At 63.1% G+C, this 54,823-nt stretch carries 59 protein-coding genes and 4 pseudogenes (2 of these 63 running past the window's edge); 38 read left to right on the top strand and 25 right to left on the bottom strand.

Annotation, left to right across the window (positions count from 1 at the left end; translation table 11 throughout):
• Positions 1–992, top strand: partial view of a class I SAM-dependent methyltransferase gene (locus CXQ90_RS17250; RefSeq protein WP_104140589.1) — the 3' portion only. 157 nt of this gene lie to the left of the window's left edge; only the last 992 of its 1,149 coding nucleotides appear in the window; its start codon lies off the left edge, out of view; its stop codon occupies positions 990–992.
• A gap of 172 nt (positions 993–1,164) precedes the next feature.
• A complete protein-coding gene (locus tag CXQ90_RS17255; protein WP_104140590.1) occupies positions 1,165–2,364 on the top strand; it encodes an ROK family protein in 1,200 nt (399 codons plus the stop codon).
• 4 nt (positions 2,365–2,368) lie between these two features.
• Here CXQ90_RS17255 and CXQ90_RS17260 read toward each other — a convergent pair whose 3' ends face one another.
• Entirely contained in the window at positions 2,369–2,566 is a 198-nt protein-coding gene (locus CXQ90_RS17260; protein WP_104140591.1) for a hypothetical protein, read from the bottom strand.
• Positions 2,567–2,685: 119 nt separating this feature from the next.
• Positions 2,686–3,687 (bottom strand): hypothetical protein, encoded by a 1,002-nt coding sequence (locus CXQ90_RS17265; RefSeq protein WP_258064576.1) that lies wholly within the window; start codon positions 3,685–3,687, stop codon positions 2,686–2,688.
• 686 nt (positions 3,688–4,373) lie between these two features.
• On the opposite strand from CXQ90_RS17265, the gene CXQ90_RS17270 reads away from it, so the two are divergent.
• Both CXQ90_RS17270 and metE read left to right on the top strand, forming a co-directional pair.
• Complete coding sequence (locus CXQ90_RS17270) at positions 4,374–5,339, top strand: methylenetetrahydrofolate reductase (RefSeq protein WP_104140592.1); 966 nt, start codon at positions 4,374–4,376, stop codon at positions 5,337–5,339.
• Between the two features lie 60 nt (positions 5,340–5,399).
• On the top strand, positions 5,400–7,745 hold the full coding sequence (gene metE / locus CXQ90_RS17275) for a 5-methyltetrahydropteroyltriglutamate--homocysteine S-methyltransferase (RefSeq protein WP_104140593.1): 2,346 nt from the start codon (positions 5,400–5,402) through the stop codon (positions 7,743–7,745).
• A gap of 97 nt (positions 7,746–7,842) precedes the next feature.
• Here metE and CXQ90_RS17280 read toward each other — a convergent pair whose 3' ends face one another.
• Both CXQ90_RS17280 and CXQ90_RS17285 read right to left on the bottom strand, forming a co-directional pair.
• Entirely contained in the window at positions 7,843–8,349 is a 507-nt protein-coding gene (locus tag CXQ90_RS17280; protein WP_104140594.1) for a DUF2004 domain-containing protein, read from the bottom strand.
• Between the two features lie 45 nt (positions 8,350–8,394).
• Complete coding sequence (locus CXQ90_RS17285) at positions 8,395–9,312, bottom strand: LysR family transcriptional regulator (RefSeq protein WP_104140595.1); 918 nt, start codon at positions 9,310–9,312, stop codon at positions 8,395–8,397.
• 125 nt (positions 9,313–9,437) lie between these two features.
• Between CXQ90_RS17285 and CXQ90_RS17290 the strand changes: the two genes are divergently transcribed.
• From CXQ90_RS17290 to nrdF, 7 genes are all read left to right on the top strand, one after another.
• Positions 9,438–10,850, top strand: coding sequence for an NAD(P)/FAD-dependent oxidoreductase (locus CXQ90_RS17290; protein WP_104140596.1), 1,413 nt, complete (start codon positions 9,438–9,440; stop codon positions 10,848–10,850).
• On the top strand, positions 10,847–11,572 hold the full coding sequence (locus tag CXQ90_RS17295; RefSeq protein ID WP_104140597.1) for a DUF1365 domain-containing protein: 726 nt from the start codon (positions 10,847–10,849) through the stop codon (positions 11,570–11,572). Before CXQ90_RS17290 ends, CXQ90_RS17295 begins: the two co-directional genes overlap by 4 nt.
• Complete coding sequence (locus CXQ90_RS17300) at positions 11,569–12,894, top strand: class I SAM-dependent methyltransferase (RefSeq protein WP_219816704.1); 1,326 nt, start codon at positions 11,569–11,571, stop codon at positions 12,892–12,894. The genes CXQ90_RS17295 and CXQ90_RS17300 overlap by 4 nt, the downstream gene beginning before the upstream one ends.
• A 425-nt stretch (positions 12,895–13,319) precedes the next feature.
• The gene (gene nrdH / locus CXQ90_RS17305) at positions 13,320–13,565 is read left to right on the top strand and encodes a glutaredoxin-like protein NrdH (protein ID WP_056625338.1); all 246 of its coding nucleotides are present in this window, start codon (positions 13,320–13,322) and stop codon (positions 13,563–13,565) included.
• 53 nt (positions 13,566–13,618) lie between these two features.
• Positions 13,619–14,122 (top strand): class Ib ribonucleoside-diphosphate reductase assembly flavoprotein NrdI, encoded by a 504-nt coding sequence (gene nrdI, locus CXQ90_RS17310; RefSeq protein ID WP_104140598.1) that lies wholly within the window; start codon positions 13,619–13,621, stop codon positions 14,120–14,122.
• 26 nt (positions 14,123–14,148) lie between these two features.
• Positions 14,149–16,314, top strand: a complete 2,166-nt coding sequence (gene nrdE / locus CXQ90_RS17315) for a class 1b ribonucleoside-diphosphate reductase subunit alpha (RefSeq protein WP_181038604.1) — start codon at positions 14,149–14,151, stop codon at positions 16,312–16,314.
• A gap of 90 nt (positions 16,315–16,404) precedes the next feature.
• A complete protein-coding gene (gene nrdF, locus CXQ90_RS17320) occupies positions 16,405–17,379 on the top strand; it encodes a class 1b ribonucleoside-diphosphate reductase subunit beta (protein WP_104140599.1) in 975 nt (324 codons plus the stop codon).
• 162 nt (positions 17,380–17,541) lie between these two features.
• Here the strand turns inward: nrdF and CXQ90_RS17325 are convergent, their stop codons facing one another.
• Complete coding sequence (locus CXQ90_RS17325; RefSeq protein ID WP_258064577.1) at positions 17,542–17,958, bottom strand: HPr family phosphocarrier protein; 417 nt, start codon at positions 17,956–17,958, stop codon at positions 17,542–17,544.
• 217 nt (positions 17,959–18,175) lie between these two features.
• Positions 18,176–18,484, bottom strand: coding sequence for a hypothetical protein (locus tag CXQ90_RS17330; RefSeq protein ID WP_146068918.1), 309 nt, complete (start codon positions 18,482–18,484; stop codon positions 18,176–18,178).
• 146 nt (positions 18,485–18,630) lie between these two features.
• Between CXQ90_RS17330 and CXQ90_RS23035 the strand changes: the two are divergent.
• Positions 18,631–18,750: pseudogene (locus tag CXQ90_RS23035) on the top strand (helix-turn-helix domain-containing protein); the annotation flags it as partial.
• Between the two features lie 272 nt (positions 18,751–19,022).
• On the opposite strand, the gene CXQ90_RS17340 reads toward CXQ90_RS23035, so the two are convergent.
• Positions 19,023–19,544 carry a DoxX family protein gene (locus tag CXQ90_RS17340; RefSeq protein ID WP_104140646.1) on the bottom strand — a complete coding sequence of 174 codons (522 nt, stop codon included), beginning with the start codon at positions 19,542–19,544 and terminating at the stop codon, positions 19,023–19,025.
• Between the two features lie 97 nt (positions 19,545–19,641).
• Between CXQ90_RS17340 and CXQ90_RS17345 the strand changes: the two genes are divergently transcribed.
• Positions 19,642–20,220: a TetR/AcrR family transcriptional regulator gene (locus tag CXQ90_RS17345; protein ID WP_104140601.1), complete on the top strand. Its 579-nt coding sequence runs from the start codon at positions 19,642–19,644 to the stop codon at positions 20,218–20,220.
• 523 nt (positions 20,221–20,743) lie between these two features.
• Here CXQ90_RS17345 and CXQ90_RS17350 read toward each other — a convergent pair.
• Together CXQ90_RS17350 and CXQ90_RS17355 are read right to left on the bottom strand one after the other, a co-directional pair.
• Positions 20,744–22,189, bottom strand: a complete 1,446-nt coding sequence (locus CXQ90_RS17350) for a hypothetical protein (RefSeq protein WP_104140602.1) — start codon at positions 22,187–22,189, stop codon at positions 20,744–20,746.
• 148 nt (positions 22,190–22,337) lie between these two features.
• Positions 22,338–22,478 (bottom strand): annotated as a pseudogene (locus CXQ90_RS17355) (FtsW/RodA/SpoVE family cell cycle protein); the annotation flags it as partial.
• A gap of 300 nt (positions 22,479–22,778) precedes the next feature.
• Between CXQ90_RS17355 and CXQ90_RS17360 the strand changes: the two are divergent.
• The 4 genes from CXQ90_RS17360 (at position 22,779) to CXQ90_RS17375 (ending at position 25,668) form a co-directional block, all read left to right on the top strand.
• Positions 22,779–23,600 (top strand): hypothetical protein, encoded by an 822-nt coding sequence (locus CXQ90_RS17360; protein WP_104140603.1) that lies wholly within the window; start codon positions 22,779–22,781, stop codon positions 23,598–23,600.
• A gap of 131 nt (positions 23,601–23,731) precedes the next feature.
• The gene (locus CXQ90_RS17365; RefSeq protein WP_258064578.1) at positions 23,732–24,106 is read left to right on the top strand and encodes a hypothetical protein; all 375 of its coding nucleotides are present in this window, start codon (positions 23,732–23,734) and stop codon (positions 24,104–24,106) included.
• A gap of 8 nt (positions 24,107–24,114) precedes the next feature.
• A complete protein-coding gene (locus CXQ90_RS17370) occupies positions 24,115–25,047 on the top strand; it encodes an endonuclease NucS domain-containing protein (RefSeq protein WP_104140604.1) in 933 nt (310 codons plus the stop codon).
• Between the two features lie 57 nt (positions 25,048–25,104).
• Positions 25,105–25,668 carry a hypothetical protein gene (locus CXQ90_RS17375; protein ID WP_104140605.1) on the top strand — a complete coding sequence of 188 codons (564 nt, stop codon included), beginning with the start codon at positions 25,105–25,107 and terminating at the stop codon, positions 25,666–25,668.
• 11 nt (positions 25,669–25,679) lie between these two features.
• Here the strand turns inward: CXQ90_RS17375 and CXQ90_RS17380 are convergent, their stop codons facing one another.
• The 5 genes and pseudogenes from CXQ90_RS17380 to CXQ90_RS17395 form a co-directional block, all read right to left on the bottom strand.
• Entirely contained in the window at positions 25,680–26,099 is a 420-nt protein-coding gene (locus tag CXQ90_RS17380; RefSeq protein ID WP_181038605.1) for a nuclear transport factor 2 family protein, read from the bottom strand.
• A 378-nt stretch (positions 26,100–26,477) separates the two neighbouring features.
• Positions 26,478–27,296, bottom strand: coding sequence for an endonuclease/exonuclease/phosphatase family protein (locus tag CXQ90_RS17385; protein ID WP_258064579.1), 819 nt, complete (start codon positions 27,294–27,296; stop codon positions 26,478–26,480).
• A gap of 72 nt (positions 27,297–27,368) precedes the next feature.
• Positions 27,369–27,572 (bottom strand): hypothetical protein, encoded by a 204-nt coding sequence (locus CXQ90_RS22175; RefSeq protein WP_146068920.1) that lies wholly within the window; start codon positions 27,570–27,572, stop codon positions 27,369–27,371.
• A 156-nt stretch (positions 27,573–27,728) separates the two neighbouring features.
• Positions 27,729–28,055: pseudogene (locus CXQ90_RS17390) on the bottom strand (transposase); the annotation flags it as partial.
• A gap of 654 nt (positions 28,056–28,709) precedes the next feature.
• Positions 28,710–29,024, bottom strand: coding sequence for a helicase associated domain-containing protein (locus tag CXQ90_RS17395; protein WP_104140608.1), 315 nt, complete (start codon positions 29,022–29,024; stop codon positions 28,710–28,712).
• Between the two features lie 287 nt (positions 29,025–29,311).
• Here CXQ90_RS17395 and CXQ90_RS22465 point away from each other — a divergent pair, with 287 nt between their 5' ends.
• The gene (locus CXQ90_RS22465) at positions 29,312–29,455 is read left to right on the top strand and encodes a hypothetical protein (RefSeq protein WP_181038606.1); all 144 of its coding nucleotides are present in this window, start codon (positions 29,312–29,314) and stop codon (positions 29,453–29,455) included.
• A gap of 220 nt (positions 29,456–29,675) precedes the next feature.
• Positions 29,676–30,500: an alpha/beta hydrolase gene (locus CXQ90_RS17405; RefSeq protein WP_104140610.1), complete on the top strand. Its 825-nt coding sequence runs from the start codon at positions 29,676–29,678 to the stop codon at positions 30,498–30,500.
• Between the two features lie 458 nt (positions 30,501–30,958).
• On the opposite strand, the gene CXQ90_RS17410 is transcribed toward CXQ90_RS17405, so the two are convergent.
• Positions 30,959–31,465, bottom strand: a complete 507-nt coding sequence (locus CXQ90_RS17410) for a hypothetical protein (protein ID WP_104140611.1) — start codon at positions 31,463–31,465, stop codon at positions 30,959–30,961.
• Between the two features lie 236 nt (positions 31,466–31,701).
• Complete coding sequence (locus CXQ90_RS17415) at positions 31,702–32,253, bottom strand: hypothetical protein (protein WP_104140612.1); 552 nt, start codon at positions 32,251–32,253, stop codon at positions 31,702–31,704.
• 725 nt (positions 32,254–32,978) lie between these two features.
• On the opposite strand from CXQ90_RS17415, the gene CXQ90_RS17420 reads away from it, so the two are divergent.
• Positions 32,979–33,275, top strand: a complete 297-nt coding sequence (locus CXQ90_RS17420) for a hypothetical protein (protein ID WP_104140613.1) — start codon at positions 32,979–32,981, stop codon at positions 33,273–33,275.
• A 75-nt stretch (positions 33,276–33,350) separates the two neighbouring features.
• Here the strand turns inward: CXQ90_RS17420 and CXQ90_RS22470 are convergent, their stop codons facing one another.
• Positions 33,351–33,512: a hypothetical protein gene (locus CXQ90_RS22470; RefSeq protein WP_181038607.1), complete on the bottom strand. Its 162-nt coding sequence runs from the start codon at positions 33,510–33,512 to the stop codon at positions 33,351–33,353.
• A 17-nt stretch (positions 33,513–33,529) separates the two neighbouring features.
• Between CXQ90_RS22470 and CXQ90_RS17425 the strand changes: the two genes are divergently transcribed.
• Together CXQ90_RS17425 and CXQ90_RS17430 are read left to right on the top strand one after the other, a co-directional pair.
• Positions 33,530–33,808, top strand: coding sequence for a hypothetical protein (locus tag CXQ90_RS17425; RefSeq protein ID WP_104140614.1), 279 nt, complete (start codon positions 33,530–33,532; stop codon positions 33,806–33,808).
• A gap of 189 nt (positions 33,809–33,997) precedes the next feature.
• Positions 33,998–34,291: a hypothetical protein gene (locus CXQ90_RS17430; RefSeq protein ID WP_104140615.1), complete on the top strand. Its 294-nt coding sequence runs from the start codon at positions 33,998–34,000 to the stop codon at positions 34,289–34,291.
• Positions 34,292–34,427: 136 nt separating this feature from the next.
• Here CXQ90_RS17430 and CXQ90_RS17435 read toward each other — a convergent pair whose 3' ends face one another.
• On the bottom strand, positions 34,428–35,390 hold the full coding sequence (locus CXQ90_RS17435) for a carbon-nitrogen hydrolase family protein (protein ID WP_181038608.1): 963 nt from the start codon (positions 35,388–35,390) through the stop codon (positions 34,428–34,430).
• 405 nt (positions 35,391–35,795) lie between these two features.
• On the opposite strand from CXQ90_RS17435, the gene CXQ90_RS22475 reads away from it, so the two are divergent.
• The 8 genes from CXQ90_RS22475 (at position 35,796) to CXQ90_RS17470 (ending at position 42,400) form a co-directional block, all read left to right on the top strand.
• The gene (locus CXQ90_RS22475) at positions 35,796–35,960 is read left to right on the top strand and encodes a hypothetical protein (protein ID WP_181038609.1); all 165 of its coding nucleotides are present in this window, start codon (positions 35,796–35,798) and stop codon (positions 35,958–35,960) included.
• A gap of 64 nt (positions 35,961–36,024) precedes the next feature.
• Entirely contained in the window at positions 36,025–36,570 is a 546-nt protein-coding gene (locus CXQ90_RS17440) for a DUF6262 family protein (protein ID WP_104140617.1), read from the top strand.
• Between the two features lie 1,890 nt (positions 36,571–38,460).
• Positions 38,461–39,678 (top strand): IS21 family transposase, encoded by a 1,218-nt coding sequence (gene istA, locus CXQ90_RS17450; protein WP_104140619.1) that lies wholly within the window; start codon positions 38,461–38,463, stop codon positions 39,676–39,678.
• Entirely contained in the window at positions 39,678–40,466 is a 789-nt protein-coding gene (gene istB, locus CXQ90_RS17455) for an IS21-like element helper ATPase IstB (protein ID WP_104140620.1), read from the top strand. Before istA ends, istB begins: the two co-directional genes overlap by 1 nt.
• A gap of 94 nt (positions 40,467–40,560) precedes the next feature.
• Positions 40,561–40,764, top strand: coding sequence for a hypothetical protein (locus tag CXQ90_RS22180; protein ID WP_146068921.1), 204 nt, complete (start codon positions 40,561–40,563; stop codon positions 40,762–40,764).
• A 302-nt stretch (positions 40,765–41,066) separates the two neighbouring features.
• A complete protein-coding gene (locus CXQ90_RS22185; protein WP_146068922.1) occupies positions 41,067–41,285 on the top strand; it encodes a hypothetical protein in 219 nt (72 codons plus the stop codon).
• Between the two features lie 198 nt (positions 41,286–41,483).
• A complete protein-coding gene (locus CXQ90_RS23235; protein WP_104140622.1) occupies positions 41,484–41,840 on the top strand; it encodes a PadR family transcriptional regulator in 357 nt (118 codons plus the stop codon).
• 263 nt (positions 41,841–42,103) lie between these two features.
• Positions 42,104–42,400 (top strand): hypothetical protein, encoded by a 297-nt coding sequence (locus tag CXQ90_RS17470; protein ID WP_146068923.1) that lies wholly within the window; start codon positions 42,104–42,106, stop codon positions 42,398–42,400.
• 641 nt (positions 42,401–43,041) lie between these two features.
• Here CXQ90_RS17470 and CXQ90_RS22685 read toward each other — a convergent pair.
• Together CXQ90_RS22685 and CXQ90_RS17475 are read right to left on the bottom strand one after the other, a co-directional pair.
• Entirely contained in the window at positions 43,042–43,452 is a 411-nt protein-coding gene (locus CXQ90_RS22685) for a hypothetical protein (RefSeq protein ID WP_219816706.1), read from the bottom strand.
• On the bottom strand, positions 43,407–44,285 hold the full coding sequence (locus CXQ90_RS17475) for a hypothetical protein (protein ID WP_219816708.1): 879 nt from the start codon (positions 44,283–44,285) through the stop codon (positions 43,407–43,409). The genes CXQ90_RS22685 and CXQ90_RS17475 overlap by 46 nt, the downstream gene beginning before the upstream one ends.
• A gap of 163 nt (positions 44,286–44,448) precedes the next feature.
• On the opposite strand from CXQ90_RS17475, the gene CXQ90_RS17480 reads away from it, so the two are divergent.
• Positions 44,449–45,063 carry a hypothetical protein gene (locus CXQ90_RS17480; protein WP_146068924.1) on the top strand — a complete coding sequence of 205 codons (615 nt, stop codon included), beginning with the start codon at positions 44,449–44,451 and terminating at the stop codon, positions 45,061–45,063.
• Positions 45,064–45,144: 81 nt separating this feature from the next.
• Positions 45,145–45,264 (top strand): annotated as a pseudogene (locus CXQ90_RS22690) (AAA family ATPase); the annotation flags it as partial.
• Between the two features lie 823 nt (positions 45,265–46,087).
• Here the strand turns inward: CXQ90_RS22690 and CXQ90_RS23040 are convergent.
• Entirely contained in the window at positions 46,088–46,216 is a 129-nt protein-coding gene (locus CXQ90_RS23040) for a hypothetical protein (protein WP_258064580.1), read from the bottom strand.
• 781 nt (positions 46,217–46,997) lie between these two features.
• On the opposite strand from CXQ90_RS23040, the gene CXQ90_RS17490 reads away from it, so the two are divergent.
• The 4 genes from CXQ90_RS17490 (at position 46,998) to CXQ90_RS17510 (ending at position 50,347) form a co-directional block, all read left to right on the top strand.
• On the top strand, positions 46,998–47,795 hold the full coding sequence (locus tag CXQ90_RS17490) for a hypothetical protein (RefSeq protein WP_146068925.1): 798 nt from the start codon (positions 46,998–47,000) through the stop codon (positions 47,793–47,795).
• Positions 47,796–48,565: 770 nt separating this feature from the next.
• A complete protein-coding gene (locus CXQ90_RS17500; RefSeq protein WP_104140626.1) occupies positions 48,566–48,775 on the top strand; it encodes a hypothetical protein in 210 nt (69 codons plus the stop codon).
• Between the two features lie 15 nt (positions 48,776–48,790).
• Positions 48,791–48,946 (top strand): alpha amylase C-terminal domain-containing protein, encoded by a 156-nt coding sequence (locus tag CXQ90_RS23240; protein ID WP_104140647.1) that lies wholly within the window; start codon positions 48,791–48,793, stop codon positions 48,944–48,946.
• Between the two features lie 282 nt (positions 48,947–49,228).
• Positions 49,229–50,347 (top strand): aminotransferase class V-fold PLP-dependent enzyme, encoded by a 1,119-nt coding sequence (locus CXQ90_RS17510; RefSeq protein WP_104140627.1) that lies wholly within the window; start codon positions 49,229–49,231, stop codon positions 50,345–50,347.
• Positions 50,348–50,407: 60 nt separating this feature from the next.
• On the opposite strand, the gene CXQ90_RS22480 is transcribed toward CXQ90_RS17510, so the two are convergent.
• On the bottom strand, positions 50,408–50,551 hold the full coding sequence (locus tag CXQ90_RS22480) for a hypothetical protein (protein ID WP_181038610.1): 144 nt from the start codon (positions 50,549–50,551) through the stop codon (positions 50,408–50,410).
• Between the two features lie 86 nt (positions 50,552–50,637).
• Positions 50,638–50,970 (bottom strand): hypothetical protein, encoded by a 333-nt coding sequence (locus tag CXQ90_RS17515; protein ID WP_181038611.1) that lies wholly within the window; start codon positions 50,968–50,970, stop codon positions 50,638–50,640.
• A gap of 634 nt (positions 50,971–51,604) precedes the next feature.
• On the opposite strand from CXQ90_RS17515, the gene CXQ90_RS22190 reads away from it, so the two are divergent.
• Complete coding sequence (locus CXQ90_RS22190) at positions 51,605–51,832, top strand: hypothetical protein (RefSeq protein ID WP_146068926.1); 228 nt, start codon at positions 51,605–51,607, stop codon at positions 51,830–51,832.
• A 156-nt stretch (positions 51,833–51,988) separates the two neighbouring features.
• Here the strand turns inward: CXQ90_RS22190 and CXQ90_RS17525 are convergent, their stop codons facing one another.
• Positions 51,989–52,888: a hypothetical protein gene (locus tag CXQ90_RS17525; RefSeq protein ID WP_104140629.1), complete on the bottom strand. Its 900-nt coding sequence runs from the start codon at positions 52,886–52,888 to the stop codon at positions 51,989–51,991.
• A 444-nt stretch (positions 52,889–53,332) separates the two neighbouring features.
• Positions 53,333–54,304 (bottom strand): PASTA domain-containing protein, encoded by a 972-nt coding sequence (locus CXQ90_RS17530; RefSeq protein WP_146068927.1) that lies wholly within the window; start codon positions 54,302–54,304, stop codon positions 53,333–53,335.
• Between the two features lie 270 nt (positions 54,305–54,574).
• On the opposite strand from CXQ90_RS17530, the gene CXQ90_RS17535 reads away from it, so the two are divergent.
• Positions 54,575–54,823, top strand: the 5' portion of a protein-coding gene (locus tag CXQ90_RS17535) for a hypothetical protein (protein WP_146068928.1). 315 nt of this gene lie beyond the right edge of the window; 249 of the gene's 564 nt are visible here — the first part of the coding sequence; its start codon is at positions 54,575–54,577; its stop codon lies off the right edge, out of view.

The following is a 54,823-nucleotide window of genomic DNA, read 5'->3' on the forward strand; positions in this document are numbered from 1 at the left end:
ACCGCTACGGAGCGCTGACGCTGGGACTGCTGGGAGGCGCTGGCACGGTTCCCGCGCCGCAGGTCCGCGTGTACCAGGACCTCGTCACCGGCGAGCGGGCGCTCCGGCACAATGCGGGGGCACTCGGCATCGCCGGGGGCTTTGAGCAGTTGCCGCTGGGCGCGGAGCTGCTCGCGGACGTGGATGTCATTCTGCTGCAGCTGCCCAAGACGCTCGCCGAACTCGAGGAGATTTCCGACGCCGTTGCGCGTCATGCGCCCAAGGGCGCCGTGCTGTTCGCCGGAGGTCGGGTCAAGCACATGTCCCTGGGCATGAACGCCGTACTCGGGCGGTTCTTCGAAACGGTCCAGCCCCAGCTGGCCCGGCAGAAGTCGCGGGTTCTTCTGGCCTCGGAGCCAAAACCCGTCGAACCGGCCCCGCCGTATCCGGTGACGGAGCACAACGATGAGCTCGATCTGCAGGTGTGCGCGCACGGAGCCGTTTTTGCCGGCACCAAACTCGACATCGGAACGCGCTACCTGCTGGAGTTCCTCCCGAAGATTCCCGCAGCAGGGACCGCTGTGGATCTGGGCTGCGGAACCGGGATCCTGGCCGCCATGTACGCGCGCCGGCATCCGGATTCGGCGGTGATCGCCACGGACCAGTCGGCCGCGGCGGTCGCGTCAGCGCGGGCCACAGCCGCGGCGAATGGCCTGGGCCGGCAGATCACGGTTCTCCAGGACGATGCCATGAGTTCCGTTCCTGCGGCTAGCGCCGGGCTCATCCTGCTGAATCCGCCTTTTCATCTCGGGGCCAGTGTCCACGCCGGGGCCGGGATCAAGATGTTCGAGGCAGCAGCCCGCGTTCTTGCCCCCGGCGGTGAGCTCTGGACTGTGTTCAACAGCCATCTTCACTACGTGCCGGCCCTTGAAAGGCTGGTCGGGCCGACCTCCGTTCAGGGAAGAAACTCCAAGTTCACGGTGTCCGCCAGCGTCAAAAGACACGGACGCTGAGCGGCAGCGGCGGCAGGCGCTCCTCCGCGATTCCGCCCGCGCGTGGGCGTACCCGTATACCGGGACGTAACGTACGATTCAGACATCGACACTGGCCAACCGAAGATGCTTAGGGGAATCCTTGACTGAGATCCGCCAGCCCACACCGCGGCGCGGAACTAACCTGCCCCGCATGGGTGACTTCAACTTGACGGTCATCTTGGACGCCGTCCGGCGGTCATCCGGGGGCCTCAGCCGTGTCGAACTGGCCCAGATTGTCGGGCTGTCCCCGCAGACCATCTCGAACATCTCCCGCCGGCTCCTGGACCAGAGCCTCATCGTGGAAGCCGGAAAGGAGGGGAGCGGGCCGGGAAAGCCGAGGACCATCCTCCGGCTGAATCCTGCGGGAATGTATGCCGTGGGCGTGCATCTGGATCCCGCCGTCGCAACATTTGTCGTCCTGGACCTGGTGGGTGCAGTGGTGCTGCATTCGCGGGTCAAGACCCCGGACAGCGGCAACCCTGAAGAAGTAATCGCCGCCATTGCCGCCGAGATTGAAAAGCTCGTCGAAGCGTCGGGTGTGGACCGGGAGAAGATCGCCGGCCTGGGCATCGCGGCACCCGGCCCGATCGACCACGACAACGGAGCAGTGGTTGAACCGCCGCTCCTTGTTGGCTGGGACCGGGTTCTGCTGCGCGATGCCCTGGCAGACGCAACGGGCCTTTCCGTACTCATGGACAAGGACGTGACCAGCGCAGCCGTGGCGGAAACCTGGGCGGGAGGCCCCAGCGGCGCCGGCAGTTTCGTCTTCATGTACATGGGCACGGGGATCGGCTGTGGCATTGTCCTTAACGACGAGGTTGTCCGCGGCACATCAGGAAACGCCGGCGAAATCGGCCACATCATCGTCGATCCGGACGGCCCGCCCTGTGACTGCGGCCTGCGCGGCTGCGTGAAGTCCTCCTGCATCCCGCAGGTCCTGGTGGCTGAGGCACAGGCCGCAGGAATCCTGCCGGGCGGTCCCCTGACCGGAGGCTCCGTGGTGCAGGAACGGTTCGCCCAGCTGTGCGAGGCCGCGGATGCCGGCAACAGTGCGGCTGCAGCAATCATTGATAAGTCGGCGATGCTGGTGGCACGGGCGGCGTCCGTGGTGGCCAACACCCTCGACGTGGACCGCGTCGTCTTCGGCGGCCCGTTCTGGAGTCTCCTGTCGCGGCGTTACCTGGAGTTAGTTCCGGACCTGATCCAGCAGAACAGCGACGCAGGAAACATTCACGCCATCGAAGTGGTGGGCACAGGAGTCGGGGAGGACGTGGGAGCCATCGGCGCCGCCTGCCTTGTACTGGAGCACACACTCGCGCCGCGCGCCCAGCGGCTGCTATTGGAGGGCTAAGGCGTCAGTCGATGTCTTCGACGATGGTCCCGTAGGGAATCGTGTCATCGAGATGCGCCTGGTGGCCTCTGGGTATGAACAGTACCCGGACGCCGTGTAGTTGGTCCGCTGCGGACTGAAGGAGGACCGGGCGGACCGTGTCAACAAAACGGGGGTCCTTGCCGACAAGGTACTGCTCGTAGCTGGCTGGTAGCTGGGTCATGGCATCAGGATAGACCTGTTCTTTGGCCAAGGGGAGGGTGTGCCCCGGCGACCGGAATCGCCGGGGCACACCCGTCGTCGGAGTAACCGACCTGCACTTAGATGGACAGGCTGAGGGGCTCACTGACCGCCGGTGGTCTCGGTGGTCACTTCGGCCTTCGGTGTCTTGCCGTAGACGTCCTTGCTTACCGTGTACGCGTGCTCGTCGAGCTTCATGGCCTCCTGGTTGACTTCTTTGAGCTTGGCGTCGGAGAGCTGTTCCACCTTGACCAGGTCAAGGGTCTCCTGGTCCGCGCCGCCGACGGCTGTCACCTTAACCAGGCCTGTGCCCGCTGAATAGAACTTACGCTGGTGGCCTACGGCCGGTTCCAGGGGGTTGTGTTCATCAATCACCAGCACGTCTTCGTAGCATCCCGTCGGAACGCAGACGCGCTGATTCTCCTGCAAGACCTTTCCGCAATCCAGGAAGTCCACGCTGGGTGCGTGCGCCTGAACATATTCTGCGGTTCCGGTCCGCGGCTCAGCCTGCATGGCGATTCCCGCCTGGGCTTCGTCAATCGAATGAATGAAGGTGTTGGGCGCGCCTATGAACTTGCCGTTTTCGAACTCTTCCGGGTACTCGCCGAAGAGCCAGACTGTTCCGCTCTTGGTCTGGGCAAAGAAGGCCAGTTCGGATTCCACCAGCTCGCCGTCCGCGTAGTCACGGTCCCACATGACCAGCGTCTTCACGCCGTCTATCACCTTGGTCAGCCCGGTCACGGTGTGCGTGACCGTCCGCTTGGTGGTCGCGTCAGCGCTCTTGACTTCACCCGTTGTGGTGTACTGCGACCCGGGCTTCAGGGAAAACCACTTATTGTCCAGGTTCGGTGACTCTTGGAATTCCCCGGAGTCAAAATTAATGGTCGACCCCGGGCCGCAGAGCTCATCGGCATTGGCCGTCCCCGTGGCCCCCGGCGATGCTGGGTCCGACGTCGCTGTCGTCCCCGTCGCTGGTGCCGACTCCGTGGGGGACGCCGGCCCCGACGTCCCGTTGGACGTTGCCGGCGGGGTGGTGCCTCCCTGCGTTGCACACGACGTCAGTGTCGTCAACGCCAGAACGAGCACACAAGCTGAACTGATCACCGTTGATCTGTTGTAAGGCTGGAACATCTCGGTGGCCTTTCGCCGTAGGAATTTGATGGTTTCCAGCGACGGCACCGCACCACCCTCCGGTGCGGAGAACAGCCGCGGTGCGGCGCTGGTGAACCCGCGGCCTTGCAAAGGGGACGTTGCTACGCCGCTCCTTGAAAGGGCGCGGGATACTGTCTCTCGGGGCGGTTCACCGAGGAACGTCCAGAAGGCCTCCTTCACCTGAGACCGTGTGCGAATCCGGATACGACGTGCACAAATAATGGCCTAGATTTGTGCGTTTGAAAAGAGCTTCTGCAGCGCAAGACCAGCCGTGCGGAGCCTGCCGGCGAAGATTATTCTGAAACCGCAACGGCGCAGGCGTAAGAATGCGTCTTAATTCGGTTGCCAACTTGAACGCACCCACGGGCGGCTCCTAGAGTTCTATACAAGTTACCGAGGTAACGTGTCAGCGATCCTCCGCTGTGGATATGCCGCCAGCCGGCAGCCAAGGAGGGTGTGGGTGCCCCCATGTGGGCCTGACATTTGCTCACGGACCAACTTCTATTCAGGCGTAACAGTCGCGGCTGCGCCCTGCCGAAGTTCATTCCGTGTTCCCCAAACTCAATTCATTGACCGCACGCTGTACGGGCTTCCGCCACGGCAGCACAGCCTTCAATGGCCCATAGCCAAGGACGCAAATGTCACCACCCAGCCTTATTGACACCCATCCGAATCTTTCCGACACCGCACCCGTAGCGTTGTCCTATGAGCTGTTCCCGCCGCGTTCCCCTGCGGCTGCCGAGACGCTCTGGACCACCATCCGCGAGCTGGAGGGCACTGACCCCGACTACGTGTCCGTCACGTACGGTGCCAGCGGCTCCAACCGGGACACCGCCGTCGAACTCATCAACCGCCTGGTGCTGGAGACCACCCTCCGTCCGCTGGCCCACCTAACCTGCGTGGGCAACACCCCGTCCGAGCTGGCCGAAATCATCGGCGAGCTGCTGGACGCCGGGGTGCGCGGCATTCTGGCCCTCCGCGGAGACCAGCCCAAGGACAGCGGAGAGCCCGTCAGCGGTTCGCTGCGTTACGCCCAGGACCTCATCGAGCTCATCCGGCGAGTGGAGCAGCGCCGTTCGGCACTGCTCTGCGCCGGCAAGGTGGCGGTCGGCGTGGCCGCCTACCCCACACGGCACCCGGAGTCGCCGAGCGAGGCCCACGACGTCGAGGTCCTGCTGGCCAAGCAGCGCTCAGGCGCCGACTTTGCCATCACCCAGGTCTTCTTCCGCACTGAGCAGTACGCGGACCTGATCACCAGGGCACGCCGTGCCGGCGTCACCATTCCGATCATCCCGGGCGTCATGCCGCTGACGAGCCTTCGCAGGCTCAAGCGCCTTGGCGAACTGACCGGCGTCGAACCGGCACCTGAACTCATCGAGCGGCTGGCCGCTGCCGACTCGGACGCCGATCGTCTCCGCATCGGTGTCAGCGCCACCGTGGACCTGGCCAACGCGGCGCTGGATGCCGGAGCGCCCGGCCTCCACCTGTACACGTTCAACGAACACCAGAGCGCGCTGGAGGTATTGGACAAGCTCTCGCTTGCCCGGCCGGCACGTTCGGCCAGCCGCCTCAACGCGATCGCCCGGCGCCAGCTCGCGAGCTGACACCACCGCCAGCCGATCACCCAAGACACTCACAGCTTCCCAAGTATCCAAGGATTTCACATGACTGAGCAGAACACCCCGGCCGTGGCCACTCCCTTCCCGTCCGCCTCGATCCTGGGCTACCCCCGCATCGGACGCCGCCGCGAACTGAAGAAGGCCGTTGAAGCCTACTGGGCCGGCAAGATCGACGCCGCCGCCCTTGACGCGGCCGCCAAGGAAATCCAGCTGGGCACCGCCAAGCGCCTGCAGGGCCTGGGCCTGACCGAAGCCGCAGCCGTTCCCGGCACCTTCTCCTTCTACGACCAGGTGCTCGACGCCGCTGCACACCTCGGCGCCGTTCCCGCCCGTTTCGGCAACCTCCTGAACGCAGAGGGCCAGCTGGACATCGACGGTTACTTCACCCTCGCCCGCGGCAACAAGGAACAGCAGCCGCTGGAAATGACCAAGTGGTTCGACACCAACTACCACTACCTCGTGCCGGAAATCGGCCCGGAGACCAACTTCACGCTGGCCTCCAACCGCATCGTCGAAGAGTTCGAATACGCCCTGGCCAACGGTGTGGAGACCCGCCCGTACATCGTGGGCCCTGTCACCTTCCTGCTCCTGAGCAAGGCTTCCGACGACGCCCCGGCCGGCTTCAGCCCGCTGTCCCGCCTCGAGGACGTCCTCCCGGTCTACGCCGCGCTGCTCCAGAAGCTCGCCGGCGCCGGCGCCAGCTGGGTCCAGCTGGACGAGCCCGCCCTGGTGGTTGACCAGGACACCTCCGCCGGGGAGATCCAGGCCGCTGTGGCCCGCACCTACGAGGTCCTGTCCGCCGTTGCAGAGCGTCCGCAGCTGTTCGTCTCCACCCCGTACGGTGCACTGAACGGCCAGCTCGGCACCCTCGCCGCCACCAACATCGACGCCCTGCACATCGACGTCTTCAAGGGCGCCGTTCCCTCCGCAGCCGCCCTGGCAGCACTGGGGAGCAAGACCCTGGTTGCCGGCGTCGTGGACGGCCACAACATCTGGCGCAATGACCTTGCCGCCTCCGCGGACAAGATCGCCGAACTGAAGAAGTCGGTGGCCAAGCTGGCCATCAGCACCTCCACGTCCACCCAGCACGTCCCGCACGACGTCGAGATAGAGGCGCAGCTCTCCGAGCAGCTCCGCAGCTGGCTGGCATTCGCCGACCAGAAGGCTGTTGAAGTCGTCACCCTTGCGGGCCTGCTGACGGACGCCGCTGCGGTGCAGCCGGCCATCGATGAAGCCACCCGCATCATCGCCTCCCGCGCCGCCGCCGAGGGCGTGCAGCGCGCCGACGTCCGGGCCCGCACCACGGCCCTGACCCCGGCCGACTTCAACCGGTCCGAGTACTCGGTCCGCGAAGCCGCGCAGGAGACGGCCCTGCACCTGCCGCCGCTGCCCACCACCACCATCGGTTCCTTCCCGCAGACCGCCGAAATCCGTTCGGCCCGTGCCCGCAACAACAAGGGTGACCTCACCAACGAGCAGTACGAGCAGCTCATGAAGGACGAGATCAAGCGCGTTGTGGAGCTGCAGGAAGAGCTCGGCTACGACGTCCTGGTGCACGGCGAGCCCGAGCGCAATGACATGGTCCAGTACTTCGCCGAGAACCTCGAAGGCTTCGACGTCACGGTCCACGGCTGGGTCCAGTCCTACGGCTCACGCTGCACCCGCCCGTCCATCCTCTGGGGCGACGTCACCCGCAGCGCCCCCATCACGGTGGCCTGGGCAGAATACGCCCAGTCCCTGACCAGCAAGCCGATGAAGGGCATGCTTACCGGTCCGGTCACCATCCTGGCCTGGTCCTTCGTCCGCGATGACCAGCCGCTGGGCGAGACCGCCAACCAGGTCGGCCTGGCGCTGCGCGACGAAATCGCCGACCTCGAGGCCGCCGGCATCAAGGTCATCCAGGTGGACGAGCCCGCCCTGCGTGAGCTCCTGCCGCTACGCAAGGCTGACCAGGCCGCCTACCTGGACTGGTCCGTGAACTCGTTCCGCTTGGCCACCGCCGGCGCCGCCGATGCGACCCAGATCCACACGCACCTGTGCTACTCCGAGTTCGGCGCCATCATCGACGCCATCGACGGACTGGACGCGGACGTGACCTCCATCGAAGCCGCCCGCTCCCGCATGGAGGTCGTCCACGACCTCGAGTCCCACGGCTTCGGCCGCGGTGTCGGCCCGGGCGTCTACGACATCCACTCGCCGCGCGTTCCGGGCGAGCAGGAAGTCACCGAACTTCTGAGCACCGCCGTCAAGCACGTCCCGTCCCGCCAGCTCTGGGTCAACCCGGACTGCGGCCTGAAGACCCGCGGCTACGCCGAGACTGAGGAGTCCCTGCGCAACCTCGTCGCGGCCACCAAGACGGTCCGCGCGGAACTGCTCCAAGGTGCAAAATAGGAATATGACGTAGCCGCTGATCGAGCTTGAGACGCCGACGGCGGGCGGTCACCTTGGGTGCCCGCCCGCCGTCGGCGTTTAATTGCTTAGGGGGAGCTCAGGACTCCCAGACGATTTCGTCGTCGACAACGCCGTCCTCGTCCGCCGACGCCACCAGGACTTCGTCGGTGAAGTGGGAACCGAGCGTGAAGTCGAGGACGAAGTAGCGCTCGGGCTGCCCGGGGAAGATGCCCACGTGGCCGAGCTTGAGCGCCTTCAGGAACACGGCATTGGTGAGCTGGCTCTTGTCCGTGACGCCGAAGACCTTCTGCAGGTGCTCGTCCTTGATGGCGTTGCAGTGGAAGCGGAGGTATTCCTGCGCGCTGGTGCCCTCCTGCTCGAGCTCTTCGGCGATCATCTCGCGGACCTCGTCCACAAGCTCGGGGAGGTAGCGCAACCGGTAGTCCACCTTGTGCATGGCCGCCTCGTCGAAACGGTCATGCGCGTTGATGTTCAGGTCGAGCTCAAGGCGTTGGCCGGCCAGCTCATGCTCCGCGGCGACGTTGTGGTCCCTGCCGTGGTTGAGTTCGATTACTCCGAAGTGCTGGCTCGCTACCTTGGTCATATCTTCAACATAGACCCGAAAAGCACCGCATTCCAGCATCGGGCATTATTTATCTGAGGACCCCAGGCTGCCCAGCGTGTCCGCCAGCAGGTCCACGAACAGCTGCACGCGGGCGGTCTTCTTGTCGTTGATCAGCAGCGCGAACACGTTGCGGGCCAGCCTGATCTCGGGAACGTCCAGCACAACTACGCCTGCCGGGCGGTGGCGCAGTGCCAGTTCCGGCACCAGCGCAGCGCCCAGCCCGGCTGCCGTCATTTCGAGGCTGGCGTGGAAGTCGTCACTGTAAGCCACCACCCGGGGGTGCAAGTTGCAGCTGGCAAAGAGCCGCTCAATCACGGTGGCGTCGCTCGTACCGGGGTGGTGCATGATCCACGGCATGTCCGAGAGGTGATCGGCCGCAACCTTGGCGTCCGTGCGGAATCCCCAGCCGGAGGGCAGGACCACACGGAAGTTGTCATCGCCGATCCACTGCCGGTTGATGGTGTGCGGCCAGGCCAGCCCGGACTGCCCCACCTGGTATACGAGCGCCACGTCAAGGTCTCCGCCGGTGCGCAGCCCCTGGATGGTCTGGGCGGGCTCGGCCACGGAGACCCTGAGGTCGATGCCGAGTCCCTTCCACGCGGGGTTCTTCAGGATTCTCGGCAGGACGTACGTTGCGAGGCTCGGAAAGATGCCCAGCCGGAGTTCCTGGCTGGTCGTGTCATGGGTCTTGGACGCGGCGGCCATCAGGGCTTCGATGTCGGTGAGGACCTTGGCGGCGTGCCTGGCCATTACCGTGGCGGCCTCGGTGGGGACCACGCTCCTGGCCGATCGCTGGAAGAGGTGAACGCCGGTATCGCGCTCCAGGGCTGACATCTGCTGGGACACGGCGGAGGCGGTGTAGCCGAGCCGGCTTGCCGCGGCCGCGAACGATCCCAGCCGCGTGACCTCAAGCAGAGTCCTCAAGTGCACCGGGTTGACCACCAGCCCACCTTACTCCGGGTGTTCATGTGCAGGAAAAAGATTCCCACCCATCCGTGTTCCTGACGGTTCCGAATAGCCCGTGAGTATCCATTAGCGGCAGCTTGTTCAGCAGAAGGAGCAAAAGATTGTCACCGAGCCCAGCATGGAGTGGGGACGCCGGCGGCGTTCCGCACGGCAGACCCGACGGCGGAACTGAGGCAGCGGCCGGAAGCCGGCGCGTCGCCGTCGTCGGCAGCGGGGTTGCGGGCCTGACCGCCGCCCACATTCTCAGCCGGCGCGATCACGTCACGCTCTTCGAGGCGGACGCCCGGCCAGGCGGGCACGCACATACCCACGACATGCCGCAGGCTTCGCAAACCCTGGCGGTGGACACGGGCTTCATCGTGCACAACAACCGCACGTACCCCAACCTCATCCGGCTGTTTGCCGAGCTCGGGGTGCAGACCCAGGATTCGGACATGACCATGAGCGTCCGCTGCGACGGCTGCGGCCTGGAGTACGCAGGGGCGAAGGGGGCGGCGGGCATCTTCGCCCGGCCCTCGAACCTCCTGCGGCCGCAGTACCTGCGGATGCTGGCTGAGATCCTGCGGTTCTGGCGGAAGGCCCGGGCGCTGCTGGCGGCCAGACCGGGAGCGGGCGCCGCGGGCGAGGAAACGCTGGGCCAGTTCCTGGACCGGGAACGCTTAAGCGACTACTTCACGTCCCACTTCATGGCGCCGGTGGTCAGCGCCGTCTGGTCCTGCGATCCCACCACCGCGCTTGCGTACCCCGCACGCTATCTGTTCACCTTTCTCGACCACCACGGCATGCTCGGCATCAAGGGCTCGCCACAGTGGAAGACCGTAACGGGCGGCTCGCGCAGCTACGTTGACCGCGTTGTCGCCGGTCTGCCGGATGTCCGCCTCTCCAGCCCCGTGCTGTCCGTGCGGCGGGCCGGCTCCGGCGTGGAAATCACGACGGCGGCCGGCACCGAAAGATTCGACGCCGCGGTCATCGCCGCCCACCCGCGCGAAGCGCTTGCCATGATCGCCGGGCCGACCGCGGACGAAGCCCGCATCCTGGGCGACATGCCGTACTCCGTGAACCGGATCAAGTTCCACCGCGACCCGGCAGTGCTCCCGCGCAGCAACAGCGCCCGCGCGTCCTGGAACTACCGGCTTCCCTCGTGTGCCGCGCGCCCCGACCACGTGCTGGTCAGCTACGACCTGACCCGTCTGCAGCGCCTGAACCCGGATGACGGCGGAAGCTACATCGTGAGCCTGGGCGAATCCGAACTCATCGAACCGGCGTCCGTGCTGAAAGACCTCGTCTACGAGCACCCGCAGTACACCCCGGATTCCGTGGCCGCCCAAGGCCGCCTTGGGGAACTCGGCGATACCCGGCTCGCCTTCGCGGGTGCCTATCACGGCTGGGGCTTCCATGAGGACGGAGCGGCATCGGGAGTCCGGGCAGCAGCACAGTTGGGTCGGGAGTGGGAACCGCCGGCCGGCAAGTCCGAGGTGCTGGACGTCGAGCAGCCGGCGGAGCTTGTCCCATGACCGCGGCCATCTACCGCACCAGCATCCGCCACGTGCGGCGGGATCCGCTGGAGAATGCCTTCACGTACCGCAGCTACAGCTGGTTCGTGGACCTGGACCATCTGCCCGTGCTGCCCCGGTGGCTGCGTCCGCTCGCCGGCTTCCATGCCAAGGACCACCTGGGCGACCCAGCGCTCAGCATCCGCGAAAACGTGGACCGCTTCCTTGCTGCCAACGGAGAAAAGCCCGACGGCGGGAAGGTCACCATGCTCGCGAACGCCCGGGTGCTGGGGCAGGTCTTCAACCCCATCAGCCTCTTCTGGTGCCATGGCCCCGACGGCGGACTGCGCTCCGTGATCGCCGAAGTCCACAACACCTACGGCGAGCGGCACTGCTACCTATTGCGCACCGACGACTCTGGGCGCGCCCGCGCAGACAAGGAGTTCTACGTCTCGCCGTTCAACGAGGTGGACGGCAGCTACCGCATGACCCTGCCTGAGCCTGACGGCCGTCTGGCGGTGGCGGTGGTGCTCGAACGCGCCGGGCGCAAGCCCTTCACCGCCACTCTGACCGGCGTCCGCCAGGCCGCCACTCCGCGGCGCATCCTCGCCGCCGCGCTCGCCGTTCCGCTGGCGCCGCTCCGCCTCGTCCTGCAGATCCATTGGCAGGGAATCAAACTCTGGGCCCGCGGACTGCCCATCATCAACCGCCCCCACCACCCGTCACAGGAGGCAGTCTCATGACTCTCACAGACCCCACCTACCAGGGAAGCGCGTCCGTTCCGCTCCGGGTCCCGCCGGCTCCCGCAGTCATCGACGCCGACGTGTGGCCCGGCGTCGCCCGTCCTCCTTCCGGAGCCAAGGCCGCCCTGGCGGGGAAGGCCGCCGGCTCGCTGTTCAGGGGCGCCGCCCGGCGGCTGCCGCTAAGGGTCGAGTACCCGGACGGAACTGTGCTGGGAACGGGGGACGCCGGCTCGCCGGTGATGACCATGGTCAGGCCGGACGATTTCGACGCCCGCATCGGCGACAATGGCCTGATCGGGCTGGGGGAGTCCTTCATGGCGGGAGACTGGGAAGCCTCGGACCTCGCCGGTGTCCTGGAGGTCTTCGCGTCCTCGGTGGACACGCTCATTCCCGTGCCCCTGCAGAAGCTGCGCAGCCTGTACATGCCGCGGGCGCCACGCCAAGAACGCAACACGGAGCAGAACACGCGGGGCAACATCTCGCGCCACTATGACCTCTCCAACGAGCTGTTCTCCAACTTCCTGGACACCACCATGAGCTACTCAGCGGCGCTCTTCCCTGCCGGGGCAGGCCCGCTACCGGAAGTCGGCTGGGATGCGCTGGCCGCCGCCCAGCAGGCCAAGATCGACAGGCTGCTGGACAAGGCCGGAGTGGGCGAGGGGACCCGGCTGCTGGAGATCGGGACGGGCTGGGGCGAGCTGGCCCTGCGCGCGGCCGCCCGCGGCGCCACCGTGTACTCCATGACACTGTCCAGCGAGCAGCAGGCGCTCGCGCAGCAGCGCATCGCGGAAGCAGGCTATTCGGGCCAGGTCACCGTGGCCCTGCAGGATTACCGCGCGGTGGAAGGCGAGTACGACGCCGTCGTTTCCGTCGAGATGATCGAGGCGGTGGGCTATGAGTACTGGCCGGTCTATTTCCAGACCATCGACAGGGTGCTGGCTCCCGGCGGCAAGGTGGCCATCCAGGCCATCACCATGCCCCACGGCCGCATGCTCGCCACGCGGAACGCCTACACGTGGGTGCACAAATACATCTTCCCCGGCGGCTTCCTTCCCTCCGTGCGGGCCATCGAGGGCGTCACCGAGCAGCACACGACCCTCCGGGTCCGGGAACGCCGGGGGATGGGTGACCACTACGCGGCCACCCTCCGGCTCTGGGAGGAACGCTTCCTGGTCCGGTCCCGTGAGGTGGGGGAGCTCGGGTTCGATGAAGTCTTCCAGCGGATGTGGCTGTTCTACCTGTGCTACTCGCGGGCCGGCTTCCAGTCCGGTTACCTCGACGTGCAGCAGATCGTGCTGGACCGCCGGGAGGCGCAGCTTTAATCCCGCGTTCCCCAACCGGCGTTTCCTTGATCACAGGAGGGGCCCTGAAGCGTGCTTCAGGGTCCCTCTTTTGTGTCCGGGGCCACCAGATGTGCTGGTGTCCGGCGCCCGCGACACGCCGTCTTCCAGACGACACGCTGGCGTTTAAATGTGGCTAAGTACTCCACAGGGTGTGGATTTCGTCCTCCAAAAACCCGGAATCCCGGACATTTTGAGGGCACCTGCCTGTGGATTAAAAGTGCATTAAATGACATACTTGTAATACATCATCTTGGGGTCCCGCCGGGGGCCGTGCACTACATGTAGTATCGACATACAGATTGAGCGGGGCACAGGCGAGGCCGGCATCGGACAGGGTTTCAGTTCGGCGCAGTGTCCACCGCAGCGATGAGACTTCAGAGACTTCAACAAAGGGGACAGGGACCATGACCGTTACGGTTTACACCAAGCCGGCCTGTGTTCAGTGCAATGCGACGTACCGCGCGCTGGACAAAAAGGGCATCACCTACCAGAGCGTGGACATCTCCCAGGACGCGGACGCCCTTGAGCGCCTGAAGTCCCTGGGCTACATGCAGGCTCCGGTAGTTGTCACGGACCAGGACCACTGGTCAGGGTTCCGCCCGGACAAGATCGAAGAGCTGGCGCTGAGCGCCGCCGCTTCGGTGGCCTAAGGCTTCCCACGCCGTTTCCGGCAGAGAATTCCTATGTAGGTGAGGTGACTCCCATGGCCGCGCCGGCACTTGCCGATGCGCCGGTCGCAGCCCAGGCTGCGAACACGACGCCTGTCAACAGCACGACTGCTAACAGGACATACAGTCACCTCATCTACTTTTCCTCGACTTCCGAGAACACCAAGCGTTTCATTTTCAAGCTGGGTGCGGAGGCCGCGAGGATACCGCTTCATGCGAAGGACGAACCGCTCACGGCCTGCGAGCCCTATGTGCTGGTTGTTCCCACTTACGGCGGAACAGGCGGCGAGGGCTCGGTGCCGAAGCAGGTCATCAGGTTCCTGAACAACCCGCAGAACCGACGCCTGCTCAGAGGCGTGATCGGGGCGGGAAACACGAATTTCGGGGACAACTACTGCATGGCGGGGGACATCATCGCCGCCAAATGCAACGTCCCCCACCTATACAGGTTCGAACTCATGGGCACGCCTGAAGACGTCTCCCGTGTACAAGAAGGATTGGAAGAGTTTTGGACACGACTGTCGCAGACACAGAAGTAACCAGGTCCGAGGAAAGGGACACGTCCATGGATACGGCCGCCGGAGCTGTTGAAAAGCAGGAGAAGCCGGCCCTGCCCGCTGCCTACAAGGGCCTGGGCTACCACGAGCTCAACGCCATGCTGAACCTGTATGGTCCCAACGGCGAGATCCAGTTCGAGGCGGACCGCGAGGCCGCCCACCAGTACTTCCTGCAGCACGTGAACAACAACACCGTCTTCTTCCACGACCTCGAGGAGAAGCTCGACTACCTGGTGAAGAACCAGTACTACGAGCGCGAGACCCTCGACCAGTACACGATGAACTTCATCCGCGAGCTCTACAACCGCGCGTACAAGAAGAAGTTCCGCTTCGAGACCTTCCTGGGCGCCTTCAAGTTCTACACGTCCTACACGCTGAAGACGTTCGACGGCAAGCGGTTCTTGGAGCGCTACGAGGACCGCGTGTGCATGGTTGCCCTGCACCTGGCCCGCGGCGACGAGCAGCTCGCGCTGCAGATGGTGGACGAAATCATCGAGGGCCGCTTCCAGCCTGCCACCCCCACGTTCCTGAACGCCGGCAAGAAGCAGCGCGGCGAGCTGGTCTCGTGCTTCCTGCTCCGCATCGAAGACAACATGGAGTCGATCGGCCGTTCCATCAACTCCGCGCTGCAGCTGTCCAAGCGTGGCGGCGGCGTGGCGTTCGCGCTGACCAACATCCGCGAGGTCGGTGCGCCGATCAAGCAGATCGAGAACCAGTCCTCCGGCGTCATCCCCGTGATGAAGCTCCTCGAAGACAGCTTCTCCTACGCCAACCAGCTGGGTGCCCGCCAGGGTGCCGGCGCCGTGTACCTGCACGCCCACCACCCGGACATCTACCGGTTCCTGGACACCAAGCGGGAGAACGCGGACGAGAAGATCCGCATCAAGACCCTCTCCCTCGGCGTCGTGATCCCGGATATCACGTTCGAGCTGGCCAAGAAGGACGAGGACATGTACCTGTTCTCGCCGTACGACGTCGAAAAGGTCTACGGAATGCCGTTCTCTGACGTCTCGGTCACCGAGAAGTACTACGAGATGGTGGACGATTCCCGGATCAAGAAGACCAAGATCAGGGCGCGCGAGTTCTTCCAGACCCTCGCCGAGATCCAGTTCGAATCCGGTTACCCGTACATCATGTTCGAGGACACCGTGAACCGGGAAAACCCGATCGACGGCAAGATCATCATGTCCAACCTGTGCTCCGAGATCCTCCAGGTCTCGCAGCCCACGACGTACCATGATGACCTGTCCTACGACCACACCGGCAAGGACATCTCCTGCAACCTGGGCTCGCTGAACATCGCGAAGACCATGGACTCGCCGGACTTCGGCCTGACCATCGAGACGGCCATCCGCTCGCTCTCGGCGGTGTCGGACATGTCCAACATCACCTCGGTGCCGTCCATCGCCCGCGGCAACGACCAGTCGCATGCCATCGGCCTGGGCCAGATGAACCTGCACGGCTACCTGGCCCGGGAGCGGGTCCACTACGGCTCCGAAGAGGGCCTGGACTTCACCAACATCTACTTCTACTCGGTGGTGTACCACGCTGTCCGCGCCTCCAACAGGCTGGCGATCCAGACCGGCCAGACGTTCGGCGGCTTCGAGAAGTCCAAGTACGCCTCGGGCGAGTTCTTCGACAAGTACACGGACCAGGAATGGGTGCCGCAGACCGAGAAGGTCAAGGAGCTGTTCAAGAACATCCACATCCCCACGCAGGATGACTGGCGCGAGCTGAAGGCGTCCGTCATGGAGCACGGCATCTACAACCAGAACCTGCAGGCCGTCCCGCCGACGGGCTCGATCTCCTACATCAACAACTCCACCTCCTCGATCCACCCGGTGGCGTCCAAGATCGAGATCCGCAAGGAAGGCAAGCTGGGCCGCGTGTACTACCCGGCGCCGTACCTGACGAACGACAACCTGGAGTACTACCAGGACGCGTACGAGATCGGCTACGAAAAGGTCATCGACACGTATGCCGCCGCCACGCAGCACGTGGACCAGGGCCTGTCCCTGACGCTGTTCTTCAAGGACACCGCCACCACGCGCGACATCAACCGGGCCCAGATCTACGCCTGGAAGAAGGGCATCAAGACCATCTACTACATCCGTCTCCGCCAGCTCGCGCTGGAAGGGACTGAGGTTGAGGGCTGCGTCTCCTGCATGCTTTAAGCTTCAAGTAAATTGTGAAGTACGACGGCGGGCGCCCGCCCGCCGTCGTACGCTTTAACTAGAGAAACAACCCAACGTTTAGGGGATGACATGACCGAGAAGGTCAAGCTGCTTAGCCACGTCGAGGCGATCAACTGGAACCGCATCCAGGACGACAAGGACGTGGACGTCTGGAACCGCCTGGTCAATAACTTCTGGCTGCCGGAGAAGATCCCGCTGTCCAACGACGTGCAGTCGTGGGCGACGCTGACCCCGGACGAGCAGCAGCTCACCATGCGCGTGTTCACCGGTCTGACCCTGCTGGACACCATCCAGGGCACCGTCGGCGCCGTCTCCTTGATTCCGGATGCGATCACCCCGCATGAAGAAGCCGTGTACACCAACATCGCCTTCATGGAGTCCGTGCACGCCAAGAGCTATTCCTCCATCTTCTCCACGCTGGCCTCCACCAAGGAGATCGACGAGGCGTTCCGCTGGTCCACCGAGAATGCAAACCTTCAGAAGAAGGCCCAGATCGTCATGGACTACTACCAGGGCGACGACCCCCTGAAGCGCAAAGTGGCCTCGACACTGCTCGAGAGCTTCCTGTTCTACTCCGGCTTCTACCTGCCGATGTACTGGTCGTCGCGCGCCAAGCTGACGAACACGGCCGACCTGATCCGCCTCATCATCCGCGACGAGGCCGTGCACGGTTACTACATCGGCTACAAGTTCCAGAAGGGCCTGGAAGGCCTGTCCGAGGAGCGCAAGCAGGAGATCAAGGACTACACCTTCGAGCTGCTCTTCGAGCTGTACGAAAACGAAGTCCAGTACACGCACGACCTCTACGACGGCGTCGGCCTGGCCGAGGACGTCAAGAAGTTCCTGCACTACAACGCCAACAAGGCGCTGATGAATCTGGGCTACGAAGCCATGTTCCCGGCCTCCGTCACGGACGTGAACCCGGCCATCCTGTCGGCCTTGTCGCCGAACGCGGACGAGAACCACGACTTCTTCTCGGGGTCCGGGTCTTCTTATGTGATTGGTAAGGCTGTTAATACTGAGGATGATGACTGGGACTTCTAGGTCCCTGTGAGATGTAGGCCTAAGTGGAAGAACCCGCCCTCATTTGGAAGAGACGAAGTGACGAGTTGGAAGTCTTCCCTGTAGGTGCGATTTTTGCTCCTCCCAGCCCATGCTGCCTACGTTTCGTTGTAACTCCCAAAACGGCTGGGTGTTGCAACGCCGTTACGACGCAACCTTTCCTCCCACCCCCGCCGGAGGGACATCACTTTTGCCCTCGGAACCTTGAAAGGACAGAGATTCCCCATCTGACGGCCGATGTCGTAGCAAGGCAAGCGAGTAGGTGCACGCCCTCAGGACCTCAGTGGGCGTCGTGGTTGGTTTCGAGAATCCGGACCAGGTGGCCCAAGGCTCTTCGGCGCCGTGGCCTCCGCGCGCAAGATGACATTGTCTCCGTGGCTGGGCACTCAAACTCATCAGCGACAACACGGAGCTGGCGTCCATCGCGTCCTCGTCCGGATCGCCCTCGGGAGCTATGGTGATGTTCAGGTCACCGTATTCGGCGGCGGCCTCGGCGAAGATCTCGGCTGGGCGGGCATGGAGCCCGACGATGGAGGCAATAGTGTCGGTGCGCTCGTTCATGGTGTCGATCCTTTCGGGGGAGGCTGTGCACCCTGTGCCCGCCAGACCGACGGGCATCCCCGAGATGTTGAAGCTGTGCCGCCGGGCATGGTCCACTTCGGATCCAGCACGAGTCGCGCCGTGAACATGCAGGGGGATTAACCCGAGTACAAGCAATGGGAAAGGGATCCGGCCGTCTCAGCGGTGCCCGACGCGGCCTCGACGGAACAGCCGTCGTCTAAAACTTCAAGGCCGGATTTCCGTCTGTATCGTTCTGGTTGCCGCTCCTAATTAGGTGGAGGGCTTCGAGCCCTAGAAAAGCGCCCAGCATCAGTGCGAAAGCGAGGAACAGGGCAGCTCCGGAGATGCTGATCATCCAGTCCGCGAATTCATGCTCGAAGCATCCGCCTGCAATCATGAGCGCTCCGAGCGTCGAGGCCGTGCCCCCGAAAAGCGCCGCGATACGAGTTCTGTGCACAAATATGGATCCACCGCGACCTGTCCACTGGAGGCTGTCCAGCCGCCCCTCAAGCAGAATTGCGATCATGAGTGCCGGGAATACTTGGGCGATGAGCCCTGCATGGTCAGGAGTAATGTGCCTCCCGAATCGTAACGCGATATTGTCCCAGTTAGGTGCCACTGCCCCGGCTGGCCCGCCAAGAACGATATTGTGGAGCGGGGACAACGCCTGAAGTGCAGCGCCGCTTCCTGACCATCGAGCAGGTAGCCGAGGAACTCAACGTCGGGCAGCCCCTCGTCCGTGCGCTCCTCCGGACTGGTGAACTCCGCGGGATCCAGATCGGCGGCAGGGGTTATCTTGAGCAACTTGTCGGCTCGAACGGGTCCTTGCCTGGAATTCCGGTGCGTAGGGTCTGGTAGTCGTGGATGGTTTCTGTGCGGTTCGTGAGGAACGTTGGGCCCGCGAGGGTAGTGTTTGGGGCGCGTGGCTGAGAAGCGGCTTCCGGCGTTGAATTCCGGTGTTCCAAGCGGCCGTGGTTTTGCCCGTCGGCGGATGAGCCGGGTCGAGACAGGGCGGCGGTCCCGGCCGGAAATCATCCGATGGGACCGCCGCAGCTTTCTTGCAGTTACTCGTGGAGACTTTCCGGGATCCTGGCGGGCAGCGCCGTGCGGGTGGCCGCTGACCGACGGCGGGGCAGGGCCCTGGTGTAGGGGAGCGCCACGGCGACCGTGGCGGCGATGAATGCCAGCTGCATGAGCGTCCGCGGCAGGAGCGCCGTGGCTGGTTCGCCGTTGACCATGAGTCCGGCCAGTGCGGCGTGGACGTTTGCCGGGAACATGGCCACCAGCAGCAGGGTCAGTCCGCCTGCCGCCCACGGCGCCGTCCGGCGGTGGAGCAGGCCGGCGGCTGCAAGCAGTTCCAGCACGCCCGTCAGCGTGACCAGCAGCTCGGGATAGGGCAGGGCCGGCGGCACCATTGCGATGAGGTCCTCGCGCATGCCGTTGAAGTGTGCCGTCCCGGTAAGCGTGAACATGGCCGCGAGGCCACCGCGCAGGCTGGTGTGCCAGGACCGAAGCGGCCTGATGCCGGCGGCACCGGCGGCACGCAGCAGGAGGGTGACGGCCAGGAGGGTGATGAGTGGGGCCATGATGCGTCCTTTCAGGTGCATCGAAGAATCTTGACACTGACTAGATTACTCTCCAGCCTGAACTTGTCAATGGCTAGATTGGAGCTAGGCTGGAGGCATGAGCACGCACGCGTCTTACCATCATGGGAATCTTCCGCGCACGATCATCAGCGCCGCACTCGAGGTCATCGCCGAGTCCGGCCCTTCGGCCCTGAGTCTGCGGGATCTGGCCAGGCGGGCCGGTGTATCCCATGCCGCCCCCGCGCACCACTTCGGGGACAGGGCCGGACTGCTGACCGCCGTCGCGGTGCAGGGCTTCGGGCTCCTGACGGACGCGCTGGCCGAGGCGCAGCGGCAAACCGGCGACTTTCTGGAGGTGGGGGTTGCCTATGTCGGCTTCGCCGTCGGGCACCCCGCCCACTTCGCCGTGATGTTCCGGCCGGAGCTGTACCGGGCCGATGACCCGGAGCTGATCGCAGCCAAGGCGCGGGCGGGCGGGTCCCTCTACCGGGGAGCTGCCCCATTCGCGGCGTCGCAATCCGGCCCGGATTCGCAGGAGGCGGCGCTGGCGGCATGGTCCCTGGTCCACGGATTCGCCACGCTTTGGCTCAGCGGCAACCTGCCTGCGGGACTGCCCGCCGACCCGCGGCAGGCCGCCCGGGGAGTGGCCTCGGTCCTGTTTTCTGGCCGGGGGTAGCCGGACAGGGCTGCAGGACGGGCAGATGCCGCCCGCGGGGGGGGCATGGGCGACGGGGCGCGCGCATGCCGTTGCGGCCGGGCAGTTGCCATTGTCGTCATCCTCACACCCGCGGGAAAAGTGTCAGTAACGGAGGAGGATCACGCCCAAACGCACGATCCTCACAGGCGTAAGCGACTCAAGATAACCGGGGTATGTGGCGGATCGGGGTCAAGGATCTGGAGGACTTCATCGAGGAGGCCTACCGGAAGACGGCGGAGCGTGTCGCCGCGGGGGAGCTGAAAGCGGGCGGATGCCCTCATGACGAGACCAGAGCAGCTGCGTGACTGGGCCAAGGATTCACTGACACTCGAGGCCGGGACGGAGCTGCTTCTGCGCAGTCCTCGTGCTCCTGGCATTTAGCGCGATCAGCCGCAGCCGACCATGACGATGCCATGTGAAAGGACCGGGTCTGACTTCAGGCCTAACGGCTGGATGAACCGTTCGGGCAGCGCCGTCTTGCGTAGCCTATGGGTTTAACCCCCTAGACTGTGGTGGGACCCGGAACCCAGCGTATTCCCGAGGTCCGGGTGGCGGTGAGGTAGTTGAGCTTCCTGTAGGTTGCCACGACCCGGATGAACTTGTCGCGGTCATTCAGGGTGAGCCGGTACGTCGACGCGGTGGCTCCCGGAATTGGCTTCCCGTCCCGCTGCCACTGCCAGGTGATCGTTGACGCGGCCGGGTAGGACTGCGCCGTGGAGGCCCGAAGGACATGGCCGGCGGCGAAGGTGCCGCTCACGACGGGGGTCGGGAGCTTCGTGAAGACCGCCAGCGGCTTGATCGCCCGGGTCGTCAAGGAGGCGCTGACGGTCGCGGCGCGCTTGAGGGTCATCCTGACGGTTATCTGCCGCCACTGGTCCGCGGTGGTCAGCCGGTAGGCGGAGGCTGTGGCACCAAGGATCGGCTTGCCGTCCCGGAGCCACTGGTAGAGCACTGTGGACGGTGCGGGGGAGACGCCTGCTGTTCCGACCTTGACCGTGTAACCGACTGCCGGGGTCCCGATGATGGAGGCGGCACCCAGGGTGAAGTATCCCGGCGGGCTCACCGCAGCGGAGGCCGGGCTGACAGCCCTGAGGTAGTTGGCCTTGTGAGGACTGTTACTGCTAAAGGAGTACCACTGGTATTCGTACGTGAGGCCAGTCGGGGCAGAAGGCAACACAGCGGGCGCCGAGACGCTGAGAACACATCCTGCCGTCACGGTGTTTGGGGCCACCGTTGTCCAGGTCAGCTGCGGATCGGATGCAAGCTGCAGGTAGCCCCGGATGGTGGTTCCGAAGCGCTCGTGCTTCGTGATGGGCAGGTAGCCCGGTGCCGAGAACTCCACGGTGCCGGTGATCACGGCCCCGAGGTCAGCCTCGGTGACCGGGTAGGTGCGTTCTGGGGCGCCCTCGATCGGCTGTCCGTCCCGGAACCACGCGTAGGTTGCCGAGGGGGCTGCTTCAAGGGCCGGAACACTGAACCCGTACGGGTCGAAGTAAGCCGTTTTGCCCACGACGGGCTGCCCGCTGGCGAATGGGGACCAGTAAAGCCGGCCAAGGACCGGTTCGGTTTCTCCGGACGCGACCAGTTCCGGCTCCTGCCCCTCGGTGAGGCGGAAGACGCGGAAGGCCAGACGTTTGCCGAAGTCTTCTGCCATGAGGCCGCGGTACGGTGTCACCGTCCGCTGAACAGAGATGCCGTCTCGAAGGTACTGGTACTGCAGCGTCCCGGCAGGCAGGGGCCGGGAAAACCTGGGGATGATTTCGAAGCCCACGGCGTTGGTGCCCTCGAACGTCACGGAGATTTCTTCCGCGGGAACTTCCGTACCGGTGCCTGTCTCATTGGCCAGGGCCGCGGGCGCGGGTGCGGCGAAAGTGAGCAGTGCCAGGACGGTGCAGAGCGCGGCCAGGGCCCGGTGCGGGCGCCCGGGCAGGGCAGGTGTTGGATTCACGTGCGTTTCCCCCAGTCAGCGCGGGCTGAGGAGCAGCCACACGAATTACCGCTGAGGATATACGACGCAAGGCGGCGATTCCAAGGCGCTGTCGGGGCGCTCTTGGACGATGGAGACAGCCGCCTGGCCAGTGCCCTGGTCTCTGCTGTTACAGCACCGCCAGCTGGGGCTTCTTTGCTCGGGCTGGCTGGACGGGCTGCGGTCGGGTGATGGCCAGGACCATGCCGATGCCGGCCAGCGAGGAGACCATTGCCGAGCCGCCGTAGGAGATGAATGGCAGCGGCACCCCTTACCGAAGTGCGGCGGGGGACTCTGCGGCGACAATGGTCGAAAAATAGATCGCAACGTCCTAATGCAAGCGTTCCTCATTGACGGCAGCAGGCTAGCTTCCTAGCATGAACGGCAAGGTCTCAAGGAATACCCACCCGTGAATTAAAGCCGGACATATGCCAAGGACCGCAAGCCAGTAAAGGGTGAAAAGAACAAGGCACCCCGGATCGAGCAGTCCCCTCCACCCAGCACGGGGTCTTCTCCACCCAGCACGGGATGGTGGAAGAAGCCTCCTAAGTGGATCGGAGGCATTCTTCTCGTGGCACTGGGCGCCGCTCTCAACGACCCGCTGCAATTTATGTTCGGACGCATCATCGAGGACTTCAGTCCCAAAATCGGAGATCCCATTTCAGCAGTCGTCACTCTGCAACCTGCCCCCTATAATGTTGTTGCCCTGTCGCAGCCCAGTGCGCTCTCCAAGCAGGACCTGGACAGTCTTACCGGCCTTACCGGCCTTACCGACTTTTCCCTGACCTCCCGACTCATCGAAGAAAAAGGAGGAGTTCCGGTGGGCATCCGGGTGCTCAAGATTGAATTTAAGAGCAACCGTCCTTATCCGGTACGGGTGACTGGCATGAATCTAGTGAGCGAGTTTGAGGACATAGCCAGAGGAACTCTCGTGAAAACCTCCCTCTTGCCGAAGGGCGCAGCGCGCAGCTCGACTGTCATGGTCCTAGATGCGGACGACGCGGGAAAGGGAGCGGAAGTTCAGGATCCAGGAAGTAATGGAGAACCGTTCTTCCCCGGGCGGACCATTACCCTTACAGCTCCTGAACGGGAGTTCGTAGTGCTGGAGCTATGGCCTAGCAAAACAAAGCTCTGCCGTACTCACGTCGAGATCACAGTCATCGACGGCGACAAGGAAGTTCGCCAGCGCATCACTCCAGGAGGCAAAGCCATCCCACTACTGCCGCCAGAAGAGCTAAAAGAACACGAGGCTGAGTACTCGTCCATATACCTCGCAGGCGGGATCTGCCACCGGCCGGTACTGGCCAAGCCCGGATACAGCGCTAACGTCAGGGCGGCGTGTGGACAGGATAATCTGGGGACGGAGCCCATCTTGGCACCCGGGCAGAGATGACAGAGGGAAGGGTCCGGCAGGTGGTTGGCGCCTTTCCTTCTATGCGAAGCTGGATTCAGGCGGCGAGCCTGAAAGCGATGGGTTCCTCGTCCTGAGGAGACGCTCCTGTCGGTGCCCGGGGACCATGATCGATGACGGCTCCAGCGGTGGATGCCGCGATCCGCGAACTGATGGATTTCGCCTGGAATGTTGTCTACGACCTGCTCGAGGAGCGGGGGCTGCTCGGGGACGAGTTGTTCGTCGAGGAGTACACCGGGATCCATTCCTGGGTGGAAGACCTCACCCGCTACACCGTTGTCCATTCCCGGACGGTCGCGGTCCTGTTCCCCGATACCCGGCCGGTTGACTCCATCGTGTTCCATCACGGGCTGCTGGGCGCCGACGACCCGAAGGCCTTCTTCACGCTCCCCCTGCAGAGGGAAGCACTGTCGAGCCGGCCAGTAAAAGAGCCGTTTCCTTTCTCCTTGGTATATCAACTGCAGCAGCCTCATGGGGCGGAAGAATAGGGAGAAACATGACGACAGCATGGGTGGTCCTCCAGGGCCGGGGCGGCCAGTTCGCGGAAGAGATGATCGAGGCCGGGTACCTGAGCGTCGTCTTTATCGGCGACTACGACATCAGGCCGCACCTTGGCGGCGGGGCCGAGGTTTTCCGCGGAGCGATGAACAGCGTCTATCTGGAGATGCACCCGGAGAAGACACGCGTTGCGGCCGGCCTGGCCATGGGCAACTTGTGGGCTGCCTGCGAGGGCATCAGCGAAGGCGACATGGTCCTCGCGCCGAAGCCGGACCGGACCTACCAGTATGGGATTGTTACCGGAGGGTACGAGTACCATGCCGGCACGGACCTGCCGCACCGGCGCCGCGTCGACTGGAAGGGGTCAACCAACCGCGACGACATGAGTCCGACCTTGGCTTCCACAGCTTGGGATACCTATGACCGTGTTCCAGCTGGATTCCCACTTCGCGGAGCTGGCGACGCTCACGCAGCTGGCAAACCCGGCCCAGCCGATCGCGCAGGCGATCTCGGCCGAGGTGCAGGAACAGCTGGCCTTCCAGATGGAGAACAGCTCGAAGACTTCCTGGTCCACAACTGGGCTAGCACCTCCCTTGGACGCGAGTACGACATCTACACTGAGGAGGGCCTGCCGGTCGGCAAGCAGTACCCGACCGATACGGGTCCGATGGACATCCTGGCCATCAGCAAGGACCGGACACGGCTGCTGGTCGTGGAACTCAAACGCGGCAGGGCCAGCGACGCCGTTGTCGGACAGCTCCAGCGCTACATGGGGTTCGTCCAGGAGGCCCTGCTGGAGCCCAGACAGATCGTTGAAGGCGTCATCATCGCCCAGGAGGACGACCTGCGGATCCGCCGGGCGCTGTCTATGGCCCGGAACATCCCGTTCATGAAGTACCGCGTCGAATTCCATCTCGAGTCCGCGGGATAGATGAAGACTCAGGGGCTGGGCCTTTTCCGCCTTCTGCCGTAGGCCTAGGATTCAGGCATGGCAGGGGAGGCGCTCAGGCCTGCCCCGCGGGGCAGGTGGGAAAAGATCCTGCCACGGTCCCTTGGGCTGCTGGTCTTCCTGGCCACGTCGACTTCCAGCCTTCTCCATGAGAACTTCGGTTTCTGGGGATTGACGACGATGTCCTTCGGTGCTTTTGGTTTGGGCGCTTTCCTGCTTGCCCGGCTCGCGGCTCCACAGAGGAAGGAACGTCTGGCACATGATGCAGAACGGGGAATCATCGAGTGCGCGATCCGCTATCCGGATTCCCACCCGGGTTCCATCCGCCACCGGTGGCTGCCCGGGTTCGCCCAGGTGACCCGCGGGACGGTCAGGTTCCAGCCGGATCTTGTCGGCGACGGTGACCCGGCGGGTACGATCAGGCCGTTCTTCGAAGTCATCCTCAAGGGCCCGGTCGAACCGCCAGCCAAGAGACCTGCGGAGGTGAAGCGCGGCTGGCACATCGTCGTCTTGGAAACGGACGAGGGCCTGCATCTGGCGGCCGGTGAAACCGGACTGCAGCTGCTGGAGGATCGGCTAGGAAGCCCCATGGACGAGAAGTGAAGCTGACATGCTCAGCCTTCCGGTACGTCTGGACGTTGCCCAGACAGCGCCTGTACCGCTTCCGCGATGCCTACGCCTGCACGGTCGACGTCCTGCATATAGAGCCTGCCTGCAGTGATTTGGCCGTTGCTCACTTCAAAGAGCGTCACGCCGCAGAGCTGGAAGTCTCGGCCGTCAACCCGGTTTCCGGACCAGGCCCACTCGCTCCACGTCGTGTCGCCGTCATCCACGGAGCGGATTAGTTCGGCGTGGAAATCGGGAATCCCTGCGAACATTGCCTGCCAGTTCGAGTGCATTTGCGCCCGACCAACAAAGGCTTCGCCAGGATGGGCGGGCTGCTCGCTGCGGTAGTTTTCGTGGATAAGAGCCGCCGCCGCTTCGAGGTCGTGGGCATTTAGGGCCGCCGCTAATCTATCTACAACTTCACTCATCAGCCCATGCATCTTTCAGAGTCATTCTGATACTTGCCACACTAGGCTCGGTGCCGGCCAATCCCAAGGGGATCCTATTTTGTCTCCGTAGCTCACAAGGTTCGACTGGCGTTTCCCATTATCGGGACGGACCGAACCCTTTGCCGAGGTCACCAGCTCGTATTTTCATCCCGTAATTCCTTGATTGGCTCGATATAGAAGCCGGCCGCGGCTAGCAGTGCATACTCTTCTGTCCGGATGGTCTGGGCCGCGGGGTTGTCAGCCCAGCCGGAATTCAGTCCAAAGCGGGTAGTGGTCGGAGATCCGCCAGGAGATTTCGTTCTTCGTCAACCCGGTCATGACGTGTGGGATGAAATCGAAGGACCCCGTGCGCTGGTTTTAGACGATACCGTCAAGCAGCGGCGTGCCGTCGGGTTCCGAGAACCAAGCAATCTGGTCATAGAAGTGATTGGCTCCGCTGTCGTCAAAGATGGTCCGCGGTACTGTATTCAGTTCCGTTGGCGGGCCAAAGCCCGGTGGCCACGAACGCCTCGTAGAGCGGGTCCCCGATGCGGTCCAGGTTGAAGCGCCCAGGACCATCAGGTTGTGGTTCCGGTCGTTCCTGCGGTCGGCCCAGGCGCGCATCCACTGGGCGAAGGCGGTGACCTCGGGGAGCCGTTCTGCGGCGTTCTTTCCCCAGAGGACGTGGACGGAGGCGAGAGTGAATTCGATGCCGTTGCGGCTGAAGCCGGCAAAGTACGGTGTGCGGGCGAACTGCCGGGCGGGGTCGTCCGCAACGGTTGGCAGCACGATTTCTCCGACCAGACCTGAGGGCTGGACCCGGTCTGAGTCGTACAGGAAGGCGAGGCGTTCCCCGTTGCCTACAGAGCCTTCGGTGACGTCGGAGGCGATCACCCGCAAGGAAGGTCCCGGCCGCTCGAGCAGAAACCACAGTGCCCTGGTGCTGCGCCGTGCTTCCTGCAGGGCAACGACGTCGAAGCGGGAGATGACTTCGGCGATACATGCCACGGCATGCCAGTCCCGTTTGGGGGAGTCCCGCGGCCCGGCCGCCCATTTGGCGGTGACATCGCCGAACGCCCGGACGTTCCAGGTCGCGACGAGCAGGTTGGTGTCGGTCCTGGCTGGAATGGTCGCGTCCAAGGCCTGGGAGAGCCGGTCCAGGTCCTGGGTGACGGCAGCCGGGGGAGCGGTAGTCATGACTCCCTTCGAAGCATGCTGACCTGCGCCTGCTGCGCCACGCTGGCGGCGAGTCGGCCGTGTCCGGGTTGTTCAGATGAATGCGTACACAGGGAAGATCTTGGGAATCAGTGACTCGGTTTGGCCGGCAGGGAGAATCTCCGCGCCCGTCCCTGGGGCCGGGCCGAGATCGCTCGTGGACGCGTCATCCAGTCCTGCGTCCGGGACGTCGGGCTGTTCGTCCCGAAAGCCGTCCACCCGCATCATGGCTGTCGAAGACAGCGCACTGTTTGGCACTCAGCTGGCCCCCTCAAGCATCCAGCCGGGAACGCGCCCCCGGGCCCTCCGTCACAGACTTGCCCCTACCCACCAGTGTATTTAGGTTTTCATCAATTCGTAAAAGGATAGGCGGTGTTGATCCGGCTCAGTTGCAAGTTTGGGGGCCCTTCGCATTTAGGCGTGGTTGGTCTGCTTGATTCGGTAGGGCCGGTGTCCGCCGGCAGCGAGTAGGCATGTGAGTCTGTAGTTCGTGAAGTTCCGGAAGCCGCGGGTGATGCGGCGGGTGGTTTCGATGACGCCGTTGATCGCTTCGTGGGTCCGCTGGAGGCGCCGAACGTGTCGAAAATATGCCAGGATCGCGGTCTTCCATTGCTTGAGTGTCCGCCCGAGACGGGCGACCTCCGGGATCGAACGAGCCGGGAGTGACGCAATCACCTCGGCCACGAGTTCCCTGCCCCGCCCCGGCCTGGCGTGGTAGATGTTGCGAAGCTTCTGGTAGCACCGCCAGGCGAGGGTGACGACTCAGGCCCATAGTCGGAGTGGCGTCCCAGAAGTACGTCTCTCGTCGAGGAAGGCGGCTCAGCTAGTGAGGCCCCCTCTCCGACGCCCGGGATTAGGTGGGGGTGCGCAGCCAAAATGTTCTGAAGATCGCTTTCCATGGCATATCCCGCATACGTAGCCTCACGCCACGTTCCGTCGCTCTGGCGAATCAGAATGTCGCTCATGCTAGCACCTACATCTCGCGCGACTTATTGGACCATGACCTAGTCACAGGGAGCTGGCTGATGATTGCAGGAGGATCTCCCAAATCTCTGGCTAATGCCGACAGTGTCCCGCAACCTCTTCACGGATTCAATGCTGCAGTGTGCGGAATCCCGGCTGCTTGGCACCGCCCTCCACAGGAAGCCATAAGGCCCTGACCTCTTACCCTCTGCATCACGCCGTACGGGCAACGACACACGCAACGTCCCAGGCGTCAGACGTCCCTAACCGTGCTCATCTGCGAAGGGCCCAGATTGGGCAAGGAATTCAGCGCAAATAGTCGTCCGGATTCATCGTTCGCATTGGGGGAGGGACTGCGGGATCGGCCCGGGGGACACGGTTCCCGGGCGCTTCCATCGGCACCTTGAGGAAGGTGCAGCGCCTGTACGGCCGTTAGGCGTAGGCAGCGTCTGCTTGCTGCTTCCGGCCGCGCCGCCTGCCCATCCGCCAGCCTGGCACTGCCTCATCCCGGGCCTGCTGTTTAGCCGGATCGAGCTCGCCGCGGCGGGCCTTGTACCGCTGCGCATGCAGCCAGATCCCAAGGTCGTGTTCGTGGCCGATGATGGTGGCCTTGTGCCGGGGCCAGTCGTTGCCGGCCGCCCGGTACTTGACCAGGTCGTTGAGGCGTTCCTGCCACTTGTGCTCGTCGGCCTCGGCGCGGGGCTTGCCCTCCCAGCCGTCCAGGACAGCCAGCCCCTCCCTGAACACAGGTGCGAGTCCCGGCCCGGGCCTCTTCGCGCCGGCGCTGCAGCCACACCGCCAGCGACCGTTCCGAGGAGCTCTCGGCGTTCCGGGACGGGTAACGCCCAGTCTCCTGCACCAGGGACAGGAGGTCCTGCATCCGCGCCAGACCCCGTGCAGTGACGCGGGATGGCTTGGCGCTGGCCGTCTCCTCGTGGGCCAAACGCAGGCCGGGGTCAGCAGCGCAGGCGAGGCGCAGGTGGTACCCGACGGTCGGGGCTGGAACTCCCACGAGATCGGCTATCCGTGACCGGGTGAGTCCGCCCCGATACATCAGCACCCACTCCTGGTTCGGAGCCGTGCCCCGCCTCGTCGTCGCCACGGACACCATCCTGCCATCAGTGGTGACCGGAGGAGCGCCCCGCCGCATCGAGCTCTGGAGACGGCAAGTGCGGTGAACACGATCGTCAGGTGTGCCTCGATCGCGTCGCGGGTGCGGGTGCGGTGGAAACAAGAAATGCCTGCCCACGACTGTCGAATTTCTTCTTCTCCGTGTATCACGTGCTCGACGGCGTGCGTCAGCGGTCGGTGATCAGGTCGTGGGTCACGTGCCGTGTGCGGCGCGAACCGCTCTGCGATCATAAGAGGGTGGCGGAAAAGTTGACGGTGCGAAGGATCATGCCGCTCGCGACCGTGTTCGTCGTCGTCGGGCTCCTGATTGGCATGCCGTGGTTCTTCCAACGCTCGCTCATCTATTTTCCCGACCGCGGTCAGCCACGCCCGGCCGCGGAGCTGTTGCCCGGAGCACGGGAAGTCACGCTCACGACGAGTGACGGCCTCGAGCTCGGTGCCTGGTACTTGCCAGCCGCAGTGGGCTGCCGCGCGACCGTGCTCGTCGCATCGGGCAACGGCGGCAACAGGGCTTATCGGGCAGGGCTGGGACGAGCGATCAGCGAGCTCGGGTTGGGCGTGCTGCTCTTCGACTATCGCGGTTACGCGGCGAATCCCGGGTACCCGTCCGAGGACGGTCTCGCGCGTGATGTCCGCGCCGCTCGCGAGTTCCTGACGGGTGCGGCAGGAGTACCGGCGGGCTCGCTTGTCTATTTCGGGGAGAGCATCGGTGCCGGGGTGGTTACGGAGCTCGCCACCGAGCATCCTCCAGCCGCGATGCTGCTGCGCTCACCTTTTACCTCGCTCGCCGACGTCGGCCGGGCAGCCTACGGCGTGCCGGTGGGCTGGATGCTCCGCGATCACTACCCGGTACGCGAGAACGTAGCGCGCGCCGACGTCCCAATCGCCGTGGTCTACGGGAGCGAGGACACCATCGTGCCCGCACAGCAGAGCCGGGACGTGGCTCAGGCGGCCCGGGAGTCCGGAAACTACGTCATCGAGGTGGAGGTAGCAGAGGCGAACCACAACGATGCAGCACTGGCGCTGGGTCCCGAACTCATCCGTGCCCTCGTCGACGTGGCTGGCCGCGGCGGTGCAACCGGGTGCCCGTGACGGCTCAGGACGCCGAGTACACGCGCGTTCCGGCCTCACCACCCACGCCTCACGTCAATGGACAGGTGGAAGTCTGGGAGTCCGTGCAATGGGAAACGCTCCGGGTGGGCTGCTGGCACGAGGGCCCGTTCGGCCGAGCCCTAGAACGTGAATGGGGTGATGACCACCTCCTCGACAGCCACGTCTACGACGGAAACGGCCTCACAGTGATCGGGCTGGACGAGGCACCGGAGACGTACGGCACCTTCGCTGCCGGCTGCGGAGGCAGCTCCAGCGGCCGGTGGAGCGACTTGACTGGCTGCGCGGTGAACAGCTCCAGGAGTCGGCGTGGCGCCTCGCAGACTCCGGGACAACAATTGCACGCAAGGGCTGGTCACTGCGTCGTCCTGGCAAGCTGCCTAGCCGAATAGAGAGAGTTCGCTGATTCAAAGCAGTCACCTCGTCGCTGGCCAGTAATGTCACTGCTCCGCGGCGATTCGCGCCCGTCGACGGACGCTCCAAAATGGCGACAGAACGGCTAGACCCACGAAGAAAGCGGCAAGAACCGCTCCGTACCAGGGGTGGGCGGGGTCATCAAAAATGAGTAAGACACTCATGGCCGCGAACAGGCCCATGAGCACCGGACCACACCACTTCATTGACCAATCTTGGCGGGCGATCCTAGTCAGCTCCGGGACCCATAGATCGGAGCTGGCACCATCAGGCAGGTGCTTCGTCAAGATGGCGTGCTGAACATTCATCGGCGTAGGCCATGCGGCGGGCTTGCTCCGGTTCCGCGCCTTCAAGGAACGGCCAACAAATGCGACCAAGCCGCCAAACAGTAGCCCGACCGAAAACTTGATGGCGACCTTCAGGGGATGCATCTGCTCGCCACTGAGGAAGTCCAGGCCAAGCGTTGCGACAGTCCACGCGACGGCAACGGCCAGACCAACGAGCCACAGCGGAGCCCGCCACAGCATCCCCACCCAGCCCTCATCAAATCTATCCCCGCGCATCGGCCCCTCTGCAGCTGATCGTTTTGCTTGTAAACGGAAGCTAGCACCCGGAATCAGCCAGCACTAGAGACATACCGACATGGTGAAGGCCGTTCCTAGCCCTTGGCTTGTCCAACCGTGGCGGGTTGGCTGCACGTTGCAGGCAAAACGATGCCCCGTCTCCCTTTGGGGGCGGGGCTTCGCTTTTTACCTGGTTTTCTCGGCCGTCACCAGTGGTGGGCGACGTCGATCACGAGTTTGGATCCGTTGCCGGGACCTGCAAGGGTGAAGACCTTGAAGGGCAGCCGGTCTCGGACGCCGAGGCCCAGGGTGGTGTGACCCTCAAAGCTGCCTGCCCAGGCAACCTGCCTGAACGTCTTGTAGTTCGAAACGTTGGTCACCTCGGAGCGGTTGGCCGGCGCGAAGGTGGCCTTGCCCGTGGCGCCGTCATAGCTGGGTGAGTGTGCGGTGACCTGCAGGAATGCACCGCCCCTCAGCTTGATGGGCAGTCCGGACCCGTCCTGTACAACTTTTGACACGTAGCGGACGTTGTAGCCGGCTGCCTTTCCTTTGATGTCGATCACCAGGCGGTCGAAGCAGTGGTGCTGCCCCGAGCGAATGTTGGTTACCGATGCGGCGCTCATGGCCTGGTTGGACTTGGCCAGCGAACCCCAGACCAAACCGCAGTAGGAAGTGGTTGCGGAGGCGGACCCCGGAACCAGCAGGCCCAGCCCAAGAGCCATAATGATGGCTGTCAGCCAGGCGCTTAGTTTTTTCATGTGGGTACCCCTTTCGGGTGTGAGTGATTGGGTCACTCCAGCGTAGGAGCGCCCAAAGCCCGAAACGAGGGATGTTTCCGGTTCTTCGTGCAACCGTTAATCGGCCTGGAATCCGATCACGGGACCGTAATTCCGGGGCGCATTTCGGGGTCGTCGAAAGACGTTTGTGGCCCTTTCTCAACTCGCCTGTTATCGCCGGTAACGGCCGATACGCGCCGGAAGGCAAGGGCTGGCGACTCCGGGTCCTGCATTGGCACTTGGGCACCCTGTCTGCGACCCGGAGGTCCAGTCAGGACGCTCCCGCGTGAACGACATCTGGGCGTACCACAGCCTCGTAGAGCCGAACTTCGTGTCGGCCGCGCTGACGACCAGTCCGGTGCCCGTCTCGATGATGGTCTTGTCCGGGTAGACGCGGCCGCATCCCGGCAAATGGTCTATGGTCACCCGATCGAAGGAACAGGTGGTCTCAGGTGCGAATGTGAGCGGCAGTGCGACCCGCATTCAGGTCGCGGGCACCTGCGGAGTTGAAGCGAGGTTGGCAAATAGTCTCGCTCGAAACGGACGAGGGCGTGCTGCATGTCGCGACCGGTGACACCGGCCTGGAGCTGATCGAAGACCGGCTCGGTGGTCCGCCCACAAGGACCGGGTCCTAAAGCGGTTGGCCGGCCAGAACCCGTTGCCATCCTGTCCTGTTCCAAACCCTGACAATGTCTTACGCTCGGCCTATGGCAGAGGCTGAAGGACACAAGAGGCTGCAACCCCGGATGTCCCGGGGCGGCTTCCGCATTCAGTTCGTCCTGTGGTCGATCATGGCTGGGCTTCAGATGGTGATAATGGTTGGAAATCTTCTAAGGGGCATTGTCTGGGATTTGGGGGAGTACTTGGCGCTTTCCGTGCTGATCCTGGCAGTCACGTACCGTGCGTTCCTGTTGCACGTTCGCCATCACGACGGGCACTTCTGGGATGAGGAGGAAGCTATCAGGGCTGATTGGGACCGCCGGGGCCGGGCACTGTCGCCGTGAGAAATGAGTGCCGCCGTGCGGCTCCAGCCGTGCGGGCGCGACAGCGGGCCAGCCTAGCCCTTGCCCAGCTTGAATTCAGCAAGGGGGGGTAGTGGTCCGCCAGGAGACTTCATTCTTCGTCAGCCCGGTCATGGTGTAGGCAATGCCGTCCAGCAGCGGCGTTCCGTCGGGTTCGGAGAACCAGGCGATCTGGTCGTAGAAGCCATCGCCACAGAGTAGCGGTGTTCCGACTGCCACAGTCTGGCCATGGTCAGGTGGTCCAGACGCACGGCCCTCAGCCAGGGGAGCTCAGCTACGCCCGCTCCTGGATGATCTTCTTTGCCATCCTCAACCTCGGCAACGCGGCACTGACCATCTCCGAGTATCAGGCCGAAAGCCGCCTTCCGCTTAGCGCTTGGGGATCCATGGCCATTTCTGTCTTCAGCATCCTGACCGCTGCCTACTACCAGAAGCGTCTGGACCAGGTCCGAGCCATAACCAGGATCATGCGCGACCCGGATCGGGGCCTGTCTCCGAAGCGTCAACGAGGCTGAAGCCGCGGATTAGCGGGGTATGTTGACGTCGCTATCGCATCCAAAAGGCAGGTCGGACCTGTCCGAGGCCACAGCCGTCACAGCTTCTCCGTCGTCCTTCTACGCAGGAGCATGGCTCCTTTAGAACGGGCCCCGCTGCGGCCGGAATGAATGTAGGCTCGGCCCAAGAACCAGCCTGAGGGGCGGCGCATGATCCGACACACTCTTCCGCTCGTAAGCGCCATGGTAGCCGCCGCGCTTCTCCTGAGCGGTTGCGCCGGAACGCTCTTGGAGGAACCCGGCGCACTGACCGCCGCGCTGACGAATATGGAGGACCCCGAATTCAGGGGCACCCTGACAGTCAGCACGGACACCTACACGATCACGTCGGTCGACCTGGGGCACATGGTGCAGACGCTTGCCATCGTTCGTACCGAGCCGAATCGTGACGACCTGACCGTCTTGGAGAACATAAAGGCCAGCATCAGGGGCGGCGGAGAATGACCCCGTTCGGTTCAAGCCGGCGTGTGGGTCGAGCGCCGTCGCAGAACCGCGCGTCGCAGGGGGATCTCGAAACTGCTGTGCAGGTTGCAGTTCGCCGAGCTTCGCTACCGGTTCAGCTATTGGGGCGGCTTCGGCTCTAGTTCCCAAGCAGAGGTCGAGTCCGCGGCCAAAATGCTGGGCCATCCGAAGCGTGGTTGGTTGGGGCCGGTGGGTAGAGGACGTCTTCACGACTGTAGTGCCCCACGACGTCGAAAATTCGCTTCGCGGTCATGGAGCGACCTAGGTCGACGTCTGCGACAACGATCCCTTCCTGATCATAGAGGGGACCTGCTATGGCACGGCCGTTAAGTGGCTCGAAGATCGCCGCTCCACCTCGTCCGAGCGCCTGACCATCGTCTGGCAACTGAACCGGGAAGTCATCGGGAAAAGCAGACCGAGGGATGTATTGAGGGGCCGAGACCACGAACGCGCCGGATTCGATCGCTATGTGACTCATCGTGGAGATCCAGCCGTCAGAGTCATCGGCCGTCGGGGCCGCCCAGATCTGCACGCCTTGACGATAGATCGCATATCGAGCGAGAGGCATGCGGTTCTCCCAACAGACGAGGCCGCCAACCCTCCCGACTGAAGTCTCGATGACATCCAGGTCCTGTCCGTAACCGACGCCGTGGAAAAGGCGTTCGTGCATCGTTCCCATCAACTTGCGATGTTTCCAGAGCAAACCCTCAGGACCAAGCAAGATCATTGTGTTGTAGAGACTTCCGGGCCTAGCGGATTCCCGTTCGTTCACTCCAAGCACGCAGTAGATGTCGTGCTCGGCACATTCCTTGATGAAACGGTCGATTTGGGGGCCGGGGACGTCGACAGAGTTGGCCCAGAGACGGGTCCACATCTCATCAAATCCGTCGAACCGGGCCGCTTGGTAGGCCCATACCCCTGACGGGTACAGGGGGATGAACAGTTCAGGGAAAACCGCGAGCTTCACGCCCTCGCCTGCTGCCTCGCCCAGGAGATGGAGCGCCTTTGACACCGATGCCTCCGCATCGAGGATTACCGGGGTGGCCTGAATGGCAGCGATGCGCACAGTTCCTGTGGACATGACGCAACGTTGGCATGCATCCAGCGCCTCGTCAACACTGTAGCGTTTCATCGGCCAGCAAGCCCGCGGCCAGGATCACAGCGGCCGTCTGCATCGGCTCATTCTGGGCCCGCAGTGGGTACGATGCGTCCATGACTGGTGACGCAAGCGGACCCATCGATGGCGCCCGATACGGGCACACGAATCTGATCGCGCGCGACTGGCGCGCCTCTCCGACTGGTACGTGCGTCTCTTCGGATGCACGCTGGTTCCGCCGGAGCGCGGCTACTCGGGGCCCGACCTCGAGCGGGGCACCGCCGTGCCGAACGCCGCCCTCCAGGGCGTGCATCTGCGGCTGCCCGGCATGGCGATGACGGCCCGACGCTCGAGATCTACACGTTCACCTCGACGGACGGAGCGTCGGAAGTGAGCATTGACCGGCCGCGCTTCCGCCACATCGCCTTCGCGGTCGCGGACGTCCACACCGCTCGACGCCGCGTCCTCGACGAGGGCGGCAGCTCGGTCGGCGAGGTCGTGACCCTCACGACAGCCGACGGGCGTAGCAACGGATCCAGGAAGCGATCGATGTGATTCGCAGCGCCCGGCAAAAGGTCTCGCTGGGCATGCCCAGAATTGGCCTACAAGAAGGGCAGCCATGACACCCGAAACCGGTCCCAGCCCGTTAACCATCGCCCGACGCCTCGACGTCAATGCCCGCCGAGCCCGCGTAGCCCAAGCGCTGGAGGCCATGCGAAAAGAAGGCATCGAGATCACGATCTCCTCGGTCGCAACCCGGGCGAGAGTGCACCGCTCGTTCATCCACCGCCATCTCGACCTTCGCGCGGACGTTTACGCGGCCGCCGACCAGCCATCGGTAGCAGCTACTGCCACCGCGACCACGCGCCAAAGCCTCGAGGCCGACAACTTGAACCTGCGGTCCACCGTCCGCCGCCAGACTCAGCACATCGCCGACCTGGAAGCGCGGTTCTCGGAACTCCTCGGCGAGCAGGCCTACTCCCGAACCGGACTCGGCGCACCCCGCAACCACGCCGCACTTGAGGAACAGAACCACACACTGCAAAACGAGATCCAAGAGCTACAAGCCAAGCTGCAAGACCAAGAGGAAGAACTGGGTGCCGCCCGGGAGGCGAACCGCCAACTCATCGGTCAACTCAACAAGACGGCGGCAAGAGATGGCTGACGTGGCACGATCCAGCATGCGGCCGGCCAGGACTGAACTGCCTCGTGCCTTGGACATCGCGGGGTGACATCGATGCAGGATGATGTGTCTTTGCACTACTTCACCGGACAATGCACCGGATTGGGCTTACGGAATGCCGTCTTCGGGAACCGGTGACGCGACTGGCAGGACGGCGGCAATCCTGTTGGAGGACCCTCTTTCGGGACGTTATGCGGACAGGCCTTTTTCGGACGTTTTTTCAGGACGCTGGTAGCCATGACTCCGGCCACAGACCAGCCAGGTACCGGCCTGATGCATACCGAGACTTTGCCCTCTTTCCCCTTACGCGTTTCATAACTAGGCTCGCGACAAGAGACCAAAGGGTTGATCTTTTATGGGGCACATAAACAGCCGGTCAGTGGGTTAGTAAGCCGTGAGCGCTCTGCCGAGATCGCAAGGGGTAAGACCAGGTGTTCTGGGGCTGATTTTCCTAATACTGCTCTGTCTGGCAGGGATAGCGTTTGTGACGCCCCAGCTGTGGACACAGCAGAGAGGATGGACCGGAATTCCGTTCCTCGTCGTGCTAGTCATCGGCGCGGCAGCCTTTTCTCGGGCTCTCGTAACGAGGGTCAGAACACTCCTTGCCGTGTCTAGGGGCACGTTCTCAATAGTGAAAACCCTGTCGCAAACTGAGGGCCTTGTGGGTCTCCAAGGCCTACCCCCTGAGGAAGCTCTTCGACGCTGTTTCCATGCTTTGGATGATGGAAATGGCTACAGCAAGCGGACAATGGGCGACAAGACGCTGACGGCAATCATGAAGCGGACCTTTGCACGCAGCCACGTTCGGTGTTCGGTCTCCGTGGTGGGGAATTCCCTTCGAATTCTGTTCGAACGAGACGAAGGTGGGGCTATATGGGCCGATGCCGGAAGGTTCGAACGGGAAATCCACCGACTGGTGGAACGTATTCACACCAGTTGATGTCTGTCGCAGCCTTCGTCAGCATCGCGTATCACTCTGAACTGTTCATCCCTCACCATGAGTTGGTTTTGGTGCGCATGGCAGATTTCAACCGGTAAGGGTTGGCTGGCAGAGACCCTGCAGCCCGCGGGCATCACGTAGGTGTCGAGGAAGACGTACAGGAGGGGCATGAGGGCATAAGTCGCCAGGCTACTGACTAGCAGGGACCCTCTGTTGGAGAAGGACGGTCTCCCGGGCAGGAGTCCCACTGGCGAGTTCGGGAGGAGGAGGCCTATGAGCCACCGGATATAAATCTCTATGAGGCACACGAGCGCCGAGAGGGGGCCGATCAGGATCAGGACTCCGAATGCCGTGGTCAGCGGGGGGCGCCCATTGCAGAATGACCCAGTAACCGGGAACCACCGCAACACCTCCGACCACCAGCCATAGGGCCGCCCATTCACCGACCATGAGTTCATAGTCACGGAGCGACCAGGCACTCATCTCTCGTGCAGCTGGTTCCTTCAGTCGTTTGGGAAAGTTCCATCCGTGTGTATGCCTGGTTCGCTGCAAGGTGAGCCAGCGGCAGACGTATGTCCAGGACATCTGAGTAGAACCTCCCGTAGCCTCCGCCAGCGACCATAGCGGCACGTTACCTGCAGGCGGTGCGACCGGACTAATTGCACAAGATTCACGGCCTGCTGCCAAAGCATTCAGTGGCGGAACGACGTGCCGCGGAGGGTTCCTCGCTCGGATGACGAACCACTTCACAGCCGGCACCTATACGGTCATCTGCGAGACCAGCGAAGCAGCTCTCGCAGAACCCTGAGGTTGCCGTTCCTCTTTTGTTTGCGGACTGCCGAACTCAAGCAAGCCCTGCTGTCGGTGACGGTCGAAAACTGAGCCATTGTGACGGTTGAAAACTGAGCCACCCGTTCCAAACGATTGGGTGGGTGATCACAGTGGAGGATTGGGCGCTTATTCGGCGGTTGCATCTTGCCGAGGGTGAGTCGATGAGATCGATAGCGGCACGGCTGGGGATTTCCCGGAACACGGTCGCCAAGGCAGTCAGTGCTGACGGGCCGCCGACCTATGTGCGTGCGCCGCAGGACTCCGGGATCAAGGCGGTGGAACCGGCCGTCCGTGCGCTGTTGAGGGAGAACCCGCGGATGCCCGCGACGGTGCTGGCGGAGCGTGTGGGCTGGTCCGGGTCCCCGGCATGGTTCCGGGAGAACGTGGCCAGGATTCGGCCGGAGTATGCGCCTGCCGATCCGGCGGACCGGATCAGTTACGACCCCGGGGATCAGGCGCAGTGCGACCTGTGGTTCCCCGAGGTGCGGATACCGGTCGGTGGCGGGAAGTCGAGGGTTTTGCCGGTGCTGGTGATGGTGTCCTCGCATTCGCGGTTCATCATGGCGCGGATGCTTCCGTCCCGGATGACCGGGGACCTGTTGGCCGGGATGTGGGAGCTGATCGGGTCCCTGGGCGCGGTTCCGCGGCGGCTGATCTGGGACAACGAAGCCGGCATCGGGCGGCGGAACAGTTATGCCGCCGGGGTCGCGGCGTTCGCCGGGGTGCTTGCCACGAGGATCGTGCAGGTCAAGCCCTACGATCCGGAGAGCAAGGGAGTGGTGGAGCGGGCGAACCAGTTCCTGGAGACCTCGTTCCTGCCCGGCCGGGCCTTCGTATCGCCGGAGGATTTCAACGCCCAGCCCGGCCAGTGGCTGCCCAGGGCCAACGCCCGGCTGGTCCGGCGGACAGGTGCGAGGCCTGCGGAGCTGATCGGCCAGGACAAGGCCGCGATGCTGGGACTGCCGCCGGTTCCGCCCGTGACCGGGTTCGCGACCCGGGTCCGGCTCCCGCGGGACTACTACGTCCGGATGGGGTCCAACGACTATTCCGTGCACCCGCAGGCCATCGGCAGGTTCGTCGATGTCACCGCGGACCTGGAAACAGTCATGATCAGCCTGGACGGGCGCTGCGTCGGAAGCCACACAAGGTCCTGGGGCGCCGGGCTGACCGTCACCGATCCGGACCATGTCGAAGCCGCCCGGACGTTGCGGAAAGCCTTCCAAAACCCGGCCCCGGCCGGCGACGCGGCCGGGCTGCGGGACCTGGCTGACTACGACCGGGCCGTCGGTGTCGTGCTCGATGACGGGCAAGTCGCCTGATGACCGAAGCCAAGGAAACCGCCGGCCAGATCGAGTACTACTCCAGGGCCATGAAAGCGCCACGGATCCGGGAAGCAGCAGCCAGGCTCGCGGACCAGGCCCGCGAGACCGGCTGGACCCACGAGGAATACCTCGCCGCGGTCCTGTCCCGGGAAGTCGCCGCCCGCGAAGCCTCCGGCGCCGAAGCCCGTGCCCGGGCAGCCGGGTTCCCGGCCCGCAAGTCGCTCGAGGACTTCAGCTTCGACCACCAGCCCGGCCTCAAACGCGACACCATCGCGCACCTGGCCACCGGTATGTTCCTCACCGAGGCGTCCAACATCGTCCTGCTCGGCCCGCCCGGCACCGGAAAAACCCATCTCGCTACCGGGCTGGGGCTGCGCGCCACCCAGCTAGGCCACCGGGTCCTGTTCGCGACAGCCATCGACTGGGTCGCCCGGCTCCAGTCCGCGCACCAGGGCGGGAGGCTACCGCAGGAACTGGTCCGGCTACGCCGCTACGGGCTGATCATCGTCGATGAAGTCGGCTACATCCCGTTCGAGCAGGACGCCGCGAACCTTTTCTTCCAACTCGTCTCATCGCGCTACGAGCACGCCTCGCTGATCCTGACCTCGAACCTGCCCTTCGCCCGATGGGGTGACGTCTTCGGGGACCAGGTCGTGGCCTCGGCCATGATCGACCGCATCGTCCACCATGCCGAAGTCGTCACCCTCAAAGGCTCCAGCTACCGGCTCAAACATGCACAAACGGATTCTCTGCCCTCGACAAGGCCGGAAAATACGGCAGAATAACCAACGTCAACGTGGCTCAGTTTTCACCCCACGAAATGGCTCACTTTTCGACCATCGCTGACACCTGCTTTGCTTCACAAAGTCTGGAGAGGCCATGAAACCGCTTGAAGCGCCCCGAACCTTGCTTGTGGTCGCGGGACTTGGAACATTGATGTGGCTTGCTTTTGGACTCATGGAGCTATCTTCAGACGATGCTTCCTGGCGGATGTATGCCTATTTCCTGATGGCCGCAGCATCGCTCTACCTAGCCATCAGGGCTGTCCATACGATTCGCCGGGGAGGACGCTCAGAGCTGTGAACCAGCCGACCACGAGCGGCACGGATCTGTTATGTTCTAGTCCGTCCTGATTGAGGTTGGTGGTTGAATGAAGCCATGGGGAGGCGCTCAACAGGCGGTGCAATGTGATGAAGCAGTTACGGGTGGGTGGTCGTTACGTGCCGGTCCCCCTGGCAATTAGTGCGCTGTGCTGGCTCGCTCCAGGAGCCTGGTCCGGGCTTGGCACACTCCTCCCGTCCCTTTTCGTTCCGGCGGAGATTAGAGACTCAGGCTGGTTCGGATCCGGCACACTAGCCATCCTCGCCATCTATACCGCACTGGTCATGGGCGCACCAATCTTGATGCTGTTCCGGGTCCGGATAGCCAGGATCGCCCTCAGTGTGGCGGCCATCTGTTTCACAGTGGCAGTCCTCGCGGCTCCCGCGTTGGAATCAGTGTGGGCGTACGTCCTCGTCATGATCGGGGCGGTAATGATGTGGCTCCCGCAATCCAACCAGTACATGCGTAAACGAATCCTGCACGGAAACGGAGCGATGCTCTAGATGGCCGTCGAACCGCTGGCGGCGAGTCGGATGAGACCCTTTCCTAATCCGATTGGCTGTCTCGAAACCTCTGCGCTTCGAAACCCTAGCGTTTCGAGACGGAAAGGTTTCGAGACACCGATTTAAGATGCGTGGGGCCGGGGCTGCTCGGGCTCGCCCTCCGTTGACAATGAGAAGCTATCTTCCTATTCTCATGGTATGGGACGCCGAAAGCAGGGAACGTTGCTTCCTTTAGAGGCGCGCATCCTGAACATTGTGGAAACGTCTGAGTCGCGCGGCGAGCCGGCTTATGGCTTTTCCCTTGCGAGTGCTCTTTCTGCACGCGGCGGAAAGCTTCTGGCAGCACATGGGACTCTCTACAAAGCCTTGGCTCGCCTTACTGAGGCCGGCTTGTTGGAAGCCCGTTGGGAGAGTCCGGAAATTGCAGAAAGTGAAGGTCGTCCGCGGCGCCGGCTCTATAGCATCACCACAAACGGAAAGGGCGCGCTTCAGGCAGCCCAAGTGGCGCCAGCCCCAAAGCCGGTGCGGGCCCGAATACGGCCGGTGCATCCATGAGCCAGCCGCGAGGGTATCAGGAGTCTTGGACCGCAAAGGCTGTCCTGTGGTGGGTGGACGTCTACACGCACTCTACGGCGGAGCGGCTAGCCGCTGACCGGCGGGAAGAGATCAGATCGGACCTCTACGAGCAATACACTGCTGCCGCAAATAACGGCCTCTCGCCAAGAGCTGTCAGCCGCTCCGTTGCATGGCGGGCTATTAGGGGTGCCTTAGCGGATCTTCATTGGTCCAGAATCCACAACGATCGAAAGGCAGGCGCCATGGATGTGACAGTGGGAAACGTTGGAGAAAGTCGAGGCCTCTTCCGAGGCATGAATGCTATTTGGGCAATTCTGGCCACGGTATTCCTCATCGGTTTCGGTGCCATGCTCATCGAGTTTTACATCATCCACGGCGACGTACTTGGGCGACTGGAATTCGCTAATGGTGCCGGCTTTGGCGTATCCGGACTCCTCATACTTGGCAGCGCTGCTGCCTTTTTAGTCGCCAGAATTTGCCAAGTTGTGGCCAATCTGATCATGCGGAGACACCGTACACAGAATCCGGACATCCAATAGTCCACGCACCAAAGCGGTCCAGCGGAGGAACCTCTACAGGACAGCGCATGGGTACCAGCTGGCATCTTGCTGGTGCTTTTAGTATGCGGGCGTCACGGGCGTGTTCTGGGCAACGGTGCGGGGGATGAAGCTATTGGACAGAGGCGCCGTTCTCGTAGACGGCTTTCACCTCGTACATGACATCGGGATCGCTGGTCTTCACGTCGAAAGAGGCTTGTCCTGGTGACAGTGGGATTGACGAGAGTGCGTTGTACCCGCGTTTGGAGCTAAGCAGGTCACTTCGAATTTGTCCGGCAACAGCTGGAGTTGGATTCCTGCCCTCCATGCCTACAACCAAAACGTCAGAAAAACGGACGCCGCGCGGACACCAAGTGCAGATAACTCACCAGGAACGCACGCCTGGTCTGTGCCTTTGATGTTCCCTGTCAACTCGAACGTGTTGAGGCTATGCGGGCTTGCCTCGATCACGAATCAAGCCCACGACCGCAGCGCGCGACAGTCAGACGGTTGCGCCTCCGGTTCTTGAGCCTGGTTTGCGTCCGTTTGGGAACGCTAAGTGGGACAGGCTGCTGTTCCCCTGCGCCTTCCATCGATGCAGAGTCCGCCGCCCGCCCTGACTTCTGGTCACCTGTTGCCTCATGTCAATACCTCCGCGAAGGGGCATACGTTGACTCATTGGAAAACCTCCGGTTGGGTCGGCGGTTCCAATCCTCGTTGACCGGTGGTTTGCTTGGTGCCGGTTGTTTGGCGGTGGAGAGGGTTTCGAGTCTGCCAGTGAGGGACAGGATTTGCCTGGACAGGGCCGCAGGCCTGACTTTCCGGTATTCGATGTTCATGCGGGCTGCTGCCCTTGGGTCAGTATGAGGGTCCGCCGCGGCACGCCGGTGTGGGGTGGCCGGCGCATCGTGGATCTTTGTCACCTTGGCTCCGTTGCGGGTCTTGGACACGAGCTTTTGCTGCGGAAGCAGGTAGTTGGTGAAGATGCCATCGAGCTCCCAGATCTGGTTCAGCAGCACAAGCTCCGCGGCGGTGTCGTAGCGCAGATAGCCCACCAGTTCGCGGACCCTGGACCAGTTTTTCTGCTCGACGTGCGCCCCGTCGTTCTTGTTGTACGGACGTGAGCGCGTGAACGTGATCCGGTGTTCCTGGCAGAGTCGAAAAGCTCGTTATTGATGAGCTCACCCCCGTTATCCGAATCGATGCCGATCACCGGAAACGGGAAGCGGGATAGGACATGCTGCAGGGCGGCAAAGACATGCTTTTGCGCCTTGTTGGGCACGGACCTGTTCACCGTCCACCCGGTAGAGATGTCCGTGACCGTGAGCGTGAAACAGAACTGACCGGAACTGTTTGACCCCTCATGGCCGACGAGATCGATCTCCACGAAACCGGGCACGGCGTCGTCCCACTGCGCCCAGGTGCGGATCGGAATCTGGGACTTCAACAGCGACCCGGGCTTGGTGTGGGACCGTCCGCGCGGCAGCAGCTTGGCCCGCTCCCTGGCCAGGTGCCTGTCGATCGTCGCGGCGCTCATCCGCTCCAGCAGCTCTGCCTGGGCGTCGGTGATGTCCAGGGCCTTCTCCTTACGCAGCGCCGGGACCATCTCTGGCATCACCGCTGCCAGCAGCTTTCCGGCAGGGGCCCGCAGCACCGCCCAGCAGAACACCAGTGCGGGCTGCAGATCCGCGCCATAGACAGGTGCCCTGCCGGGCCTCACCCGCCTGGGCCGGGGAGGGTCAAGGGCATGCCGCAGCACCGCCCGGGCATGGTCCCGATGCCAGCCGGTCAGGTCAACGACCTCGTCCAGAATCCCTCCCTTCCGCAGCCTGTCACCGGCCCGATAGGACCTCACCAGCTGCCTCGTCACGGCTTTGCGCTCAGCCATCGTCAATCCCATCCACCCGGCCTAATCCGCACCCACGCACCCCGCAACCCCGCCGAACCAGCCGGAGGATTATTTATGAGGCAACGTATGCCCCTTCGCGGAGATTATTTACGAGTCAACGCGACCTGTTGTGGAGGCGTGGGCCGGGGTATACCCTCGCGTCATGATCAAGCGTAAGGGGCGTGCGCGGGGGCTTGTGGCCGCTGGGGTAGGTGCGGCGTTTTTGCTGGGTGCAGTCTGGACCTCGGCGCATGGCGCGGACCCGGATCCTGCTTCCGACACGAAGGTGGGCGCTGCCGCTCAGTGGTCCTTGCCATTGGACATAACCGGTGACGCTGCCCTTTCTGGAGAGCGGGACCGGTTGCGCAACGTGCTGAGGCCTCTGCTGGCTTACGACGGAGGCGTGATTTGGGATTTCGCTGGCAAGGTGCTGACCATACAAATGACTTCTGACGCCGCCATCGATCAAGCACGGGGAATGATTGCGGAGTCCGGCACAAACCTGCAAATTAACTTTGTGCGAGTGGAGTATTCGGCTAAAGAGTTGGACGATCTTTCCAATCGTCTCTTAGGGAACCAGCTTCAATGGGCGGGGGCGACAGGGATTGGTGGTGGCCACGATGTCCGGTCTAATCGAGTCATCCTGCAGGTCGATCGCGAATACAAGGATGCGGCTACTCTCGTTGGCGCAATTGAGAATCTCAAGGATCCGCGCGTATCCCTCGAACTCCTTGACGCTATTGAAGGCTGGAGGCCAGAGAGCCGCGTTGATGGTTGAGCGCCACTGGACTGGTGGGTTGCGATCAATGCCGCCACGGATGGCTGGATCTGGAAGCCTTCGGGTAATAACCAAGTTGGCACAGACCCGCGCCTCTGCGCCGCGATCGTGGACCGGCTCACGTTCAATAGCTCCATCACCGAAACCGGCACAGACTCCTACCGCCTCGCACACAGCCTCAACCGGGCAACTCTTGGATAGTCATAAGCAGGACGGAGGCGGTTGGCCGGTGTCGACGCCGGCCGCCAACAACCTGGTTCGAAGCTAGCTAGGCATAGGACTGAGGAAAGGGCCATCGTCGGGCCTGAGTTCTATCGTCAGGAAAGCGCTCAGGATGCTTGGGGTCTCTGCCACGTTCGCGCCAATACTCCTGCCGCTGCCACAACGAAAATCGCGTCACCCAGACGACAAATACTGTAGTGCCTAAGGCGAGGACGGCAAGCTTTACCCACACCCACGGCTCGGTTTGGATTGGTGCAAGAAATTCAGCGTGAGCTTGGCCAAGGCTAAGGCGCCCCCGTAGTAGGTGATGCGCTTGAGCCTCCGCTCAGCCTCATGTTTCGCACCGACGCGCAACTGGCCTGCCGGCGGTTTTTTCGAAAAATGCGCCGTCATGACTGAACTGAAGCACGAAAATCAGGAGACCGATAGGCTTCCGGCCGTTCACTCAGGTCAGTAAGGGTTCGACTCCTGACAGGGCTCGAGGAATGCGTCAACGGAGTCCATGAGATGACAAGCGAACCCGGGTCAGTTCCAGCTCTTACGTTTTCCCATGAAGTAGCCACAAAACATCAGGACGAGACCGCTGAATACCATCATCAAGTACGCCCATGGACCTCCCGACGACGATGTGGACTGGAGGGCGAAGACAAGCCCCAAAACGGCAGTCACCGCGCCCACACATAGAGGAGCCGTTCCAAGCCACCTAGGCGTCATGGTGACAGCCTAATGTTCCGGAACAGGCATAGCCATAGCGTTGTCTCGGTTCCGCGTTTGCGCCAAAGGACTGAGGAAGGAGACCACTTCAGAAGATGATCATGATCGCGGGCGCCCATTCCGTGGGCTGCCCGATGCCGCGTACTTTGGGGCCGTCGCACGGGTTTCCGCCCTGCAGAGGTTGGTTAAGCCGGACGGCCAAACCGCCCTCAGTCACCTGGCCATGATGGGGCCAGTTTCAAATGCCCTCCTGGGGCCAGAAATACTTGACACGATCACCTGGCCGCCGCCGTCCGCGGCTTCGAGCCCGGCGCGACTAGTCAAGAGGTCCGCGACCGCACCGAGCGGACTGCGGATAAGGTAGGTGGCCCGTACACCCAGGTGTCAGGGTTCCCAAACGGTACTCGTAATCCGGAAATGGGCTATGGGCGAATCAACATGCTCCGAGCGTTCGATCACGACGACCCGTTGGAAGTGAGGCTGCCTGCAGCGGCCTGCGAAAGTCGGGGGTGTCACCTCCTAACGCGACGCCAGATCCAAGGGTTATGTTTGCCTGATGACGAGCAGCGCGGAGAGGCCTCAGGAAAGACGATTCAAAATTGTCGGGATAATCGGGGTCCTTCTCATCTCAGTTATCGGTGCTCGCGTCAGCATCGCTACGGGTTGGTCTCCTTGGATAGCGTATGGAATCCCGTTACTTGTCTTGTTTCTGGTTACTCTCCCGCTGCCGCGCGCTGTACGGCGCGAGGGGATACAGATTCGCAACACAGAGTCGATGAAATAGCCCAAAAAGTGACTGCTGAGCGTTCACCTTAAGGACGCAAGGAGCTGCAGCCGATCTTGTCAGGAATCCCTTCGGTGTTCCGACCGCCACAGTCCACTGAGGTCGGACCCTTCCACCTACCGTCAGCATCGGCTGTGCGGACCGGCACCTCATGGATACTAAGTGCATGACGTCCTCAGGCCACCGGCACAAGCTCGCGTTGCAGCCAGCACTGATGACGATGGAAACCTACATCTCAGAGACCCGAAGCTGGAGGGTGCCCATCCCATTTCTCGATTTCGTAGTGGACGGGAAGTCCCCTATTGAAGGCGTCTTGGGGAAGGGATCAGACCGGTCTCCTACGAGACTTCAACCTGAGTGGGAGCACTTCAGCCTGGACGAACAGATCAATCGCCTGCTTGGACTTGGTGCGCCCGAGTACGAGGACGGCCGTACCGCGATGTACATCTGCAGGTGCGGTGATTTGGACTGCTTCGGCATCGGCGCACGCATCAACCGCGAGGCAGGGACCATCTCGTGGAGCGATTGGGCGTGGAAAGATGGCTTCAAGCTGACTGACCCTATTGAGGAGCTCGGCACATACACGTTCACACTGTCGGAGTATGAGGAAGCGCTAGCTGGTGCTGCGCGAATGCTGGAGACCGTCCCGGATTGGGAACCGCCGAAGCAGAAAATGCTGTGGCCTTGGCAGTGGGGATGGAGATTACCCAAGGAGGATGATCCGATGGACACGCGGATGCCAAGAATCAGAGAGACTGTCCGCCGGGTATTCCTTGAGACGGACCCTGCAGGGCTGGGATTTGGCGGCACGTGGTTCCCCGAATCTGAATATGACACCGAGGTCGACCGTGCTATCTCATGGCTGGTCAAAGGCCGAGCGCCGGAGGACGTCGCCGTCCGGACCGTTCGCTGCCTGGAACGGGACTGGGGCGTTCAGGTCCTAGCGGGTAAAAAGGAACGACTTGCACAGGGGCTTCGCCACGTCGACCTATCCCATTTCATGCCCCGCTGACCTCTCCGACCAGCTGGAACCTCTGCGTCCCAAGGTCGGCCCCCAAAGCGTCTGCTCCGGTTCCGAAAAGCGTTCCCTGCGGGCGCTAAAGAGACAAGTGAGCGACACGTGTCGCGGCACTGAAAACCGCACTCTCACTAGGCCAAAGGTCAGCACCGCGACGCTTCACGCCGACAGAATGTCTCGTCAGGTCCTTTCCCTGCCGCGACCACAAAGAGGCCCCGTTGTTGTCGCGGATCGCGATACACCTGTACCCGTCCCACTTGGCCTCAAACGCTAACGCTCCTGGCAGTGCGCCCGCCCGGTGCATCCTCGTGACGGCTCTGGCCAGTGCGACATTCACCGGTGGGGCGAGCCCAGCCGGCAGTCCCGCCCCGACTTTAAAGTCCATCATCGAGGCCTTCGAGGATGTCGACTTCGACCGCGTCCAGCAGGTCAGTGGTGTTGTTCGCGGTGATTCTGGCCAGTTCGTCGAGGGCGATGAACCGGTCCGGGCCAGGGCAATGGCCAGTTCCGCCAGATACTGCTGCGAGAGGGGGTCGCGGCGCAGCTCGAAAGTGCGCAGCGGCGCGACGGTGCTGGCCCGGACCTGAACGCGCCAGTGTTCGACGCTGACCAGGTCACCGGAGCCGATGGCAGCCCGGGTGCCGGTGTGCCACCAGTCGCAGCGTTCGAACCAGTGCACGGGTTCTGCCGCGACCGCCCAGATCCGCCCGTCATGGCGGACGGCCAGGGGAGCCCCGGCGGGGGTGAATCGCCTGGGTGAACGCATGGGGCAGGGTGCTGATCTATTCCGCTACTACCAGGACCTGATCAGTCTCCGCCGTTCCAGCCGGGGCCTCCGATCACGAAACATCGACATCATTCATGCCTCCAACGACAACAGGGTCATCGCCTTCACCCGGAACGACGGCACGACGCGTGAACTGGTCGTCGCATCCCTGAACAACCGGCCCTTCGATGACGGCTACGTCATTTAGAGCTCAGCGGAGCGGCTGTCTCCAGGCGCATGGCAGGAGGTCTTTAACAGCGACTCAAGGTTTTATGGAGGGTCCGATCTTGGCAACTTTGGTGCGGCACTGCCCAGCCAGGACGGGCGGATAGAGATGCAATTGCCGGCGAATGGCCTCGTCGTACTCCGCAGGATATGACGCCGGCTGATTCTTTAGGCGGTCTGCACGAATGTGCGCGGAACGACAGCTCGACGACCTCAAGATCCGCCGCGCATTGTCCATCGCGCAGAACATCCGGTTCATGAGGTACAAGGTCGAATTCGACCTGGAACCGTGAGGCTGCCAGGGGTCGAAGCAGGCCGGCATTCGCACTGGTCCTGTCGTCGCTGGGCCAATAGGATGGCCGCATTCCCTACCCGGTGATCGGTGCCGCGGCCACACTAGCGGCGCGGTGAACCTGCATGAAGGGCGGTCACAGTTATGCAAGCCGCGGACATACGCCAGCTCTTTCCTGGACTCAAAGACACCATTTACCTCAACACGGCCAGCATGAACGTTGGCTGCGCCCCCGCAAGGAACGCCTACGAACGAGCGGTCGAGCGCTGGTCCGCCGGCCGGTTCGACTGGATGGAAGCCGAGCGAGCAGGGGAGGACGCCCGCGCCATGTTCGCGGAGATTGTTGGTGCCACGGCCGGGGAGATCGCCATCGTTCCGGCCGTGAGCACAGCAGCGGGGATTGTGGCGGCCAACCTGCCGCCCGCGAAGCGCGGCGAGAATATCGTGGTCGCCGAGAACGAATTCGCCTCGAACTACTATCCCTGGCTCCTGCTCCGGGAGCGCGGCTACCAGGTCCGCACCGTGGCGCCGGCTGGGAACGGCGTGACGGCCGAGATGTTTAGCCAGGCCGCCGACGGCGGGACCCGCCTGATAGCCGTGAGCGCCGTGCATTCGGCCAACGGGTACCGGGCCGACCTGGCAGCGCTAAGCCGGGTTGCTGCCAGTTCCGGCGCCTGGTTCTTCGTCGACGCCTGCCAGGCGGCCGGCGCGGTGCCGCTTGATGTGGTGCGCGACGGCGTGGATTTCCTGGCCGCCGCCAGCCACAAGTTCCTTCTCGGCTCAAGGGGCATGGGCTACCTCTATGTCCGCCGCGAGCTGCTCGACCGCCTCCAACCCATCGTTCCTGGCTGGAAGGCCGCCCGGAATCCGGCCGAGAGCTTCTACGGACCCGCCATGGACCTGTCGCCCACGGCATCGAAGCTGGACGCCTCCCTGGCGTGGTTTCCTGCCCTGGCCGATCAGGCGGCGCTCGGCATCTTCCGTCAGTTCGGAATCAGTGCGCTTCTCGAACGCAATGCCCGGCTCGCCCTACGCCTGCAGAGCGCGCTGTCGGCGGAGATATCCACCTTCCACCCATTCCCTGACCAGCAGCGCTCTACCATCGTCTCCGTCCCCGTGAGCGACACCGAAGCGGTAATGGCCCGGTTCAGCCAAGCCAACGTAGTGGCTTCGGTCCGTGCCGGCAGGATTCGACTGGCGGCACATTTCTACAATCAGGAGGAGGAACTCGATCGCGTGGCCGAGCTGATAGGACGCGCGTGAGAGTCGGGAGCGGCAGTAATTCTGCGCTCCGCGGTGAGCGGCCTCAACCTCGGGTACCCCTCAGGACCGGCCCCGTTCCGTGCGCCACCCGAACATCCAGCCGTACTCAAGTCGCACCGCCAGATAGTAGTCGAGGTTGGCTACCTCGGAGTTTAGGATGCGCAGCTCACCGCGCGCATCGTCCTCGCTGATCGGTGTCACCATCGGGGCTCCCTGCTGGTTCCAGGCGATGGCCCGGCGTGTAGTTGTGTGGCTAATGACTCCCCTTTGCGCGGAACGCGGCGGCGCCCTCACCGGCAAACGGCGAGGGCGCGAGCTGCAGCGAAGGGTGGAGCGGAAGATCGGGCCAGGACGGCGACCCTGGCTTCGAACGGAACGGGTTCCCAGACGATGGTCTCTGCGAGGGTCACTTCGATTCCGGCAGCTGTCTCGGCGGTGACGGCTTTGACCTGGGGGACGACGATGTGGACACGGGCGCCAGCGGCGGCCGCGGCGGTGCGTGCCCGGTTGTAGTCCAGGTACCGGCCGATGCCTTCGACACGGCAAGAGATGGTTTCGATGGCTGACGTGGCACGATCCAGCATGCGGCCTGCCACTACTGAACTGCCTCGTGCCTTGGACATCGCGGGGTGACATCGCCTATGCGGTCCCTACCGCCCGACTACTACCCGCCGATGCAGGATGATGTGTCGTTTTGCGCTACTTCACCGGACAATGCACCGGACTGGGCTTACGAAATGCCGTCTTCGCGAACCAGTGACGCGGCTGGCAGGACGGCGGCAATCCTGTTGGAGGACCGGCTTACGGGCGGCTTCTGCGGACCACCCTGCGGGATGATTTTGCTTAGTGAGGCGCGGAAAAATCTTGCGCTGAATTCGCGAATAAGGTTTAGCTCCGCGGCCCTTCCTTTTGAGGGAGGGGCCAGCGGGCTACTGTGAGTGCAGTCGAGTGACCGTTCATCCTGCGGAAGGAACGGAGCACTCCCCACGAGATTACGTTGGAGGGCGGATGCCGAGACGACCACAGCACTGGTTCCCAGGCTTGATTGGTGGTCAGGGAGTCATTCGGCCGAGCGGCGCTGCATGCACCCTCAATTACGCCGAGGTGTACCCCTTTGGTCTAATGGCCCAGATCAGTGTGAGATTTCGCGGCCCGTTGGCCCTGGACGTTCAACGGGAACTCAGTCAACAGTCGGGTTCCTACTTATGGAACAAACCGGGCGTTGGACCGCAGCTGACTTTGGAACAAGAGGAGTCCGTGGCATCCCCTGCCGAGGTCGTAACGCACGAAGGTCACCACTCGTTCTGGACCATTACCTTTTGGTTCGACCAAGAGATCACCGGATCCGCCTTATCCATGACATTCCTGTGGCCCGAGCAGGGAATTGAGTGCGTTTTCGCGGTTGCGCGTGAAGACATCGGCGCAGCATTAGAAGAGGCCACAGAATTATGGAGCCCGGATCCCGAAGGATACTTCTCCCAATGAGTACCAAGCTCTTTGGTTCGTTCTGAAGTACTTCGGTGAGGGTTCCTTCAACGGCGATCTTGCGGATGGTGGCGGTCGCTCCGCCTTGCTTAAGGGAGCAAGTCCCTGATTGCAGATCCAGGAATGCCGTTAGCGTTCCGGCTCCCGATTTCTTGGCTACTTCGCCTCGGGCAGCTCTCGAGTGAACCTGTACTTCTGGTGCACTTTCCGCAGCAGTATGGTCATGTCCTCAGCCACGAGCCGGCGGATGTCCCTCTCTTCGGTTTCCAGGATTCGGTCCAGATTGGGAACGATCGTTCCTGTCACAGTCAAACCCGATTTCCTAATGCGGGTCGAGGTCGGACTGTCTCCGGTATGCATCGTCAGCGCACCTGGGTAGAGGCTTCGACTCTCGGCGATGCTGAACTCCAGTAACCGCAGTGGCCCGCTCAACCACCATTGACGCCATTCCGGGGATGCGTTCATGTCCATTTCTACTTCCCGCGCCGTCGCTCTATACAGCTGGACCCTATAAGGGGCGTGCTCAAGTTGTTCGGTGTAACTGATGAACCTTCGATCCTCCTCGCGGGGAGCGAGGGGCCACGGCGTTTCGGTGATGCGCTCGTATGCGTCCTGGAAGGCGTACTTGAGACCGTTCCCTGCCATGCCTCCGAAGAAATCAAAGATCGCCGGGCGTTCCGGATGGGCCACGAAGTGAAGGTCCGCAGGCGGTGGGTCATTGCCGACAAGAACTTGATGGAAACACCAGGCGAGAAGCCATGATTCATAGCTCATGTCCACACGTTCTGGACGGAAATTCAAATAAGGAGGACCTGTCGGATCGAATTCTTGAGGATTGCCTGTCTCCGCAACAAAGTGCGCATCGAATAATGCCTTTGGCTCCGGTCTGCCTGCCCAGTGTTTGAACAGAGCTGAGGCGCGCTGGGAGGCTTGCTCGTATAAGTCGATGATCGTTTCGGGACTCTCCGCGCGCAGTCTCTTGACCAGCGCATTGGACTGCGGACCGGGATCACGGTTAGCCAGGCGGGCCTCTGCCACGAAAACTTTAAGGTCCATCACGTTCCTTCACCAGAACCGAAGCCGGCAGCGAGATTTAACTCTTGGCCGGGAGCGCCGTCCATGACCGGAAGCCAAGACGACAGTACTAGGCCGGAACCTTCAAAGCGCAGCTTCCAGGAAGGGGACGCCATGCAGCCGGACCGCCGGCGACCCTGGTCCTGTCCGCACCGGACAAGGTTGGTCGCGAGGGACCTTGGAGCCCCCACTCGTGCTGTGCGACGGGGCTCCCCGGAGTCAACGCGAACTCTTGTTCGGAGTGTCAGCTGGCGATATGCTCCGCATACATTCTCGGGCATCCGGCATGTGTGGCCATCGTACGAGGGACTAACTGAAAATGAGTCGCCGTTACCGCTCCCCCGAGTCGTTAGGGGTAGGGAGCCCTCACGGCTCGCAGCTCAGGCATCGAGCATAAGGATGACGGCCTGAAGTTCCTGGTCATTCTTACTTGATGGTGGCGGACCAGTTCCCGTCCGCGGTGACCGTGTACAGTCCCGGAGCCCACACGACGGTTCCCTTGTAGGGCCCGATCTCGTTGATCAGCAGATCGGGATCCAGCCCGTGCGTCTTCACCGCGATGTTGGAACCGCCGTCGTGCGTGAACGTTGCCGAGCCGATCTCGCCCGTGTAGTGGAAGACGTCGTCCCCGGTGCCGGTGATGGGTGCCTTGCCGTTGAAGGACTTCACCTTCTGCAGCGGCACCAGGGTGATTGTCCAGGCGCCACCGGCGGTGATCTTCAGCTTGGAGGTCTCCGTGTCAGACCAGCTGCCGTCCAGCAGGACGGTGCCGTTGTAGGGGCCGATCTCGTTCACGAGCAGGTCCGTGGACTCCAGGGACGAATCCAGTGAGTGGACGGCGAAGTTGCTTCCTCCGGTGTGCCGGATGACCATCGCTTCGGCGCCCGTGTCGTGCTTGCTGATGGCCAGCACGTCATCGCCGAAGCCGGAGTACACCTTCGGCTTCAGTTTGGCCTCCGCGGCGGCCCTCTTGGCGGCTACGGCCTTTTCGGCTGCCTTCTTCTCTGCGGCGATCCGCTCGAGCCTCTTCTTCTCGGCTGCTGCGTCGGCGGTCTTGGCCGCCGCAATCACGTCCGCTTCGTTCAGGTCAACGGTCAACTTGATGAGCTTCTGCTCTGTGCTGGAGCCGGCGGCCGGATCGGAGGAAATCACCTTCGTGTCCCCGGGGTACACGGTCTTCCATTCCTTGCCGTCCTTGCCGTAGGCAACCGCGCTCAGGCCCTCCTTGTTGAGCGAGTTGTTCGCGACAGGGAAGGACTCGCCGGCGACGTCCGGGACGGTCTTTGTCTGCTCGGACGCTGCAGTCGAAGAATCGCCCGTGGGCGTGCCGGAGCTGCCACACCCGGCCAGGGCGGCGACCAGGACGGCCACTGCAGCGATGGACAATGTTCGTTTCAAAGTTCCCCCATATGTCAATGAATTCAGTGGAATCGTACGCGTAACCGGAACTCGTCAGGATCAGGCCGCATCACAATCAGGACAGGAAGCCAGGCTCGTTGGAGCCACAGAGGGCCTAAGAAGGTCGTGTCGTCGGAGGGAGAGATTGCGGAGGCGAGCCTAGCGAAAGGTCAGGCGGTGAGCGTTGGCGAAGCGTGCTCCTCTAAGATATTCTCAGCGGAATAATCGTGCGGTCGCAGCTTGGCCCACACCGAGCTGGGGGAACAGCACGTGACAAAATCTTCATCGCGCCTGCGGACTGTGGGTCACCGGGCAGTGTCTGCTTTCGCCGTGGTCCTAGGGCTGCTCGCCTTTTCCGTACCCGTCCCGGTGGCCGCCGCTGATGAGCCCGTCAGCACCGTTATCGAAGCCCCCGCGCCTGCACCTACGGTGCGTCTTGAAGGCAGCCCGCTTGTCCACTCCTATCTAAGCGTTGTATTTCCGGGCACCACGCCGGCCGGCAGCCTGAGCTACCAGTTC

The sequence above is a fragment of the Arthrobacter sp. ZGTC131 genome, assembly GCF_002929275.1.
Taxonomy (GTDB): Bacteria; Actinomycetota; Actinomycetes; order Actinomycetales; family Micrococcaceae; genus Arthrobacter.

What these genes read in the sequence shown, in the direction of transcription:
- CXQ90_RS17255 (WP_104140590.1), top strand. Translation starts at nt 1,165, where the DNA reads ATGGGTGACTTCAACTTGACGGTCATCTTGGACGCCGTCCGGCGGTCA.
- CXQ90_RS17260 (WP_104140591.1), bottom strand. Translation starts at nt 2,566, where the DNA reads ATGACCCAGCTACCAGCCAGCTACGAGCAGTACCTTGTCGGCAAGGAC.
- CXQ90_RS17270 (WP_104140592.1), top strand. Translation starts at nt 4,374, where the DNA reads ATGTCACCACCCAGCCTTATTGACACCCATCCGAATCTTTCCGACACC.
- metE (WP_104140593.1), top strand. Translation starts at nt 5,400, where the DNA reads ATGACTGAGCAGAACACCCCGGCCGTGGCCACTCCCTTCCCGTCCGCC.
- CXQ90_RS17280 (WP_104140594.1), bottom strand. Translation starts at nt 8,349, where the DNA reads ATGACCAAGGTAGCGAGCCAGCACTTCGGAGTAATCGAACTCAACCAC.
- CXQ90_RS17295 (WP_104140597.1), top strand. Translation starts at nt 10,847, where the DNA reads ATGACCGCGGCCATCTACCGCACCAGCATCCGCCACGTGCGGCGGGAT.
- CXQ90_RS17300 (WP_219816704.1), top strand. Translation starts at nt 11,569, where the DNA reads ATGACTCTCACAGACCCCACCTACCAGGGAAGCGCGTCCGTTCCGCTC.
- nrdH (WP_056625338.1), top strand. Translation starts at nt 13,320, where the DNA reads ATGACCGTTACGGTTTACACCAAGCCGGCCTGTGTTCAGTGCAATGCG.
- nrdI (WP_104140598.1), top strand. Translation starts at nt 13,619, where the DNA reads ATGGCCGCGCCGGCACTTGCCGATGCGCCGGTCGCAGCCCAGGCTGCG.
- nrdE (WP_181038604.1), top strand. Translation starts at nt 14,149, where the DNA reads ATGGATACGGCCGCCGGAGCTGTTGAAAAGCAGGAGAAGCCGGCCCTG.
- nrdF (WP_104140599.1), top strand. Translation starts at nt 16,405, where the DNA reads ATGACCGAGAAGGTCAAGCTGCTTAGCCACGTCGAGGCGATCAACTGG.
- CXQ90_RS17325 (WP_258064577.1), bottom strand. Translation starts at nt 17,958, where the DNA reads ATGAACGAGCGCACCGACACTATTGCCTCCATCGTCGGGCTCCATGCC.
- CXQ90_RS17330 (WP_146068918.1), bottom strand. Translation starts at nt 18,484, where the DNA reads ATGATCGCAATTCTGCTTGAGGGGCGGCTGGACAGCCTCCAGTGGACA.
- CXQ90_RS17340 (WP_104140646.1), bottom strand. Translation starts at nt 19,544, where the DNA reads ATGGCCCCACTCATCACCCTCCTGGCCGTCACCCTCCTGCTGCGTGCC.
- CXQ90_RS17345 (WP_104140601.1), top strand. Translation starts at nt 19,642, where the DNA reads ATGAGCACGCACGCGTCTTACCATCATGGGAATCTTCCGCGCACGATC.
- CXQ90_RS17365 (WP_258064578.1), top strand. Translation starts at nt 23,732, where the DNA reads ATGACGGCTCCAGCGGTGGATGCCGCGATCCGCGAACTGATGGATTTC.
- CXQ90_RS17370 (WP_104140604.1), top strand. Translation starts at nt 24,115, where the DNA reads ATGACGACAGCATGGGTGGTCCTCCAGGGCCGGGGCGGCCAGTTCGCG.
- CXQ90_RS17375 (WP_104140605.1), top strand. Translation starts at nt 25,105, where the DNA reads ATGGCAGGGGAGGCGCTCAGGCCTGCCCCGCGGGGCAGGTGGGAAAAG.
- CXQ90_RS17380 (WP_181038605.1), bottom strand. Translation starts at nt 26,099, where the DNA reads ATGAGTGAAGTTGTAGATAGATTAGCGGCGGCCCTAAATGCCCACGAC.
- CXQ90_RS17385 (WP_258064579.1), bottom strand. Translation starts at nt 27,296, where the DNA reads ATGACTACCGCTCCCCCGGCTGCCGTCACCCAGGACCTGGACCGGCTC.
- CXQ90_RS17405 (WP_104140610.1), top strand. Translation starts at nt 29,676, where the DNA reads ATGCCGCTCGCGACCGTGTTCGTCGTCGTCGGGCTCCTGATTGGCATG.
- CXQ90_RS17415 (WP_104140612.1), bottom strand. Translation starts at nt 32,253, where the DNA reads ATGAAAAAACTAAGCGCCTGGCTGACAGCCATCATTATGGCTCTTGGG.
- CXQ90_RS17420 (WP_104140613.1), top strand. Translation starts at nt 32,979, where the DNA reads ATGGCAGAGGCTGAAGGACACAAGAGGCTGCAACCCCGGATGTCCCGG.
- CXQ90_RS17430 (WP_104140615.1), top strand. Translation starts at nt 33,998, where the DNA reads ATGATCCGACACACTCTTCCGCTCGTAAGCGCCATGGTAGCCGCCGCG.
- CXQ90_RS17435 (WP_181038608.1), bottom strand. Translation starts at nt 35,390, where the DNA reads ATGTCCACAGGAACTGTGCGCATCGCTGCCATTCAGGCCACCCCGGTA.
- CXQ90_RS17440 (WP_104140617.1), top strand. Translation starts at nt 36,025, where the DNA reads ATGACACCCGAAACCGGTCCCAGCCCGTTAACCATCGCCCGACGCCTC.
- istB (WP_104140620.1), top strand. Translation starts at nt 39,678, where the DNA reads ATGACCGAAGCCAAGGAAACCGCCGGCCAGATCGAGTACTACTCCAGG.
- CXQ90_RS22180 (WP_146068921.1), top strand. Translation starts at nt 40,561, where the DNA reads ATGAAACCGCTTGAAGCGCCCCGAACCTTGCTTGTGGTCGCGGGACTT.
- CXQ90_RS22185 (WP_146068922.1), top strand. Translation starts at nt 41,067, where the DNA reads ATGGGCGCACCAATCTTGATGCTGTTCCGGGTCCGGATAGCCAGGATC.
- CXQ90_RS23235 (WP_104140622.1), top strand. Translation starts at nt 41,484, where the DNA reads ATGGGACGCCGAAAGCAGGGAACGTTGCTTCCTTTAGAGGCGCGCATC.
- CXQ90_RS17470 (WP_146068923.1), top strand. Translation starts at nt 42,104, where the DNA reads ATGGATGTGACAGTGGGAAACGTTGGAGAAAGTCGAGGCCTCTTCCGA.
- CXQ90_RS17475 (WP_219816708.1), bottom strand. Translation starts at nt 44,285, where the DNA reads ATGGCTGAGCGCAAAGCCGTGACGAGGCAGCTGGTGAGGTCCTATCGG.
- CXQ90_RS17480 (WP_146068924.1), top strand. Translation starts at nt 44,449, where the DNA reads ATGATCAAGCGTAAGGGGCGTGCGCGGGGGCTTGTGGCCGCTGGGGTA.
- CXQ90_RS17490 (WP_146068925.1), top strand. Translation starts at nt 46,998, where the DNA reads ATGACGATGGAAACCTACATCTCAGAGACCCGAAGCTGGAGGGTGCCC.
- CXQ90_RS17500 (WP_104140626.1), top strand. Translation starts at nt 48,566, where the DNA reads ATGGGGCAGGGTGCTGATCTATTCCGCTACTACCAGGACCTGATCAGT.
- CXQ90_RS17510 (WP_104140627.1), top strand. Translation starts at nt 49,229, where the DNA reads ATGCAAGCCGCGGACATACGCCAGCTCTTTCCTGGACTCAAAGACACC.
- CXQ90_RS22480 (WP_181038610.1), bottom strand. Translation starts at nt 50,551, where the DNA reads ATGGTGACACCGATCAGCGAGGACGATGCGCGCGGTGAGCTGCGCATC.
- CXQ90_RS17515 (WP_181038611.1), bottom strand. Translation starts at nt 50,970, where the DNA reads ATGTCCAAGGCACGAGGCAGTTCAGTAGTGGCAGGCCGCATGCTGGAT.
- CXQ90_RS17525 (WP_104140629.1), bottom strand. Translation starts at nt 52,888, where the DNA reads ATGGACCTTAAAGTTTTCGTGGCAGAGGCCCGCCTGGCTAACCGTGAT.